Origin of the sequence: Cellulosimicrobium sp. NPDC057127, assembly GCF_042670945.1 — a bacterium.
Lineage (GTDB): Bacteria > Actinomycetota > Actinomycetes > Actinomycetales > Cellulomonadaceae > Cellulosimicrobium.
Genome location: NZ_JBHUUP010000006.1, coordinates 111644 through 166783 on the forward strand (window position 1 = coordinate 111644; position 55140 = coordinate 166783).

The following is a 55140-nucleotide window of genomic DNA, read 5'->3' on the forward strand; positions in this document are numbered from 1 at the left end:
CGGGTGCACGCGCGTCGAACCGGGCCGGTGCCCGGGTTTCTCCCGCTTCGTCCAGCGGCTCGCGGGCCGGAGCGGGGTGGATCGGTTCGCGTCGCGCGGATCGCGTCAGTCGCGCACGTGGAGGACGAGCGCGTCGCCCTGGCCGCCGCCCCCGCACAGCGCGGCCGCGCCGACGCCGCCCCCGCGACGCCGCAGCGCGAGCGCGAGGTGCAGCGCGAGCCGCGCCCCGGACGCGCCGACGGGGTGGCCGAGCGCGATCGCGCCGCCGTCCGTGTTGACGACGTCCGCGTCGACGCCGAGGTCGGCGACCGACTGCAGCGCGACGGCGGCGAACGCCTCGTTGATCTCCACGAGGTCGAGGTCCGACGCCGCGAGCCCCTCGCGCTTCAGCGCCGCCTCGATCGCGCGCGCGGGCTGGGAGTGCAGGGAGTTGTCCGGCCCAGCCACCTGGCCGGCAGCGCCGATCTCGGCGAGCCACGGCAGGCCGTTGCGCTTCGCGAAGGCGCGGCTCGCGACGACGACCGCCGCCGCGCCGTCCGACAGCGGCGAGCTCGACCCCGCGGTGATGGTGCCGTCCGCGACGAACGCGGGGCGCAGGCGCTCGAGCGCCTCGAGCGTCGTGTCGGCACGCACGCCCTCGTCGTGCTCGACGACGACCGGCTCGCCCCTGCGCTGCGGCACGCTCACGGGCGCGATCTCCTCGGCGAGCCGACCGGCGTCGCGCGCGGCCGCCGCGCGCTGGTGCGAGCGCAGCGCGTAGGCGTCCTGCTCGGGGCGGCCGATGCCGCGCGTCGCGCACCCGCGGTCCGTGAGCTCGCCCATGACCTCGCCGCTGAACGGGTCGTCGAGGCCGTCGTGCGTGAGCGAGTCCGCCATCGTCACGTCGCCGAACGCGTGGCCCGCGCGCGAACCCAGCACGAGGTGCGGTGCGTTGGTCATGGACTCCTGGCCGCCCGCGACGACGACCGCGGCCTCGCCCGTGCGGACCAGACGCGCGGCGTCGATGACCGCCGTGAGGCCGGACAGGCACAGCTTGTTGATCGTCACGGTCGGCACGTCCCAGCCGATCCCGGCGCGGATCGCGGCCTGCCGCGCCGGGCCCTGCTTCGCCCCGGCCTGGACGACCTGCCCGACGATCACCGTGTCGACCTGGTCGGGGCGCACGCCCGCGGCCGTCAGCGCGCCGCGGATCGCGTGCGCGCCGAGCTCTGCGGCCGACAGGGACGCGAGCGCTCCGCGGAATCGCGTGAACGGCGTGCGGGCGCCGTGCAGCAGGACGGGCGTGACCTCGTCCTCGGCCGTGACGGCGTCGTCGGGCAGGGTGGCGTCGGTGCTCATGGGGGCTCTTCGTCCGGGCGGTGCGGGGCGAGGGGTTGCGGGTGCGTCAGACGAACGCCGAGACGCCCGTGATGTCGCGGCCGACGATGAGCGCCTGCACCGACTCGGTGCCCTCGTACGTGTGGAGCGCCTCGATGTCGGCGAAGTGCCGGGCCACCCGGTTGCCGAGCAGGATGCCGTTGCCGCCGAGCAGGTCGCGCGCGGTCGCCGCGATCTCGCGCGCGCCGCGGGTGCACGTGTACTTCGCGAGGGACGCCTGCGGGCCGGTGAGCGTGCCGGCGTCGTCGAGCCGCGTCATGCGGGCGACGAGGAGCTGGAGCTGCGTGAGCGTCGACAGCATCCGGGTGAGGCGCTCCTGGATCATCTGGTTCGCCGCGAGCGGTCGGCCGAACTGCACGCGCTGCGTCGCGTACGCGACCGCGGTCTCGTAGCAGGCGGTCGCGTGCCCGACGGCGGCCCACGCCACCCCGAGCCGCGTCGCGAACAGCACGCGCGACGTGTCCTTGAACGACCGCGCGCCGGGCAGGGCGTTCTCGGCGGGGACGAAGACGTCGTCGAGCACGACGTGCGCCTGCCAGATCGCGCGCAGCGACACCTTCCCGGTGATCGTGGTGCCGGTGTAGCCGGGGGAGTCCTGCGGGACGACGAAGCCGTGCACCTGCCCGTCCCCGTCCTCGCCGACGAGACGTGCCCACACCACCGTGATGTCGCCCGACGAGCCGTTGCCGATCCACTTCTTCTCGCCGTTCAGCACGTAGCCCTCGACCCCGTCGCGGGTCTCGCGCCGCGCCGTCGTCTCGAGCGAGACCGAGTCGGAGCCGTGCGTCGGCTCGGTGAGCGCGAACGCCCCGATGATGTCGCCGCGCGCCATCGGCTCGGCGTAGCGGGCGCGCTGCTCGTCCGAGCCGAGCATCTGGATGGAGCGGAGCGCGAGGCCGCCCTGCACGCCGCAGATCGTCGCGACCGAGCCGTCGCCGCGCGACATCTCCATCGCCGCGAGGCCCGCACCCAGCGGGCTGATGCGCTCGTGGCCGTCGACGTCGACGCCGTCGCGCAGGAGGTCGAGGTCGCCGAGCCGCTTGACGAGCCCGAGCGGGACTTCGGCGCGCTCCCAGTACTCGTCGATCACCGGCAGCACCTCGTCCTGCACGAACCGGCGCACGCGCTGCTGGTGCGCGCGGTCGGCGTCGGTCGCGTCGGCGAACGCGCCCGCGAAGTCCACGTCGAGCGGCGTGGTGAGGTCGTACGCGGGCTCGGTGACCCCGGGCTTGATCGGCGTGGCGGGCATCGGTGCTCCTGTGCTCGACGGTGGGGCGGCTCGCCGGAGGATCACTCCGCGCGCCCGTTCCCCACCATCGTGCGCCGATACGCCGTATCAGGTCAAGCGAGACGGGGTATCAGCGCTAGGGTCGGCGCATGGTGGCCTGGGACGACGACGCTTCTGCCGGGGAGTGGATCGCCGACCGGCTCGGTGACTTCGGCCCGCGCGTCGACGGCACGGTCCCGCGCGGGTACGCGGTGTACGCGTGCGTACCGCTCCCGGGCGACCACGCCATGGGCGCGTCTCCGGCGGTGACGCAGGCCGAGACGTTGGCGCGGGTCCTCGCGCCGTTCACGGCCGGGATGCCGATCCACCTCGCGCTGTGGACGGGGCACGGCTTCCTCTACGACCACGGCACCGATCCCCGAGCGACGTCAGGCGTGGGCGTGTTCGTCGGCTGGGGACAGGACGAGCCGCGCCCGACGGAGGAGGAGCTCGCCGCCGCCCGTGAGGAGGGCTGGCGACGGGTCGCGCCGACGCTCGTCGAGCGCCCGGCCGCACCGATGCTGCTCCTCCCGCACCGCGAGTACCACCTGTGGACGGGCACGACCGCCGACGTCGCGGCGTTCCGCGACCACGACCAGCCGCCCAACCTGTGGTGGCCGGACGACCGGTCGTGGTTCGTCGGGTCGGAGATCGACGCGTCCGCGACCTACGTCGGCGGGAGCGTCGACGTGGTGGACGCCGTGTGCGCGGAGAAGTCGCTCGGGGCGTACCGCGTCGCGGCGTCGGACCGCATGGTCTTCGACGAGTGAGCCGTCAGACGGCGGCGGGCGCCCCGGCGGCGGCCGCCTCGGCCGTCGCGCGCCGGTTGACGCGCCACCACACGAAGAACCCGACGAGCGTGAAGGCGCCGTAGAACACGTACATGAACGCCGACGCGTAGTAACCGGCGGACACGAGCAGCGGGACGCCCACGACGTCGACGGCGACCCAGACCAGCCAGAACTCGACCCAGCCCTTCGCCATGCCGTACGTGGCGAGCAGCGAGCCCATGAAGATCCACGCGTCCGCCCACACGGGCTCGAACGAGCCCAGCGCGCGGAAGACGGGCGTGAGCACGGCGGTGCCGACCACCAGCGCGAGCACGAGGCCGATCCGCTGACGCGCCGTCGCCCACTGCGGGACCACGGAGACGCCGTGGCTGTCGGCGTCCGCGTCACCCAGCCGCTGCTGCGTGCGACGCCACTGCACCCACCCGTACACGGACACGACGACGAACATGACCTGCCGCCCGGCCTGGCCGAGCAGGTTCACGGGGTTGGGTGTCGCGAACACCGCGCCGAGGAACACCGTGAGCAGCAGCAGGTTGCCGACGATGCCGACGGGCCACGCCCACACCTTGCGTCGCATGCCGCCCAGCGCCGACGCCAGGCCGAACCCGTTGCCGACGATCTCGCGCCACAGCAGGTGCTGGTCGCCGATCGTGAGCTGCGCGTCGAACAGCGCCATCAGGTCCATCGGATGTCCCTCGTCCTTCCCGGGCACGTCGGGTCCGGGGCGAGGGCGGGCGGCGGGCCGTCGCGGCCCGCGGGGACCACCGACGCCGTCGCTCACCACGGCGAGGCCGGTCACCTCGGGTGCGGGCTCGTCGAGTGCTCGACGGACCCGTCCCCTCGGGGACGACCGCGCCGCACGTGCTTCCTCCCATCCGGACTGTCACCGTCGGTCCTGGAGTTCCACCAGGTCAACCGCGCGTAGGGCGCGGGTCGCGGACTGTCACCGCCGGCTCGGAATTGCACCGACCCCGGAGCACGTTCGTGCGTACTGCGTTCTGCAACGGGAGATGGTACCCCCGCATTCCCCGGTCGGCCGGGGTCAGCCGAGGGCGTCGCGCACGGCCCGGGCAACGGCGTCCGCGACGCCGTCGGGGTCAGGGCCCGGCTCGACGACGGTCACGACCACGCGTGCTGCGCCGTCGCGCGCGGCGACGGCGCTCGCGACCTGGGCCGTCGCCGCCTCGCCCTCGGCCGGGCCACGGCCGACCGCGGCCCGGCGCAGCTCGGCGAACGCCTCCTCGAGCTGCGGGCGCAGGTCCTGGACGGGGTCGCGCAGCCAGCGGCGCAGGAGCGCGTTGTGCACGGCGACGACCGACGCGGCGAACGCGATGGACGCGGTCGAGCGACGCTTGTCCGGCGGCAGTGCGTCACGCAGGTACGCGGTGAACGCGCGCTCGTAGCGGTGCGTCGTGACGAGCTCGCGGTCGCGGAGCGCGGGGACCTGCTGCAGGAGGTGCCACCGCGCGATCGACGTCTCGCGCTGGCCGACGTGGTGGTCGAACACGAGCCGCGCCGCGCGGCACACCTCGAGGTACGGGTCGACCGACGGGTCGGGCACGAGGTTCCCCGCGGCGTCGGGCACGGGGCGGGTGGCGGCGAGCATGACGACGACCTCGTCGAGGAGCAGCTCGTGGTCGGCGAAGACCACGTCGTCCTTGGAGCGGAAGCGGCGGAAGAACGTGGCCCGGCTGACCTGCGCGGCGTCGGCGATCTCCTCGACGGTGGTCTGCTCGTACCCCTGGCGCGTGAAGAGCTCGATCGCTGCGTCGACGGCCTGGGCGTGGGTGCGGCTGCGGACGTCGGTCATGCTTGCCGACGGTACACCGGCACGGGTCGTGCGCCCGTCGCGCTCGCCGTGCCAGGGTGGGACGGTGACCGACATCCCGACCGTGCGCTCGCTCCACGTCGCCAAGGCGCGGCGTCTGCCGACGCGGACCGTCCCCGAGGTCGAGGCGGAGGAGGGGCGCGGGCTCGTCGGCGACCGGTACCACGGGTCCAAGCACCGGCACGTGACCGTGCAGACGTCCGCCGCCCTCGCCGCGGCGTCCGAGGTGCTCGGCCTGGAGATCGACCCAGGCCTGACGCGGCGCAACGTCACGCTGACCCACGGGGACCTGCCGACGAAGCCCGGGTCGCTGCTGTGGCTCGGCGACGTCGAGCTGCAGGTGCTGCGCATCGCCGCGCCGTGCCGGCTGCTCGACGACTGGATCGCGCCCGGCGCGATGCGCTCGATGCACAACCGCGGCGGTGTGGTGTGCCGGCTGCTGTCGTCGGGGACGATCCGGGTGGGCGACGCCGCGCGGTGGGCGCCACCGCCGCAGGACTGACGGCTCAGCGCGTCAGCCGGTAGAACCGCAGGAGCGAGAAGTCCTCGACGGGCAGCACCTCGATCCCCGCGAAGCCCGCCTCGAGCGCGTACCGGCGCAGGGTCGCCGGCCGCATCACCGTCCCCGTGCCGGCCGACGGCCGGCTCGACATCCCGTCCGGCAGGCACACGAACAGGCTGTAGCCGTACATGATCTGGTCGACGGCACGGGCCGGGGCCGAGAACTCGTCGGCCACGGCCTCGTCCACGACGACCACCACGCCGTCGTCGCGCACCGCCCGGCGCACCGCGTCGAGCACCGCGACCGGTCGGGGCATGTCGTGGACGCACTCGAACGCGAACGCCGCGTCGAACGGGTCGGACGGCGCGGCGACGGCGAGCTCCGCCGCGTCACCCTGGTGGAACGTCACCCGGTCCGCCAGGCCGGCGTCCGCCGCGGCGGCGCGTGCCGCCGCGACCGACGGCCCGTCCACGTCGATGCCGTGCACGACGGCGCCCGGGTACGCGCGCGCCAGGGCGAGCGTCGACCAGCCGAACCCGCACCCGACGTCGACCACCCGCGCTCCCGGCCGGGACAGGACGTCGTGCACGTCCGGCACCCCGGCGAGGACGGGGCCGAGCTCGCGCTCGAACCACGGCCGGTTGACGTCCGCCTGCGCCTCGCGCGCGTCCTCGCCCATCTGCTCCCACGACACCCCGCCACCCGTGCGGTACGCCTCGAGCAGGTGCGGCAGCTGCGGGCCGACCGCCCCGACGAACCGCGCGAGCGGGGCGGAGTACGCGAGGGACGACCCGTCGGTCAGCACCTCCGCGTGCGCCGCCGGGAGCGCGTAGCGGCGCTCGCGGGCGGCGTCCGCGGGGTCGGCGGCCAGCGCTGGTCCGGCGGCCGGGTCCTCGGCGGCGAGGATGCCGGACGCGGCCTGCTGTTCGAGCCACTCGCGCACGTAGCGCTCGTGCGTGCCGGTGCGCTCCGCGAGGGCCGTGGAGGTCAGCGGTCCGGTCTCCGCGAGCGCCCGGTACCAGCCCAACCGGTCGCCGACGTGGACGGCGAGCACCTCGATCGCGCCGAGCGTCGCGGTGAACAGGCGCTCGGCGAACGCGTCGACCGCCGGTCGCGCGGCCGCGTCGCCAAGTGCCGGCGCGCGGTCCGTCTCCTCGTCCGTGGTGCCCATCGGTGCTCCGTCCGGGACGTTGGCCGGGCGCCTGCCGCAGGACGGCGGCGCCCGTCCCTCGACGGTAGACCTCGGCCGGTCCGGCGTCGAGGGGTGGGCGGGTCGGGCGCGGGCGAATCCCGGCGCTGCGCGCGAGCGGGGTGGTGGCCGATCCGTCGAGCCGTCGACCCGCGGCGGAGGGACGGGCTCAGCCGCCGAGGAACGCGTTCATCGCGAGCCACGAGAAGAGCGCGGCACCGGCGACGACGGCGACCGCCACCACCCAGCCGTTCGCCCGCTCCACCGGTGGCACCGCCGGACGCGTCGCCGCACCCCGGGCGCGCCGGCGGGCGCGGTCCGCGGCACGGGCCGATGACGTCGTCGCGCGGGCGAGGGGCTGGCTGGTCACGGGAACCTCCGGGGGTCTCGGCGCCGCTGCCCGACGCCGAGACCCAGTCTTCGCGACGGACCGCCCCGGGCGCGTCGTCCGTCCGGTGGATCCTGCGGGCGCGCGGCGTGCGACCTGCGGATGACCCGGGGGCGCCCGTGCGTCAGCGCGGCGCGTTCTCCTGGTACCGCGGTCCGCGCCGCCCGCCGCGGGCGACGCGCTGCAGGTAGCGCACCTCGCGCAGGGCGACGGCCGCGGCGATCGCGAGCGGCACCCACGCCCAGACGCGCCCGCGCAGCACGAGCGAGAGGCACACGACGGCGACGACGACCCCGCCCAGCACCGTGGCGATGCTGGACCAGCGCGTCCCGGTCCGGACGTCGTCGGCACGCCGCCATCCCGCGCGCATCCTCGACACGACGCGCTGCCACGCGCCGCCCGCTGCCGCGCGGTGCGGGTTCCCGGACCCGGCGCCGTCGCCGGGACCGCTCGCGCTCGGTCGTGAGGTCACGGCGCCCACCCTAGCGAGCGACCCCCGGCGGGACCGCGCGAGGTCAGAGGTCCGCGACGCGCGGCGCGCCCTCGGCGACGACCCGCTCGAACACGGCCTGGTCGGCCTCGAACTGCGTGCCCGGGATCGGCCAGTGCAGCACGATCTCCGTGATGCCCGCCTCGGCGTACCCCGTGGCGGTCTCGACGAACGCGTCGACCGAGTCCAGCGGGCGGTCCGGCGTGAAGCCGGTGAGCAGCACCCGCTCCACCGTGCCCGGGTCCCGGCCCGCCTCGACGCACGCGGCCTCGAGGCGCTCGACCTGCGCGCGCACCCCGGCGCGCGCGTCCGACGGCGTGGCGCCGTCGCGCAGCTCGCCGTCGCCCGTCGTGACCCACGCCTGCCCGTAGCGGGCGGTGAGACGCAGGCCCCGCGTGCCGTTCGCGGCGATCGCGAACGGCACGCGCGGCGACTGCACGGGGCCGGGGATGGTCCGGGCCTCGTGGGCGCGGTAGTGGCCCTCGTCGTGCGTCACGGCCGGCTCGGTGAGCAGGCGGTCGAGCAGCGCCGTGAAGTCGCGCAGCCGGTCGGCGCGCTCGCCCGGCCCCCACGGCTGGCCGCCGAGCACCGTCGCGTCGAACCCGGCGGTCCCCGCGCCGAGCCCCACGGTGAGGCGGCCGCCCGACAGGTCGTCCAGTGTCATGACGTCCTTCGCGAACGTCACCGGCTCGCGGAAGTTGGGCGACGTCACGAGCGTGCCGAGCCGCAGCCGCTCCGTCACGCCCGCGGCGGCCGCGAGCGTGGGCACCGCGCCGAACCACGGCCCGTCGCGAAAGCTGCGCCAGGAGAGGTGGTCGTACGTGTAGCCGGCGTGCAGGCCGAGGTCGTCGGCGGACCGCCACACCTCGCGGCCCTCGCGCCACGGGTAGATGGGCAGGATCACGGTGCTCACGCGCATGGCACGACTCTACGGTCGCGGCCGTCTAGGGTGACGGTGTGATCCAGCACACCGTCGCCTTCCGCCTCGTGCACGCCGCCGACAGCCCGGAGGAGGCGGAGTTCCTCGCCGACGCGCGGCGGACCCTCACCGCCGTCCCCGGCGTCCAGGACTTCACCGTCTCGCGCCAGGTCAGCGCGAAGAGCCCGCTGTCGTTCCAGTTCTCCATGGTGTTCGACGACGAGGCCGCCTACGCCGCGTACGACGCCCACCCGGCGCACCGGTCGTTCGTCGCCGACCGCTGGACGTCCGAGGTCGCGGAGTTCCAGGAGCTCGACCTCGTGCCGCTCGCGGCGGACTGACGCGGGGACCGGCCGGCCGGGGCACGCACCGCCGTCGGGCAGACTGGCGCCATGACCCAGATCGACCTGCGCATCTTCACCGAGCCCCAGCAGGGTGCCTCCTACGACGACATCCTCGCCGTCGCGAAGGCCACCGAGGACCTCGGGTTCGGCGCCTTCTTCCGCTCCGACCACTACCTCGTCATGGGCGACGGCGACGGCATGCCCGGCCCGACCGACGCCTGGACCACGCTCGCGGGCCTCGCGCGCGAGACGAGCCGCATCCGGCTGGGCACGCTCGTGTCGTCGGCGACGTTCCGCCACCCGGGCGTGCTCGCGATCCAGGCCGCGCAGGTCGACCAGATGTCCGGCGGGCGCGTCGAGCTCGGCCTCGGCGCCGGCTGGTACGCGCGCGAGCACGAGGCGTACGGCATCCCGTTCCCCGCGAAGCGCTTCGGCATCCTCGAGGAGCAGCTCGCCGTCATCACGGGGCTGTGGGAGACGCCCGTCGGCGAGACGTTCAGCTTCTCCGGCGAGCACTACACGCTCACCGACTCCCCGGGGCTGCCCAAGCCGGCGCAGGACCGCATCCCCGTGATCGTCGGCGGCCACGGCCCCCGGCGCACGCCCGCGCTCGCCGCGCGCTACGCCAGCGAGTTCAACGTCGCGTTCCCCGACCCGGGCGTGCTGCCCGACCGCATCGAGAACGTGCGCGCCGCGTGCCTCGACGCCGACCGCGACCCCGACTCGCTCGTCTACTCCGCCGCGTTCGTCATCGCGATCGGCAAGGACGAGGCCGAGTTCCGCCGCCGCGCCGAGGCCATCGGCCGCGAGCCCGACGAGGTGCGCCGCAACGGCATCGCCGGCACCGTCGCCGAGGCCGCCGACAAGCTCGCCGCCGCGGCCGAGCAGGGCGTCACGCGCTTCTACCTCCAGGTACTCGACCTGCACGACCTCGACCACCTGCAGCTCGTCGCCGACGAGGTGGGGCCGCAGCTCGGCTGACCCCTCGCGCCCGCGCGCGACGTCCCCGCGCGCGGGCGCGACACAGCGCCGTGACGTCCGGGCACTACCCTGCTCCGGGGATCTCCCCAGGAACGTCACGGACAGGAGAGTCATGAGCGCCATCGGCTGGCGGGTGCACGGGGACGGCAAGCGGGTCGCGCCGGGGGACGTCGTCGACCCCGGGGAGCGGCTCAGCTGGCCCCGCACCATCGGCATCGGCATGCAGCACGTCGTCGCGATGTTCGGCGCGACGTTCCTCGTACCCCTCATCACGGGCTTCTCCCCGGCGACGACGCTGTTCTTCTCCGCCGTCGGCACCGCGGTGTTCCTGCTCGTCACGCGCAACCGCCTGCCCAGCTACCTCGGCTCGAGCTTCGCGTTCATCGCGCCCATCGGTGCCGCGACGGCCTCGCAGGGCCAGTCGGTCGCCGTCGGCGGCATCCTCGTCACGGGCCTCGTGCTGGCCGCGGTGGGCCTCGTGGTGCACCTCGCCGGCGCCCGGTGGATCGACGTCGTCATGCCGCCCATCGTCACCGGCACGATCGTCGCGCTCATCGGGCTGAACCTCGCGCCCACCGCGTGGAGCAACTTCGAGCAGGCGCCGGTCACGGCTCTCGTCACGCTGGCCACGACGATCCTCGTCACGGTGCTGTTCAAGGGCATCCTCGGCCGGTTGTCGATCCTCGTCGGCGTGATCGTCGGGTACGTCGTCGCGGTGCTCCGGGGCGAGGTCGACTTCTCCGCCGTGCGCGACGCCGCGTGGCTCGGCCTGCCGGAGTTCGTCGCCCCGTCGTTCGACGTCGCCGTGCTGGGGCTCTTCGTCCCGGTCGTGCTCGTGCTCATCGCGGAGAACGTCGGGCACGTGAAGTCGGTCGCCGCGATGACCGGTCAGAACCTCGACGGCCTCACCGGTCGCGCGCTCCTGGCCGACGGCGTGGCGACGACCCTCGCGGGCGTCGGCGGCGGGTCCGGCACCACGACCTACGCCGAGAACATCGGTGTCATGGCCGCGACCCGTGTCTACTCGACCGCGGCGTACTGGGTCGCGGCCGCGACCGCTCTCGTCCTGTCGCTGTCGCCCAAGTTCGGTGCGCTCGTCGCGACCATCCCCGCGGGGGTGCTCGGCGGGGCGACGACCCTGCTCTACGGCATGATCGGGATCCTCGGCGCGCGCATCTGGGTGCAGAACCGCGTGGACTTCTCCGACCCGGTGAACCTCACCACGGCAGCGGTGCCGCTCGTCGTCGGCATCGCGAACTTCACGTGGGTCGCGGGCGACCTGACGTTCGAGGGCATCGCGCTCGGTACGGCCGCGGCGCTCGCGATCTACCACGCGATGCGGACGATCTCCCGGTGGCGCGGGACCAGCGAGGAGCCTGCCAGCCCGGCGTCCGCCCCCGGCGGGGACGAGCACGCGGTCCACGACGCGCACTGACCCGCCGAACCCTGGGTTGTGCGGCACCGCCGTGTGCCGAACCCCGGGTTGTGCGGCAGGCCGCGCCGCTCGTGGCGCACAACCCGGGGTTCGGCGGCGCGGCATGACCAGCAAGCCGGGGTTCGACGCACGGTTCACGCGGCACGACGTCGCCCCGCCGCCTGCAGCGCTCGACGTACCGCGCGTGCCGTCACGCCCGGCGTCCGCACGTCGTGCCAGGTGAAGCGCAGGACGGCGGCCACCTCTGCCGTCACGAGGTCGTTGTGGCGCGCACGGTCCGCGAACGCGGCGGCGGGCGTGTCGTGGATCTCGGCGCCGTCGACCTCGGCGACGAGCCAGCGTCCGTCGTCGAGCCGCCACCCGAGGTCCGCCCGGCGCCGTGCACCGCTCGCCCCGGTGAGCTCGACCTGCAGCTCGTCGGGCGGCACCCCGCCGTCCATGCAGTCGAGCCGGGCCCACGTCTCGAGAGGCGACTCCGACCGCCCGTCGGCGAGCTCCCACCACCCGTGCGTCCGTGCCACCCCCCGCCGGCCACGCGCGTGGTCGTGCGCGCGGTCCAGGCCGCTCGCGTCGACGAGGCCGAGATGGAGCGCGGAGTCCATGACGGAGATGGCCGGCTCGCGGTCGAGCTCGGGCACCGCCTGCGCGAGCGCCCACTCCGGGCTCGCGACGTGGCGGTCGCCGACGCGCACCACGGTCATCCCGTCGTCGAACATGCGCAGCCGGATCCCGTCCCGCGACTCCAGCGCGCGCCCACCGGGGAGCGCTGCCTCCGGGGCCACGCGGCTCGGCAGGCCTGCGACGTCGAGCAGCGCCAGCGCGCACGGGCCGACAGCGATCGACCTGGGACCGAACGCCAGCAGCGCGGCCCACGCCGCGCGGCGGCGACGTCGGTCGGCCGGACGCCGCGCGACGGGCGTCGGGTCCGTGTCGTAGACGCCGCGCGTGACGCGGGACCAGGCCGAGGTCGTCAGCAGGCGACGCACCACGTCGGGTCCTAGGCCGGCTCGGCGGCACTGCTCCGTGTCGACGAGACCTTCCTGGCGGGAAGCGGTCGTGACGATCTCGTCGGGCAGAGGACGTCGGGGCGGCATGTCGCGATCCCAGCGGCTCCGGCCGCTCGACGTGATGTGCCACCAGTCTCCGTGTGGAAGAGCCGGCTCAGGAAGGATCTGTGGACGGCCAGGTCCGTTGTCCTCGGGTCGGGCTCTGGACAGCGACGGCGAGTCGACAGCACGCCGGGCGCACCGCGGTCGTCGCGAACCCCGGGTTACGTGCCACCGAGGGCCCCGCGTGACGTGCAGGCCCGGGTTCGGCGTCCGGGGTGGCCGGCAAGCCGGGGTTCGGCGTCGGGGGTGGCCGGCAAGCCGGGGTTCGGCGCCGCCCTCCGCCCGTAGGGGCACCGCTCAGAGGCGCAGGCCCAGCGTCAGACCGCCGTCGTCACCGTCGAGCTCGGTGAAGCCGAGGTGCCTGTAGAACCCGACGGCGCGGACGTTGTCGCGCGCGACGCCGAGGTGCACCCCCGGTGAGCCGGAGGCGCGCAGGGCGTCGAAAAGCGTCTCGAGCAGGCGCCGGCCGTTGCCGCCGCCCTGGGCCTCGGGGAGCACGTCGACGTGCAGGTGCGAGGGGTGCTCGCGGAGCACCGCGGGGTCGGCCGACGGCGGTGCGTGCACCAGGCGCACGAGCGCGTCGTCGCGCGACCCGGCGGGGAACGTGCCGAGCGGGTAGCGGTCGCGCAGCGCCGGCCACCAGCGTCGCGCGCACGCGGACTCGAAGGCGGCGGTGTCGCGCGCGCCGAGCACGTACCCGACGGCGGTACCTGCGTCGTCGAGCACGAACGCGAGGCCGGGCTCGAGCGCGAGGTAGGCGCCGAGGTAGACCTCCCCGAGCAGGCGCGGATCCGTGTAGAGGCCGGTCGCGTCGTCGCCGGCCGCGCCGGTGCGCAGGCACACGTCGTAGAGCCGGTCGACCTCGGCGGGGTCGTCGGCCCGGGCGGGACGGATCGGCAGGCCGGTCATCGGCATCACCACCGTTCGCGACGTGGGGGATCCAGGCGGGCGACGGCGTCAGCCCTGCGCCGCAGCCTCCTCGCCGGCCTCGGCGGGCGCGACGGGCAGCGGGCGGGGTGTGATCTCCGCGGCGGGCACGCAGCCTTCGCGGCTCTCGAGCGGCACGTCGGCCGCGATCCCGACGAGCTCGGGGTCCACGAAGTCCTCGAAGTCCTCGCCGATGTAGAGGGTGACCGTCGCGTCCTCACGGGCGTCGAGGACGAGGCCGGGCTCGGCGTAGTGGGCCGCGAGGGTGTACGCCGCGGGGATCCCGGCCGCACCGAAGTGGATCTGGGTGCGTTCCATGACGTCGGCCCGGCCGTCGCCGTCCAGGTCCGGGGCGTTGCCGATCGCGTCCACGGCGAAGCCGCGCTCGACGAGCACGTCCTCGTTGAGACCGGCGAGCGGCTCGCTCGTGCCGGACGCGTTGAGGACCGTGACGTGGACGTCGCCCGACGGGACGGGCAGCGCGCCGTCGGGCACGCACGCCACCGGCACGTCCGCCAGCGGGTTCGTCTCCTGCGGCGCGGTGAACGGGCGGTCGAACGGCGACTCGATCGCGCCGGTGTACACCGCGAGCGCGCCGAGCCCGGTGACGGCGAGCGCCGCGATGAGGAGCCCGAAGACGACGGCCTGGCGCTCGTGCATGCGCCGGCGGCGCACGGAGCGGGCCTGATCGGGCTGGGTGGTCACGGCTGCAACCTACCCGACGGGGGCGTCATCGGAGGGTCAGCACGCGGGCGTGCAGGATCGCGCGCTGCTGGAGCGCGGCACGGACCGCCCGGTGCAGCCCGTCCTCGAGATAGAGCACGCCGTCGTACTCCACCACGTGGGCGAACAGGTCGCCGAAGAAGGTCGAGTCCTCGGCGAGCAGGGCGTCCAGGTGCAGCGTGCGCTTGGTGGTCACCAGCTCGTCCAGGCGCACCTGACGCGGGGGCACCTCGGCCCAGTCCTGGGCGGTCACCCTCCCGTGGTCCGGGTACGGGCGCCCGTCCCCGACGGCCTTGAAGATCATGCGGGACATCCTAGATGCCCGACGGCGAGGCGCGCCGCATCCCCGGCACGGGGGTCACGAGTCGGTCACGATCGACCCACGGCTCGCCCGGTTTCTGCTCGCCGGGGCGCCGTGTCGTCGACCCGGGTCAGGATGCCGTCAGGGATGCGGTGCGGGGCGTCAGGGATCCGTCAGGAGGCCACCGCGAGGTGTCCGGACGGCCGTAGAACGGGACCGTGCACCGACCGGTGCACCGGTCGGCACCGCACCCGCGGGTCGCCCGCCCGCCGTCGAGAAGGCGTCCTCCCATGGCCGACGTGGCCTACCTCCTCCTCACGGTGGCGTTCTTCGCCACCGTCGCGCTCGTCGCGCGTCGTCACGGCTCGTCGGGGGGTGCTCGGTGATGCTGCTGGACTGGATCGCCCTCGGCGCCGTCGTCGGCGTGCTGGGGTATCTCTTCGTCGCGCTGCTGCGCAGCGACCGCGCCCGGTGAGCGCCGGCATGCCGTCGGCCGTCGACCCGGTGACCGTGTGGGCCGCCGTCGGCCAGGTCGCCCTGCTCGTCGCCGCGCTCGCCGCGGTGCACGTGCCCCTGGGCGCGTACATGGCGCTGGTCTACACCTCGCCGAGGCACCTGCGGGTCGAGCGCGTGGGGTACCGGGTAGCGCGCGTAGACCCCGACGCCGAGCAGACGTGGAGCACGTATCTGCTCTCCCTGCTGGGCTTCTCCCTCGCGTCGGTCCTCGTGCTGTACGGGCTCGGCCGCCTGCAGGAGCACCTGCCGCTCGACCTGGGACTCACGGGCCTCGACCCCGCCGGTGCCTGGAACTCCGCCGTCTCCTTCGTGACGAACACGAACTGGCAGTGGTACTCGGGCGAGGCCGCCGCGGGGCACCTCCTGCAGATGGCCGGCTTCGCCGTGCAGAACTTCGTGTCGGCCGCCGTCGGCATGTCCGTCGCGATCGCGCTCGTCCGCGGGTTCTCCCGCTCGGGGACCGACGCGCGGGTCGGCAACTTCTGGTCCGACCTCACCCGGTCGGTCGTCCGGATCCTGCTGCCGCTGGCCTTCGTCGCGGCGCTCGTCCTCCTGGCGAACGGCGTCATCCAGAACCTGGGCTCCCACTCGGCGGTCGAGACGCTCGCCGGGGGCACCCAGCACGTGCTCGGCGGGCCGGTCGCCTCCCAGGAGGCCATCAAGGAGCTCGGGACGAACGGCGGCGGGTTCTTCAACGCGAACTCCGCCCACCCGCTGGAGAACCCGAACCCGTTCACGAACCTGTTCGAGGTCTTCCTGCTGCTCCTCGTCCCGTTCACGCTGCCGCGCACGTTCGGCCTCATGGTCGGCGACCGTCGGCAGGGCTGGGCCGTCCTCGGGGCGATGGCGGGGTTGTTCGTCGTCGCGCTGGCCCTCGTGACGTGGGCCGAGCTCGCCGGCCCTGGCGCCGCGCCCCAGGCCGCCGGTGTCGCGACGGAGGGCAAGGAGACCCGGTTCGGTCTCGCCGCGAGCGCCCTGTTCGCGACCGCGACCACGGGTACGTCGACCGGCGCGGTCAACGCCATGCACGACTCGTTCACCGCGCCGGGCGGGGGAGTGGTCCTGTTCATGATGCTGCTCGGCGAGATCGCGCCGGGAGGGGTGGGAGCGGGTCTCTACGGGATGCTCGTGCTCGCCGTCGTCGCGGTGTTCCTCGCCGGCCTCATGGTCGGCCGCACGCCCGAGTACCTCGGCAAGAAGATCGGTCGCCAGGAGATCACGCTGGTCGCCCTGTACGTCCTCACGACGCCCGCGGTCGTCCTCGTCGGCACGGCGCTGTCCGTCGTGCTGCCCGCCGGGCTGGCGGGCCAGCAGGAGAGCGGCCCGCACGGGTTGTCCGAGGTCCTGTACGCCTTCGCGTCCGCCGGGAACAACAACGGCTCCGCGTTCGCGGGGCTGGCCACCGGCACGCCGTACTACAACACGCTCCTCGGCCTCGCGATGCTCGTCGGCCGCTTCGTGCCCATCGCGCTCGTCCTGGCGCTCGCGGGCCGGCTCGCGTCGCAACGGGCGGTCCCGCCGTCCGCCGGGACGCTCCCGACCCACCAGCCGCTCTTCGTCGGGCTGCTCGGCACCGTGGCGCTCGTCGTCGTCGGCCTCACCTTCCTTCCCGTCCTGTCCCTCGGCCCTGTCGTGGAGTCCCTGTCATGAGCACGTCGCTCGTCTCCGTCCCCCCTCGTCCCGGCGCCACGCCCGCCCCTCCCGACGACGGCGACCGTCGTCCCGGCGGTGCCCGTGGCCTCGACGGCGCGGTCCGCGCGCTGACCTGGGCCCAGACGCGGGCCGCCCTGCCCGCCGCGCTGCGCAAGCTCGACCCGCGCGAGCTGTACCGCTCGCCGGTGCTGTTCGTCGTCGAGCTCGGCGCCGTCGCGACGACGGTCCTCGCGGCGTTCGACCCGGGCCTGTTCTCGATCTCGATCTCCGGGTGGCTGTGGGCGACGGTCCTGTTCGCGACCCTCGCCGAGTCGGTCGCCGAGTCGCGGGGGACCGCGCAGGCGGCGAGCCTGCGCGCCACGCAGGAGGCCACGACGGCGCGCCGGCTCGAGGCGCCGGCGGACGCCCTCGCGCGCGGCACGGCGCTGCACGCGCTGCCCGCGGTCGAGGTCGCGTCCTCGTGCCTGGAGGTCGGGGACCTGGTCGTGGTCGAGGCGGGGGAGACCGTCCCGGGCGACGGCGACGTCGTCGAGGGCGTCGCGTCGGTCGACGAGTCGGCGATCACCGGCGAGTCCGCCCCGGTGGTCCGCGAGTCGGGCGGAGACCGGTCCGCGGTGACGGGCGGAACCGTCGTCCTGTCCGACCGGATCGTCGTGCGCATCACCGCTCCCGCCGGCCGGACGTTCGTCGACCGCATGATCGCGCTCGTCGAGGGCAGCGAACGCCAGCGCACGCCGAACGAGATCGCGCTCAACGTGCTCCTCACGTCCCTGACGATCGTCTTCGTGCTCGCCGTGGCGACGCTCCAGCCGTTCGCGGCCTACTCCGGTGCGGAGCAGCCGTTGGTCGTGCTCGTCGCGCTCCTCGTGTGCCTCGTCCCGACGACGATCGGCGCGTTGCTGTCCGCGATCGGCATCGCCGGCATGGACCGGCTCGTGCGGCGCAACGTGCTCGCCATGTCCGGCCGGGCGGTCGAGGCCGCGGGCGACGTCGACGTCCTCCTGCTGGACAAGACGGGCACCATCACGCACGGCAACCGGTTCGCGACGGAGGTCCTGCCCGTCGACGGGGTGACGCCGGACGCGCTCGCCGCCGCCGCGCGGCTCGCGTCGCTCGCGGACGAGACGCCCGAGGGGCGCAGCATCGTCGCCCTCGTCGACCGCGAGCACCCGGGGCTCGGCGGCGCCGCGTCGGGCGCCGCGTCGGGCGCCGCGTCGGTCGAAGCGTCGGCCGAAGCGTCTCGCCGAACCCTGGATCACGTGGCAGAAGACGGTCCGCGTGACGCGCAACCCGGGGTTCGGCAGCCGGAGAGGGGCGCCACGCCCGTCCCGTTCACCGCGCACACCCGCATGTCCGGCGTCGACCTCGCCGGCTCGACCGGTCCGGACGGTGCGCACGCCCCGCGGCGCCTGCGCAAGGGCGCCGGGAGCGCCGTGCAGCGCTGGGTCGCGTCGACCGGCGGGGCGGTCGAGGGCTCCGTCGCCGACGAGCTCGCCGCGCACGTCGAGGCGGTGAGCTCCCAGGGCGGGACGCCGCTCGTCGTCGCCGAGCAGGTCGGCGACGGCCCCGCCCGCGTGCTGGGCGTCGTCCGCCTCCAGGACGTCGTCAAGGACGGTCTGCGCGAGCGCTTCGACCAGCTGCGTGCCATGGGCATCCGCACCGTCATGGTCACGGGCGACAACGCGGTGACCGCGCGGGCGATCGCGGCCGAGGCCGGGGTCGACGACGTCCTGGCGGAGGCCACGCCCGAGGACAAGCTCGCTCTGATCCGGCGCGAGCAGGAGGGCGGGCGCCTCGTCGCGATGGCCGGCGACGGCACGAACGACGCGCCGGCGCTCGCGCAGTCGGACGTCGGTGTCGCGATGAACAGCGGGACCACCGCCGCGAAGGAGGCGGGGAACATGGTCGACCTCGACTCCGACCCCACCAAGCTCCTGGAGATCGTCGAGGTCGGCAAGCAGCTGCTCATCACGCGGGGCGCGCTGACCACGTTCTCCGTCGCGAACGACGTGGCGAAGTACGTCGCGATCCTGCCCGCGATGTTCGCGGGGGTGTTCCCGGCCCTCGGCGCGCTCGACGTCATGCACCTGTCGAGCCCGCAGTCGGCGATCCTCTCGGCGGTGGTCTTCAACGCGCTGATCATCGTCGTGCTCGTCCCGCTCGCGCTGCGCGGGGTGCGGTACCGCCCGGCGTCCGCGTCCGTGCTCCTGCGGCGCAACCTCCTCGTCTACGGGGTCGGCGGGCTGGTCGCCCCGTTCGTCGGCATCAAGCTCGTCGACCTGCTCGTCTCCCTCCTGCCCGGCTTCTGAGCCGCCGCGCCCCGCTGTCACCGACCTCGTCGAGAAGGAACCCCATGCCCAGCACGTCCGGCCGCCCCGGCGGCCCCCTCGCCGCGACGACACCCTCGTCCGGGAGCGGCGTCGTCCCCCTCACCCGGCACGCGCTCGCCGGCCTGCGCGTCCTGCTCCTCATGACCCTGCTCCTCGGTGGCCTGTACCCGCTCGCGGTGCTCGCGGTCGGGCAGGTCGCCGTCCCGTGGCAGGCGAACGGCTCGCTCGTGCGCTCCGACGGCACGCGCGCGACGTCGGTCGACGACGCGGGTGCGGACGGCGCCCCGGTCGTCGGCTCGGCCCTCGTCGGCCAGTCCTTCGGCGAGCCCGGCACGGACCCGCAGTGGTTCCACGGGCGCCCGTCCCCGGCAGGCGAGGGCTATGACACCCTGGCCTCCGGCGGGTCGAACCTCGGCCCGAGCAGCCCGGAGCTCGTGGGCACCATCGAGGAGCGCCGGGCCGCGGTGGCGGCTGCGGACGGCGTCGACCCCGCGAGCGTCCCGCCGGACGCGCTCACCGCGTCCGCGTCGGGGCTGGACCCGCACGTCTCGCCCGCGTACGCCGACCAGCAGGTCGCCCGGGTCGCCGAGGCGCGGGGCCTCGACGTGACGCAGGTGCGCGCGCTCGTCGAGCAGGAGTCGGCAGGCCGCGTGCTCGGGGTGCTCGGGGACCCGCGGGTGAACGTGCTCGCCCTCAACCTCGCGATCGAGCGGCTCGACATGTCCGACGACGCCTCCTGACCCCCGGTGCCGTCGTGGACGTGGTGGACTGCACGCATGAACGCTGAGACGTCGCGACGCCGGGGGCGCCTCACGGTGTACCTCGGCGCCGCGCCCGGCGTCGGCAAGACGTACGCGATGCTCGACGAGGCCCTGCGGCGCCGGTCGCGCGGCACCGACGTCGTCGTGGGACTCGTCGAGACGCACGGCCGCGCCGCGACCGCGGCGAAGGTCGGGGACCTCGAGGTCGTGCCGCGGCGCGCGGTCCGCCACCGCGGTGTCGAGCTCACCGAGCTCGACGTCGACGCCGTCCTCGCCCGCCGCCCCGACGTCGCCCTCGTCGACGAGCTGGCGCACACCAACGCCCCCGGGTCCCGCCAGGCCAAGCGCTGGCAGGACGTGCACGACCTGCTCGCCGCCGGCGTAGACGTCGTCACGACCGTCAACGTGCAGCACCTGGAGTCGCTCACGGAGGACGTCGAGGCCATCACGGGCGTGCGCCAGCGGGAGACCGTGCCCGACCGCGTGGTGCGCGACGCCGACCAGATCCAGCTCGTCGACCTGCCCCCGCAGGCCCTGCGGCGCCGGCTGGCCCACGGCAACGTGTACCGCGCCGAGCAGGTCGACGCGTCACTCTCGTCGTACTTCCGCGAGGGCAACCTCACGGCGCTGCGCGAGCTCGCGCTGCTCTGGCTGGCCGACCGCGTCGACGACGCCCTCACCCGCTACCGGGCCGACCACGCGATCGCGGGCACGTGGCCCGCGCGCGAACGCGTCGTCGTCGCGCTCACCGGCGGGCCGGAGAGCGCGACGCTGCTGCGCCGCGGCGCGCGCATCGCCGAGCGCGCCGCGGGCTCGGAGCTGCTCGCCGTGCACGTCCTCGCGACCGACGGCCTGCCCACGACGCCGCCCGCCGCGCTCGCGGCGGACCGCGAGCTCGTCGAGTCCCTCGGCGGCACCTTCCACACCGTCGTCGGCGAGGACGTGCCGACGGCCGTCGTCGACTTCGCGCGCGGCGTCAACGCGACGATGGTCGTCGTCGGCGTGTCCCGGCACTCGCGGTGGCGCGAGGCCCTCCTCGGGTCCACGAGCACGGAGATCGCCCGTCTCGCGGGCTCGCTCGACGTCCACCTCGTCACGCACGAGCGCGCCCGGACGGGACGTGTGTCACGGCGGGCGCTGAGCCCGCTGTCGCTCAGGCGCCGCGTCGCCGGCTGGGTGCTCGCGCCCACCGCACCCGCGCTGCTGACGCTGCTGTTCGACGGCACCGACGAGCTCGTGGGGCTGCCCACGCAGGTGCTCGTGTTCCTCGCGCTCACCGTGGGCGTCGCGCTCGTGGGCGGCATGTGGCCGGCGCTCGCGTGCGCCGTCGTGTCGTTCCTGTGCATCAACTGGTTCTTCACGGAACCGACCGGGCTGCTCACCGTGGCCGACCCGGAGAACCTCCTCGCGCTGCTGCTGTTCGTGCTCGTCGCGGTCGCCGTGGCCTCCGTCGTCGACCTCGGGGCGCGCCGGTCGGTCCAGGCTGCCCGCGCCGGGGCGGAGGCGTCGACGCTCGCCGCCCTGTCGCGCTCCGTGCTCGCGGGCGAGGACACGGCGGACGCGGTGGTCTCACGGCTCGCCGAGACCTTCGCCGTGCGCCGTGCCGTCCTCGAGGAGCGGTCCGACGACGGGCCCGACGGATCGTGGACCGTGATCGCCGAGGCCGACCGGGGTCGGGCGGCCGACCCCGCCCGCGCGGCGCGCACGGCCGCCGGTCCGTCCGCGCGCGAACGGACGGACGACGGGACGCGCACGCTCGTGCGCGTCGACGACGACCGGCGCCTCGTCCTCGAGGGGCGCCCCCTGCCCGCGGGGGACCGGCGGGTGCTCGACGCGTTCGCGGCACAGGCCGGCATCGTCCTGGAGTACCGGCGCCTGCGCGAGCAGGCGGCGCGGGCGGCGGTGCTCGCCGAGGCGGACGCGACCCGGACCGCGCTCCTGGCCGCCGTGTCGCACGACCTGCGGACCCCGCTCGCCGTCATCCGCACCGCCGTGGACGGTCTGCGGGCCCCCGACGTGGTGCTCGCGCCCGCCGACGAGGAGGCTCTCGTGGAGACCGTCGCGACGGCGACGGGGCGGCTCGAGCAGCTCATCGACAACCTGCTCGACCTGTCGCGCCTCCAGACGGGCGCCGTCGTGCCCACGCTGCGCACCGTCTCGCTCGACGAGGTCGTGCCGCCCGCGGTCGACTCCGCCCTCGAGCCGACGCTCGACCCGAGCGGGCGGGTCGCGCTCGACCTCCCGGAGGACCTGCCGCTCGTGCGGACCGACCCGGGGCTGCTGGAGCGCGTGCTGGCGAACGTCGTCGCCAACGCCGTGCGCTTCTCGCCGGGCGACGTGCGCGTCAGCGCGTCGGCGACGCGCGACGGCGTCGAGCTGCGGGTCGTCGACCGCGGGCCGGGTCTGCCCGAGAGCGCCCGCGCGCGGATGTTCGAGCCGTTCCAGCGGCTCGGGGACGCGAGCGGCAGCGGCGTGGGCCTCGGTCTGGCGGTGGCGCAGGGCTTCGCGCGCGCCGTCGGGGCGACGATCGTGCCCGAGGACACGCCGGGCGGAGGGCTGACGATGGTCCTCACCGTGCCGGTCGCGGAGCGAACGGTCCCGGAGGTCGGGCCGGAGAGTGCGGTGCCGGCCACGGCGCCGGGCAGGACGACGGCGGAGGGGGAGCGGTGACCGGTACGGGGCGCGGTGGGGACACGGGCGGGAACAGGGTGCTGGTCGTCGACGACGACCCGGGCCTGCTGCGCGCCATGGCGATCACGCTGCGCGTCCACGGGTGGGACGTGACGACGGCCGCGACGGGGCGGGAGGGCATCGACGCCGCCGCGACGGCGCACCCCGACGTCGTGCTGCTCGACCTCGGGCTCCCGGACACGAGCGGACTCGACGTCATCACCGCGGTGCGCGGGTGGAGCCGCGTGCCGATCATCGTGCTGTCCGCGCGCCAGCTCGGCGACGACAAGGTGGACGCCCTCGACGCCGGGGCCGACGACTACGTGACGAAGCCCTTCGCCATGCCCGAGCTCATGGCGCGGCTGCGCGCCGCGGTGCGCCGGGCCGCGCACGAGCCCGGTGTCGACGAGCCGGTGGTCGACGCGGGCGACCTGCGCGTCGACCTGGCACGGCGCGAGGTCACGCGCGACGGCGCGGCGGTGCGGCTCACGCCGACGGAGTGGGCGCTGCTCGAGCTGCTCGTGCGCCACCAGGGGCGGGTCGTCGGGCGCGAGCAGATGCTGCGCGAGGTGTGGGGCCCGACGGCCACGCGCGACACCCACTACCTGCGCGTGTACGTGGCCCAGCTCCGCCGCAAGCTCGAGCCGGACCCGGCGAGCCCGCGCCACCTCCTCACGACGCCGGGCATGGGCTACCGCTTCGAGCCCTGAGCCGCCGGCCACCAGGGAGCATCGGCGTCCCCGTGCCGCTCGGGCGTCAGCCGATGACGGCCGCGCTCTCCGGGCGCCGGTAGAGCCGCGGCCGTGCGCGCAGCGCGAGCGCGGTGCCGAACGTGATCGGGCCGAGCCGGCCGAGGAACATCAGACCGACGAGCACGAGCTGGTGCGGCACGGCGAGGTCGGCGGTGATACCCGTCGACAGGCCGGTGGTCGAGAACGCCGACGTCACCTCGAACAGGACGCGGTCCAGCCCGTGGGGCGACGTGGCCGTGATGACGAGCGTCGGGGCCAGCACCGCGGCCACGCCGAGCAGCGCGACGCTCACGGCCTGGCGCTGCGTGGCGGGCGAGACGCGCCGGTCGAACGCGGTGACGTCCGGGTCGCCGCGCAGCTCGGACCAGATGACGAACGCCAGCACGGCGAACGTCACCACCTTGATGCCACCGGCGGTCCCGGCGCTGCCCCCGCCCACGAACATGAGCACGTCGGTGCCGAGCCACGTCCCGCTGTTCATGGCGGACGTGTCGAGCGAGTTGAAGCCGGCCGTGCGCGCCATCACCGACTGGGTGAGTCCGGCGAGCAGGCGCTCGCCGACGCCGAGCCCACCCAGCGTGCGCGGGTTGGCCCACTCGGTGGCGAGGAAGAACAGGGTGCCGCCCGCGAGCAGGACGGCGCTCGTGACGACGGTGAGCTTGGAGTGCAGGCTCCAGCGGGACGGGCGCGCACGCCGTCGGTAGAGCTCGAACAGGACGGGGAACCCGATCCCGCCGACCACGACCGCCGCGCACAGCGGCAGGCACATCCACGGGTCGCCGACGAACCCGATCAACGAGTCCGGGTACAGCGCGAAACCGGCGTTGTTGAACGCCGAGACGGCGTGGAACACGCCCTGCCACAGCGCGCTCCAGAAGTCGACGTCGTACCCGACGACGAGCCGGGCGGTGACGAGCAGCGCGACGACCCCCTCCACGACGAGCGTGACCCGCACGACGCCGACCAGGACCGACCGCACGTCGCCGAGCCCGATGCTGCGCGTGGACGCGGCGGCGACGAGGCGCGTGCGCAGGTCGAGGCGCCGGGACAGGAGCAGGCCGAGGAGCGAGGCCGCCGTCATCACGCCGAAGCCGCCGACCTGGATGAGGGCGAGGACGACCGCCTGCCCGAACGGGCTCCAGAACGTGCCCGTGTCGACCACGGCCAGCCCGGTCACGCACACCGCCGACGTCGCGGTGAACAACGCCTCGACGACCGTCGCGGAGCGGCCGGACGCGGAGACCGGCAGCACGAGCAGGAGGGTGCCGATCGCGACGGTGACGGCGAACCCCGCCACGACGAGGCGGCCGGGGCGGCTCGCCGTCGACGAGGCCGGCGGGCGTCGCGGGGCGGGCGGCCGGAGGACGGCGGGCAGGCGCACACCACCGGTCTACCCGACCTGCGGGGCCCGTCCGGCGATCTTGACGGGATCCTGACGCCCGGTCCGGGCCCGCTGCCGGCCCGACCCGCCACGCCGTCAGCGCGCGGTCAGCTCCGCCCGGTGCCACCACCACGCCGTGGCCGCCCAGCCGGCCGCGGCGACCAGGGGCACGGTCGCGAGCTGGGCGCCCGAGACCTGGACGCCGGGTCCGCCCATGCCGAGCCACAGGCCCGGGACCGCCCACGGGAACCACGCGCCCCAGCCGAGCACGGTGACGAGCTGGGTCACCACGACGACGCCGACCACCGCGCCCACCCCGGCGAGGGCGTCGCGGCCCCAGGTGGCGACCAGCCCGAACGGCAGCGCGGTCAGCGCGCCGAGCACCCCGCCGAGCGCCGCCCGTGCGGCACCCGGCCACGGGGAGCCGGCACCGGGCGACGTCGCGAGGCCCAGCAGGACGACGACCACCGCGGCGGCGAGGCACGCGGCGACGGCCCAGGCGGCGACGACGGCGAGCTTCGCCGACGCGAGCCCGGCGCGCGACGTGCGGCTCATGAGCAGCGGTTCGACGGTGCCCTCGGAGAGCTCGCGCCCGAACGCCCGGCTGACGACGAACCCCGTGGTGAGCAGGGCCGCGACGGTCAGCACCTGCCCGGCGGCACCCGTGACGGCGTCCCAGCCCGTGCCGGGCACCATCGGGCGGACCTTGAGGGCCAGGGTGCTGTCGCCGTCGAGGTGCGCCGCGGCGGCGAGCCCGACGGCGACCGCCGGCACCACGAGCACGAGGACGGCCGTCGCGACGCGCACGACGGTCGACCGCGCCAGCGTGAGCAGCTCCACGCCGAGGGCGGCGCTCACGGCGCCACCGCCGCGTGGACCGTGCGGAAGAACTGCCGCTCGAGGTCCACGCCGTCCGGGGGCAGCGTGCCGACGACCCGCCCGTCGTGGACGACGTGGATGGTGGAGGCGACGCGCGCCACCTCGTCGAGGTGGTGGCTGGAGACCAGGACGGCCGCCCCGGCCGCCGCACCCGCCAGCACGGCCTCCCGGACCTCGATGACGCCCGCCGGGTCGAGCGTGCGGGTCGGCTCGTCGAGCACGAGCAGCGCCGGGTCGTGCACGAGCGCGGCGGCGACGGCGAGCCGCTGCCGGTTCCCGTCCGAGAGCGTGCGGGCGCGCCGTGACGCCCAGCGGTCGAGCGCGAGCCGTTCGACGAGCGCGTCCGCGCGCCGGGTCGCCTCGGCGGGGGCGCACCCGTGCAGCCGGGCGGACGCACGCAGGTTCTCGCGCACGGTGAGCTCGCCGTAGGGGAGCGCCCCACCGGCGTGGCCCACGCGGGCGCGCACGTGCCCGGGCGCCCCCCACGCGGGCACGCCCCACAGCTCGGCGGTGCCCGCGTCGGGGCGCAGCAGCCCCACGAGGAGCCGCATGAGCGTGGACTTGCCGGCGCCGTTGAGCCCCACGAGGGCGTGCACCTCCCCGGGGCGCACCTCGAGGTCGACGCCGCGGACGGCGGGGACGTCGCCGAACGCGCGGGCGAGCGCGACGGCGCGCACCACGGGCCGGTCCTGCGTCGCCTCGCCGGTCGCGCCCAGCGGCCCCCTGCGCGCGGTCTCACGCATCCCGCTCACCCGCCTCCTGCGGGTCGGCGCCGCGCGCTCCGGCGTCGTCGCGGGGGACCAGGACGGCGAGGGCCCGGTCGAGCACGTCCGCCAGCTCGTCGTCCTGGGACGACGCCCAGTGGAGCAGCGCGGCGGTGAGCGCCGCGAGCGTCGCCCCCACGGCCGCACGGGCGTCGAGCGGGTCGCACCCGTCCTCGACCAGACGGTCGACCACCGCGTCCTCCGTGCGCGCGTTGTTCTGCCAGACGGCTCCGCGCAGCGCGGGCGTGCGTGCTACGACGCGCGTGCGGCGACGCACGACCTCCACCGCCTCCGCGGGGATGTCGCGCCACGCGGCGCGCAGCCCGCCGACGGTGCGCTCGAGCGGCGTCCGCCCTCGCGGCTGCGCGGCGACCGCCGCGACGAGCACCGGGTCGTAGGGGTCGTCGAGGACGACGCGCTCCTTCGCGCCGAAGTGGCGGAAGAAGGTCATCTCGGTGACGCCGGCGGCGGCCGCCACCTGCGCCACGGACGTCGCCTCGTACCCCTGGCTCTCGAAGAGGTCGAGGGCGCTGGCGACGAGGGCGGCGCGCGTGCGCAGGCGGCGTGCCGGAGGGGAGGGGAGAAGGTCGTCCATCCTCGTATGTTAGTCGCTAACATCTGGGTGGCGTCCAGCCCGGTCGGAAGATGCCCGGCTGCGGTGGCGCCGCGCGATGTCGGAATGGTGTCGCAAGGCCCTTGCAATGACACCATTGATGGTGTCATAGTGGCGTCATGGACCTGAACCGGTACGTCGACGACCTCCAGCACCGTCTGACCACCGCGGCCGACGCCGCGGGGGACGACGCCCGCCAGCTCGCCGGACGGCTCACCGCACCGCTCGACGCCGCCGTCCGGCTCGTCCTGCTCGACGCGCTGTCCGCGGCCGCGGGGGAGATCTCCGCGGAGCTCGCTCCCGGCTCGGTCGACGTACGGCTGCGCGGCGGCGAGCCGGAGTTCGTCGTCGCAGCTCCTCCCGCGCCCGCCGCAGGCGACGCCGCCGCGGAACCCGTCCCGGCGTACGGGCAGGCGCCCGCCGCGCCGTCCGCACCGCCCGTGGCCGACGTCGACGCGGCCGCCACCACCCGCACCACCCTGCGCCTGCCCGACCACCTCAAGGCGCAGGTCGAGGTCGCCGCCGCCCGCGACGGCATCTCGGTCAACACGTGGCTCGTGCGCGCTGTCGCCTCGGCGCTCGAGCAGACGACCGGCCACCCGGCCGCGCAGGCCCGCCCCGACCAGCGCGGGGCCACCCGCCTGACCGGATGGGTGCGCTGAGCGCACCACGCAGCACCGCAAGTGACACCACGCGACACCATCGCTCGCACCACTCGTACCCGCCAGCAGTCACCGCACCACCGGACCGACACTCCTGGAGACCGTCATGCCCTCGTTCCCTGCCCCCGCGCCCGTCCCCGTCGTCGTGGACGTCCCCTTCGGCAACCTGCACGTCGTCGCCGGCGACCGGGACGACGTCGTCGTCACCGTGCTCCCCACCGACCCCTCGTCCTCCGGCAGCGTGCGCGCGGCCAAGGACGTGCGCGTCGAGCGCGACGGGGACACCGTCACGATCACCTACCCCGGCTCCTGGAAGCAGTTCGTGCTCCCGTTCGCCTCCGGCACCGCGAACGTCACCGTCGAGCTGCCCACCGGCTCGGACGTGCGCGGCAAGACGGGCTCGCTGCTGGCGGAGGGTCGGCTCGGCACGGTCGACCTCACCCTGAGCGCCGGCGACGCCCGCGTCGACGAGGCCGACCGCCTCGACCTCAAGGCGTCGGCCGGGTCAGTCGTCGTGGGCCGTGCCGCCGGCACCGCGAACGTCCGGGCGAGCGCCGGCTCCGTGCGCATCACCGAGCTCTCGGGCGACGCCACCGTGAAGGCGTCCAACGGGACCACGACCGTCGGGTCCGTCACCGGGACCCTCACCGTCGCCGGTGCGCACGGCGACATCGCGGTGGGGCGCGTCGGCGGGACCGTCACCGCGCGGTCCGCCCACGCCGGCATCCGCGTCGAGCGGGTCGAGTCCGGCGCGGTCTCGCTCACCACGTCGTACGGCTCGATCGAGGTGGGCGTGCCCGAGGGCACCGCCGCCTGGCTCGACGTCGCCTCGCAGCACGGCACCGTGCGCAACCAGCTCACGCCCACGGAGGGGCCCGTCGAGGACGAGGCCACCGCCGAGATCCACGCCAGCACCGGGTACGGCGACGTCATCCTGCGCCGTCCCTGACCACCTGCACCATCGACCGGGCCGCCGGCGTCGAGACGCCGCGCACCCGAGAACGGAGATCGGACATGACCACCGACCAGTCCCTCGCGCCGGCGATCCGGGTGCGGGGTGTGGAGAAGTCGTTCAAGGACCTGCACGTGCTGCGCGGCGTCGACCTCGACGTGCCGGCGGGGAGCATCTACGCGTTGCTCGGCTCCAACGGGGCGGGCAAGACGACGCTCGTGCGGATCATCTCGACGCTGCTGAAGGCCGACGATGGCACGGCCGTGGTGCACGGGTTCGACGTCGCCACCCAGTCGGGCGACGTACGCCGCTCGATCAGCCTGACCGGCCAGTTCGCCGCCGTGGACGAGGTCCTCACCGGCCGGGAGAACCTCGCGCTCGTCGCGAAGCTGCGGCACCTGGAGGACCCCGCCGCGGTCGCCGACGACCTGCTCGCCCGCTTCTCGCTCACCGACGCCGGCGACCGCCGGGCCGGCACCTACTCCGGCGGCATGCGCCGCCGGCTCGACATCGCGATGAGCCTCATCGGGAACCCGCCGGTCATCGTGCTCGACGAGCCGACCACGGGGCTGGACCCCCAGGCGCGCATCGAGGTGTGGCAGACCGTGCGCGAGCTCGCCGCGAACGGCACGACCGTGCTCCTGACCACCCAGTACCTCGACGAGGCCGAGCAGCTCGCGGACCGCATCGCGATCCTGCACCAGGGCACGATCATCCAGGACGGCACCCTCGCCGAGCTCAAGGCGCTCCTGCCGCCCGCGCAGGTCGAGTACGTCGAGAAGCAGCCGTCCCTGGAGGACGTCTTCCTCGCGCTCGTGGGCCCGTCCGGCGCCACCGGCAGCGCCGCCACGACCGCCACCACCACTACGACCGCCACCACCACCACGATCGCCACCACCGCAGACTCCGCGCACTCCGACCGTGGCGCCAGCTCGGTCCCGGCAGGGGAGGAACCCCGATGACCACCTACGTCCTCGCCGACACCGGCGCCCTCACGGACCGCTCGCTGCGTCACGTCCTGCGCAGCCCCGACACGATCATCACCACCGCGGTCACCCCGATCGCGCTGATGCTGCTGTTCGTCTACGTGTTCGGCGGTGCCATCGACACCGGGTCCGCGGAGTCCTACGTGGACTACATGCTGCCCGGCATCCTGCTCATCACCATCGCGTCGGGTGTCGCCTACACCGCGTACCGGCTGTTCCTCGACCTGCAGGGCGGGATCTTCGAGCGCTTCCAGTCCATGCCGATCTCGCGGTCGAGCGTGCTGTGGGCGCACGTCCTCACGTCGCTCGTCGCGACGATCGCCTCGGTGACGGTCGTCGTCGGCGTCGCGCTGCTGATGGGCTTCCGCACCGGGGCCTCCGTGGGCGCCTGGCTGGGCGTCCTGGGCATCCTCGTCCTGTTCACGCTCGCCCTGACGTGGATCGCCGTCATCGCCGGGCTGTCGGCGAAGACCGTGGACGGCGCGAGCGCGTTCAGCTACCCGCTCATCTTCCTGCCGTTCATCAGCTCCGCGTTCGTGCCCACCGACTCGATGCCCGGCCCGGTCGCCTGGTTCGCCGAGAACCAGCCGGTGACCGCCGTCGTCGACACGGTCCGCGCCCTGTTCGCGCAGCAGCCCGTCGGCAGCGACATCTGGGTCGCGCTCGCCTGGCTCGTCGGCATCCTCCTCGCCGCGTACGCGGGCGCCGTCGCGGTCTACCGTCGCCGGATCAGCTGAGCCCACCAGCAGCACCGGCGGCACGCCGAGGGTCCCGGTCGACGACCGGGACCCTCGGCGTCCGACGCGGGATCGGGCGCCCGAGCCGGACCGGGTTCAGGACGAGGCGACGTCGCGGCGTCGGAAGCCGACGAACCCGAGCACGAGCAGCGCGAGGGCGACGGCCGACAGCACCGCCAGGGCGACGCCGTCGACCTCGTCGGCGGGCAGCTGCGGCACGTGCCAGTACGGCGAGACGCCCTTCACGGCGCCGGGCAGGTCGAGCAGGCCGCCGAAGATCCCGACGACGAACGCCCAGACCAGCACGACCCACGCCAGGCCGCCGAGCCCCGGCCGCCATCCCAGGAACAGCCACACGAGCCCGACGAGCACCAGCACGGCGGGCAGGTAGACCAGCGCGACCAGCACGTACTCGCCGACACCCGGGTCGGTGACTCCCACGGACAGCGCGCCGAGCCCGAGCGCGACGCCGGCGACGAGCAGGAGCACGACGACGCCGAGCACGGTGACGGCGAGCTGGCCGCCGAGCCAGCGGGTGCGGCTCGTCGCCGTGGCGAGGACGGGCTCGACGCGGCCGCTGCTCTCCTCGGCGCGGGCCCGCTGCGCGGACGCGACCGCGAAGCCGCCGACGGCGAGCGCGAGGAAGACCGTCATCACCGCGACGAACCCCGCGACCATGTCGGCCTCGCCGAAGATCTCGAGGATGGTCGGGTTCGTCGCGGCGAGCTCGTCGACCATGCTGCTCACGGAGTCGGCGAAGGTGCCCGACGCGTACGCCATGAGACCGATGCCGGCACCCCAGGCGACGACCGAGCCGCGCTGCTGCCGCCACGCGAGCGCGAACGGACCGCGCAGGCTCTCCGGCGCCCGCGCCCGGCCGGCGCGCGCCGGGAACAGTCCCGCGCCGACGTCGCGCCGCGCGGCCAGGGCCGACCCGGCGAGCAGCAGGACCGCGACCAGGGCGAGCGAGAGCGCGAGCGGCCACCACCGCAGGTCCACGAACGCGCGCAGCTGCTGGCCCCACGCGATCGGCGAGAGCCAGGACACCCAGCTGCCGTGCGTCTGCTCGACGTCGCCGACCGCCCGCAGCAGGTACGCGACGCCGAGGACGGCGAGCGCGAGGCCCGACGCCGTCCGTCCGTGCTCGGTGAGCTGGCTCGTGACGACGGCGACCGCCGCGAACACGAGGCCGGTGACGCCCACGGCGAGGCCGAGCGCGAACGAGTCGACGACGGCGAGCCCTGCGGCGACGAGCACGAGGCCGGTGAGCACCGCGACCAGCGCGTCGGCGACGACCGCGAGCAGGACCGCGGCCGTCGCGGGGGCGTGGCGTCCGACGACGCCGGCGCGGACGAGCTCGGACCGGCCCGACTCCTCCTCGGCGCGGGTGTGCCGCACGACGAGCAGGATGTTCATGATGGCGACCGCGACGACCGCCCACAGCGTGAACTCGTTCGCGACCATCGCGCCGAGCGTGTAGTCGTCGAGCCCGTACCCGGGCCCGGACATCATGATCGCGGCGGGGCTCGACACGAGCTGCGCGCGGACCTGGCGGTCGGCGGCGGTGGGGTAGACCGCGTCGAGCGCGGTCGCGGCGTACAGGAACAGCAGGGCGACGGACGCCACCCACACCAGCAGGCGCACGCGGTCGCGGCGCAGCCCGAACCGCAGCAGCGTCCCGGTGGCGGTGAGCGTGGCGCCTCGCGCCGGCCCGGCCGGGCGCGGCACGACCGGCGCGGTCGTCGCGGTCACCGCGCACCCGCCCGGTCGAGACCGGCGACCTCGTCGCCGTAGTGGCGCAGGAACAGCTCCTCCAGCGAGGGCGGCGCGACGTGCAGGGACCGCACGTCGTGGGCGCCGAGCGCCGCGACGAGCGCCTGCATCCGGTCGTTGTCGACCGTGAAGCGCGCACGCGGTCCGTCCGAGGTGCGTTCGACGACGACGTCGTGCACGCCGTCGACCCGACCGAGACCGGACGGGTCCTGCTCGGTCACGACCGTGACCGACGAGCGCGTGAGGTGGCGCAGCTCCGCGAGCGTGCCGGACTGCACGGTGCGGCCGGCCCGGATGATCGTCACGGTGTCGCACAGCTTCTCGACCTCGGCCAGGATGTGGCTCGACAGCAGCACCGAGCGACCCTCGGCGACCACCTCGCGCACGCACTCGGTGAACACCGCCTCCATGAGGGGGTCGAGGCCCGACGTCGGCTCGTCGAGCACGAGCAGCTCGACGTCGGACGCGAGCGCCGCGACGAGCGCCACCTTCTGCCGGTTGCCCTTGGAGTACGTGCGCGCCTTCTTCGTCGGGTCGAGCTCGAAGCGCTCGAGCAGCTGGTCGCGTCGTCCGGGGTCCACCGTGCCGCGCAGGCGCGTCAGGAGGTCGATCGCCTCGCCGCCGGTGAGGTTGGGCCACAGCGTCACGTCGCCCGGGACGTACGCGAGGCGCCGGTGGAGCGCGACGGCGTCCGCCCAGGGGTCGCCGCCGAGCAGGCGCGCCGACCCGGAGTCGGGGCGCAGCAGGCCGAGCAGGACGCGGATCGTCGTCGACTTCCCGGAGCCGTTCGGCCCGAGGAACCCGGCGACCTCGCCCTGGCGCACCGTCAGGTCGAGCCCGTCGAGGGCGGCCACGGTGCCGAAGCGCTTGTGCAGGTCGTGGACCTCGACGGCGGGGACGCCGTCGTGGGCCCGGACCGCGGAGGTCGTGGTGGTCGTGGTGGTCATGTCTCGTCTCTCGTCTGTCGTCCGCTGGGAGGTCCGTGCCGAGGGGACGCGCGCCGGTCACGCGGAGGCGGCGTCCGTGCCGTCCGGCGGGTCGCCGACGTAGAGCAGGTACTCGTCGAGCATGCGGCGCGAGGCGAGGAGGCCGTCGGTGTAGAGCTCCAGCGCCGGGAGCGTGACCGAGTCGACGTAGCGCCGCGTCGCCCCCGCGAGGTCGTCCGGGTGCTCCGGCGGGTCCAGCGTCAGCGACAGCAGGAGCGCGCCCATCGCGCTGAGCACGAGGTACCGCGCGCGGGCCTCCTCGTCGCGGCTGGGCACCAGGACGCCGGCGGCGACGGCCTCGCGGAGGTACACCACGGCGTCGGACACCATGTGGTCGACGAAGGCGCGCGCGAGCGTGCCGCCGGCCTGGAGGCTGCGCAGCGCGTAGCCGACCGCAGGGGCGTACTCCTCGACCTGGGCGAACCAGGCACCCATCGGCGACGTCCCGGCCGCGTCCGCCATGACGTCGTGCTTGGTGCTGCGCACGGTGGCGAGGACGTGCTCGTCGCACGCGGCGCGCAGGCCGTCCTTGGACCCGAAGTGGTGCAGGACGAGCGCGGGGCTCACGTCGGCGTCGGCCGCGATCGCGCGTACCGACGCCCCGAACCCTTCGCGGGCGAAGCGCAGGATCGCCGCGTCCCGGATGCGGGCGCGGGTGGTGAGGTCCTCCGGCGGGAGGGACGGCCCGGACGCCCCAGAGCGACCTTCGTTCGCTGAACGCACGTTCAGCATGCTAAACGCTCGTTCAGCCCTCGCGCCAGGGGTCGCGGGCGGCAATCCGGGCCCCCGACACACTGGGTGGGGCAGACCACTGCCGCGCAAGCCCTGGGGGCCGTAGGCTGGGAGGTGGTCGTCGGTGGCACCGCCGGCGCACGTGTCCCGGCGCGTCGGACCGTCGGGACGCCCGCGAGGCCCGTCGCACCTGTGTGACGGGCCTCAGCGGCGGGTGCGCGCTGCCCTGCCCGCTCCCCACGGTCGCCGACGACCGGGACGACGAAGGGCCCGTCGCGCGCGACGAGCCCTTCGGTCCTGCGGAGGATGGGGGATTCGAACCCCCGAGGGCTGTTAACCCAACACGCTTTCCAAGCGTGCGCCATAGGCCACTAGGCGAATCCTCCTGGTGCACCTCCGTGCCGGCATGACGTCGAACGCCGACCCGGGGTAGCGCAACGAGGATACTAGACCGCGCTGTCCTGGCCGAATCGCCGGCCGGTTCGCCGCTGCCGAGGCCGGGTTTCGGGCGGGCGCGGGTCCTGGGCTAGGCTGGGTGCAGACCCCTCGTGCGGCATCATCTCGCCGAACTCCCCCAGGGCCGGAAGGCAGCAAGGGTAGGTGAGCTCTGGTGGGTGCGCGAGGGGTCCTTCGTGTCTCCGGCGTTGGCCCTGCGTGTCGCTCGTCCGGGATGCGGGCGAAGAATCGTCCGGATGCTGGGATTCTCGGTCCACGGATTGGCGTCGAGCGGCCGGCCGTGCCCATCATGATCGGCATGACCCGGTACTCGCCCGCCTCCGCGGCACCGCGCGCAGCCTCCTGCGTCGCCGTGCGGCGCTGTCGCGGCGACCGCACCGGGCGAATGTGCGGCTGCTGACCGCACACGCCGTCGTACGCCGCAGGCACCGCCTGCACCTCCGAGCCCGGCCCGCCTCCCGCGGGCAGCTCCTCACCTGCTCGCCGCGAGGCTGATGGCCCGCCGGAAGCGCCCCCTCCGAACGTCCCCCCCGACGCGGCCTGCCTGCGTCCGGCCGCGCCGACCCCGCGCCGCCGCCTTCCGGAAGGAACGCCCATGCTCTCCTCGACCTCCCGCACCCGTCTCGCCTGGACCGCGGTCGCCGCGACGGCCGCCCTGACCCTCACCGCGTGCGGCTCGGGCTCCGACGCGGGCTCGAGCTCCACCGCCGGCGAGGACGACGGCCCGATCCGCATCGGCGTCGTCGGCGCGTCCGACGACAAGTGGGCCGTGTTCACCGAGCAGGCCGAGGCCGAGGGCCTCGACGTCGAGCTCGTCGACCTCCAGGACTACACGCAGGCGAACCCCGCCGTCTCGCAGGGCGAGCTCGACGTCAACCAGTTCCAGCACCTGCAGTTCCTCGCAGGCTACAACGTGGACTCCGGCGACGACCTCCAGCCCATCGGCGCGACGGCCGTCTACCCGCTCGCGCTCTACTCGACGAAGCACGACTCGCTCGACGCCATCCCCGAGGGGGGCCAGGTCGCCATCCCGAACGACCCGACGAACCTCGCGCGCTCCCTCCTCGTCCTCCAGGAGGCCGGCCTCGTCGAGCTGAAGGACGGTGGCAGCTCACTGTCCACCGAGGCCGACGTGCTCCCGTCGTCCAAGGTCACCGTGACGCCGGTCGCCGCGGAGCAGACGCCGATCCAGCTCCAGTCGGTCGACGCGTCGATCATCAACAACGACTTCGTCGAGGACGCCGGGCTCACGCCCGAGGACGCGCTGTTCGAGGACGACCCCGACTCCGACGCCGCCAAGCCGTACATCAACGTCTGGGTGACCACCGCCGAGAACGCCGACGACGAGGACCTCGCGAAGCTCGTCGAGATCTCGCACTCGCCCGAGGTCGTCGAGGCCGAGGAGCAGGCGTCCGGCGGGACCGCGGTCATCAAGGACAACTCGGCCGAGGAGCTCCAGGAGATCCTCGCCGGCATCGAGGCCGACCTGCGCGGCCAGTCCTGACCTGCCCGGCCTGACCTGACGACGGACCGGAGAGGACGGACGACGTGACGGACGGCGACGCGCGCCCCGGCGGGAACGGCGCACACCCGGCCATCGAGCTGCGCGGGGTCTCGAAGACCTTCGGGGACGGGGCGCGCGCCGTGCGGGCCGTCGACGACGTGTCGCTCGCCGTGCGCAGCGGCGAGATCTTCGGCGTCATCGGGTACTCCGGTGCGGGCAAGTCGACGCTCGTGCGGCTGGTCAACGCGCTCGAGACGGCGACCGAGGGCGACGTCGTGATCGACGGCGAGACGATCACCGGCCTGCCCGAGCGTCGGCTGCGTGACGTGCGCTCGCGCATCGGGATGATCTTCCAGCAGTTCAACCTGCTGTCGTCGCGGACCGTGGCCGGCAACGTCGGCTACCCCCTGCGCGTCGCGCGGTGGAAGCGCGCCGACCGCGAGCGGCGGGTCGCCGAGCTGCTCGACTTCGTCGGGCTCGCCGACAAGGCGAAGGCGTACCCGGCTCAGCTCTCCGGAGGCCAGAAGCAGCGCGTCGGCATCGCCAGGGCGCTCGCCGCGTCGCCGACCATCCTGCTCGCGGACGAGGCGACGTCCGCGCTCGACCCGGAGACCACGCGCGAGGTGCTCGCGCTCCTGCGGCGCGTGAACGTCGAGCTCGGCATCACCATCGTCGTCATCACGCACGAGATGGACGTCGTGCGCTCGACGTGCCACCGGGTCGCCGTCATGGAGCACGGGAAGGTCGTCGAGGTCGGCGACGTCTACGACGTCTTCTCCGCCCCGCGGGCCGACGCGTCGCAGCGGTTCGTCGGCACGGCGCTGCACGACCGCCCGTCGCCCGACGCGCTCGCGCGCCTGCGCGAACGGCACCCCGGACGGCTCGTCACGGTGGGCGTGCGCGAGGGCGCCAGCACGGGCACCGAGCTCTTCCGGCTGCTGCGCGAGCACGAGGTCGACGGCGCGGTCGTGTTCGGCGGGATCAGCGAGGTGGCGGACCGCCCGTTCGGCTCCCTCACCGTCGAGCTGGCCGCGCCCGAGGACCGCCTCGCCCCGTTCCTCACCGCGCTCGCGCAGCACGCCGACGTCGTCGACCTCGGGACGGCGGCGCACCCCCTCGACGACCCGCGCACGCTGCTGGGAGGCCGCTCATGAACCGCGACTGGTCCACCCTCTGGCCGATCCTGTGGGAGTCGTTCGGGCAGACGCTGCAGATGGTCACGGTGGCGCTGCTCACCGGTGGCCTCGCGGGACTCGCGCTGGGCCTCGCGCTCTACGTGACGCGGCCCGGCAACCTGCTCGCCAACCGGTGGGTGTTCGGCACGCTGAACGTGCTCGTCAACGTCGTGCGACCGATCCCGTTCATCATCTTCGTGACGCTGCTCGGGCCGGTGACGCTGCAGGTGGTCGGGACGACGCTCGGTACGGAGGCGTTCATCTTCCCGCTGTCGGTCATGACCGCGTTCGGCACGTCGCGCATCGTCGAGCAGAACCTCGTGGGCATCGACCCGGGCGTCGTCGAGGCGGCGCGCGCGATGGGGGCGTCGCCGTGGCGCATCATCACGACGGTGCTCGTGCCCGAGGCGCTCGCGCCGCTGATCCTCGGATACACGTTCCTGTTCATCGCCGTGCTCGACATGTCGGCGATCGCCGGAATCATCGGTGGCGGTGGGCTGGGCAACTTCGCGATCGTCTACGGCTACCAGCGTTACAACTGGGCGGTCGTTGCGGTCACCGTGGTCGTCATCATCGTCATCGTGCAGCTCGCCCAGCTCCTCGGCAACCGCCTCGCGCGGCGGGCGCTGCACCGCTGACGTGGGCGGCCGTCGGCGCGCCGCCGACGGCCGCCGGACGGCATCGTCCGGTGTCGGCCGGGGCGTCTAGAGTTGCCGGGGTGAGCACCGCCCTGTACCGCCGCTACCGGCCCGAGACCTTCGCCGAGGTGATCGGTCAGGACCACGTGACCGCGCCGCTCATGCAGGCGCTGCGCAGCGGCAGGGTGAGCCACGCCTACCTCTTCTCCGGGCCGCGCGGCTGCGGCAAGACGACGTCCGCGCGCATCCTCGCGCGCACGCTCAACTGCGCGCAGAACACGCCGGAGCGCCCGATCGACACCCCGTGCGGCGAGTGCCCCTCGTGCGTCGACCTCGCACGCGGGGGCCCGGGCAGCCTCGACGTCGTCGAGATCGACGCCGCCTCGCACGGCGGCGTCGACGACGCGCGCGACCTGCGCGAGCGGGCCACGTTCGCCCCGACGCGCGACCGCTTCAAGATCTTCATCATCGACGAGGCCCACATGGTCTCCCCGGCGGGCTTCAACGCGCTGCTCAAGACGGTCGAGGAGCCGCCCGAGCACGTGAAGTTCGTCTTCGCGACGACGGAGCCGGACAAGGTGATCGGCACCATCCGGTCGCGGACGCACCACTACCCGTTCCGGCTCGTCCCGCCGGACGTCCTCGGCCCGTACCTCGAGGAGCTGTGCGCCGCCGAGGGCGTCGACGTGGGGTCGGGCGTGTACCCGCTCGTCACGCGCGCGGGCGGCGGTTCGGTGCGCGACTCGCTGTCCGTGATGGACCAGCTCATCGCCGGCGCGGAGAACGGGACGGTCGACTACGAGCGCGCCGTCGCGCTGCTCGGCTACACGCACTCCACGCTGCTCGACGACGTCGTCGACGCGCTGGCCGCGCGCGACGGCGCGAGCATCTTCCGGGTGATCGACCACGTCATCGCGACGGGGCACGAGCCGCGTCGCTTCGTCGAGGACGTGCTCGAGCGTCTGCGCGACCTCATCGTCATCGCCGTGTCGGGTGACGCGGCGGACGCGGTGCTGCGCGACCAGCCCGCCGACCAGCTCGCCCGCATGCGCACGCAGGCGCAGTACCTCGGGGTGTCCGAGCTCTCGCGTGCCGCCGACCTCGTCAACGCCGCGCTCACCGAGATGACGGGCGCCACGTCGCCGCGCCTGCACCTCGAGCTCCTCGTCGCCCGGCTCCTCCTGCCGGGAGCGGACGACGGCGCCGCCGGGTTCGCGGCGCGCCTCGACCGTCTCGAACGGGGCGGCCTCGGCGCCGTCCCGGCGGGTGTCGTGCCGGCGGCCCCGGGTCCGGCTGCCACCCCGCGCCCGGTGCCCGACGCCGCGGCCCCCGCGGGCCAGGCACCTGCCGTCCCGCCCGCCGCAGCTCCTGCGGCATCGGGGCTCACCGGCGCGGCAGCCGTCCGCGCGGCGCTCGGGCGACCGGCCCCCGCCGCCCCGGCGGATGCCGGAGCTGCCGTCCCGTCCGCGCCGTCGGACGCGGAGATCGCAGCCCCGGCCACCGGTGACGCGGACAGCGGCCCGTCGTCGCCGGACGACGTGCCGGTGGCCCACGACGAGCCGGTGGCGCACGACGAGCCGGTCGCCCGCGACGAACCGGTGGCGCACGACGAGCCGGCGGCCCACGACGAGCAGGTCGCCCGCGAGGAGCCGAGTGCCCACGACGGGTCGAGCACGGACGAGCGGACGGCTGAGGAGGCGCCGACCGCTGAGGAGGCGCCGACCGCTGAGGTGGAGTCGACCGGTGAGGACGACCCGACCGGCACGGCGTCCGCCGGGCACGCTCCCGACGACATCGCCGACGCCGCGAGCGCGACGCCGGGCGAGGCGGCCCCCGCGATGACGACGGAGGAGCTGCGCCGTCGCTGGCCGGAGGTCCTCGAGACGCTCCGTGCGAACCGGGTCACGTGGTCGCTCGTGAGCACCAACGCCCAGGTCGCCGAGCTGCGGCCGGACGTCCTGTTCCTGACGTTCCCGTCGGCGGGCCTCGCACGCACGTTCTCGTCGTCCCGGCACACCGGCGCCGTGCAGGACGCCGTCTACCAGACGCTGGGGCTGCAGGTGCGGGTCGAACCGCGGCTGGCGGACGAGGGCCCGGGTGGCCACGGGGGCGGGGCCGCGCCGGGACCGGCGGACCCCGGGCGCGGGCAGCCGTCGGCGTCCGCACCCTCGGCGTCCGCACCGTCGGCGCCCGGGACGGTGACCACCGGGGCCGCCGCGACCGCGCCGACGTCCGTCGCTCCCTCCGCCGCCCCCTCGGGCGTCGCGCCCACCGCGGTGCGTGCGGTCGGGACCGCCACCGTCCGCACGGCGCCCGGAGGTGGCGGGGTCGCGCTCCAGGAGCGCCCGCCGGCCGAGGACGCCGCGCTCCCCGCGCCGAGCGCCGTCGTGGACGCCGCCGACGAGGCGTGGCTCGCGGGCGCCCCCGTCGCGTCGGCCTCCGCCCCGGCCCGGGCGACGAGCGCGGGCGCGCCGGCCGGCGGTCGGGCGGCGCAGACGTCCGCGCCGCCCACGGCGGACCCGGCGGACCAGGCGTGGCTCGCCGGCGTCCCGCTGTCCGAGCCCCCCGCGGACCTCGACGACGGTCCGGAGCCCGAGCCGGTCCTCGAGCCGCAGAGCGCGGACGCCGCGCCCGTGCCGGTCCCCACGGCGCACGAGACGCCCCGGCAGGCGGCGGAGCGACGGGAGGCGGAGCGCCGCCAGGCCGCGCTCCGCACGGCGGCACGACCGGTCGCGCCCCCGTCGTCGGACCCGGCGGAGGACGACCTGCCGTCCCGCGACGACCCGGACATCGTCTCGACCGGTCTCGTCGGTGCCGCGCTCGTCGTCAAGCTCCTCGACGGCAAGGTGCTCGAGGAGATCCAGCAGCAGGACGGCTGACGCGCGTGCCGCAGGTCACGTGGTCGGACGGCGAGCCGGGCGGGACCGCGGCCGGCGCCCCGTAGGCTGGGGGAGTGTACGAAGGCGCGGTCCAGGACCTGATCGACGAGCTCGGCCGGCTCCCCGGCGTCGGGCCCAAGAGCGCGCAGCGCATCGCGTTCCACCTGCTCGCGTCGGACGCCGCGGACGTGCGCCGCCTCGTCGACGCGCTCACCGAGGTCAAGGCCCGGGTCCGGTTCTGCGAGACCTGCGGCAACGTCGCCGAGTCCGAGCGCTGCCGCATCTGCGCGGACCCGCGGCGCTCGCCCGAGGTGATCTGCGTCGTCGAGGAGCCGAAGGACGTCGTCGCGATCGAGCGCACCCGTGAGTTCCGCGGCAGGTACCACGTGCTCGGCGGCGCCATCAACCCGATCGAGAACGTCGGGCCCGGTGACCTGCGGATCTCGGAGCTCATGGCGCGCCTCGCCGACGGCCAGGTCACGGAGGTCATCCTCGCGACCGACCCGAACGTCGAGGGCGAGGCGACGGCGACCTACCTGGCGCGCATGCTCGGGCCGATGGGGCTGCGCGTGACGCGTCTCGCGTCCGGCCTGCCGGTCGGGGGAGACTTGGAGTATGCCGACGAGGTGACCCTCGGCAGGGCGTTCGAAGGACGCCGGCTCGTCGGCGGCTGACGGAAGGCAGGGGCATGGGAGAGATCGAGCACGACCCGGACCTCCGCGAGATCGCGGAGACGATGGCCGAGCAGGCACGGGCCTACCTGACGACGACGACGCAGGTCGCCGGCGGAGCCGCGCAGGGAGCGGTGCTCCCGCTGCTGCTCCTCGCGCTGTCGGACGTCCTCGCGGCCGGGGCACGCCTCGGGGCGATGGGCGACGTCGTCCCCGTCGAGCGGTTCGAGCCGGACGCCGGCCCCGACACCGACCTGGACCCGCTGCGCACCGCGCTCTCGCGCCTGTTCGACGGCTTCGACGACTACGTCGAGATCGCGGACCCGCTCGTCGGGCCGGACGTCGCGAGCGCGACGCTGTCGGGCGACCTCGCGTGCGTCGCCGAGTCGCTCGCCAAGGGGCTGCAGCACTACGAGGCCGGCCGCGAGGTCGAGGGCCTGTGGTGGTGGCAGTTCTCCTACGTGTCGCTGTGGGGCGAGCGTGCCGCGAGCGCGCTGCGCGTGCTGCAGAGCGCCCTCGCGCACCTGCGCCTCGACGTGGAGGACGACGTCGCGGCCGAGGCGGAGTACGACGCGCTGCACGCCTGACACGCGGCCGCGCGCCGGTCGGGCGCTCAGGCCTCCGCCGGGCCCGCCGTCCGTGCGGCCCCCGTCGCCCGGGCCACGAGCGCGGCGGGAGCCGGGCCGAGCATCCCTGCCGACGGGTCGTCCAGGACGAGGTGCGCGTTGGCGCGGAACGTGCGGACGGCGTCGAGCCAGGCACGCGCGGGGCGCAGACCGGTCGCGCGGAACGCGCGGGCGTGGTCCCCGACGAGGACGGTCGCCGCCCCGACGGCGACGACGCCCCAGACGGCGCCGACGACGGCGCGCACCGGGCGCGGCGTGCGGAGGAATCCCTGCCGCAACCGGTCGACCTGGAACCGCAGGTGGTGCACCTCGTCGGACGCGATCCGCCGGCCGATGCCCCGCAGCACCTCGTCCGGCGCACGCGAGGCCAGCGCGGTGAAGTACCCCATCGCGACCGACTCGGCCACGAGGAACAGCGCGAGCTCGGTGCGCAGCCCGAGCAGCCGCCGCAGCCGGGTGAACGCCGCGTCCGACCAGTGCGCGTCCAGCGTGGGCGCCTCGAGGTGCTCGAGACCGCGACGGAACAGCGCCGAGTGCCGCTGCTCCTCCGCGACGAGCAGCTGCAGCGCCTCGAGGTAGACCGGATCGCCCGCGCGTCGCGCCTTGGCGAGCAGGCGCGCGCCGTCGCCGTCCTCCCCGAGCTCGAAGCGTCGGAACGAGCGGACGAAGGCGGCGCGCGCGACGGGGTCGAGCGTGCACCGGGCGTCCCAGTCGACGTCCTGCTCCATGGCGGACTGGGCGCGAGGGTTCGCCCGGAAGTGCTCGACCCACGCGGTGAAGTCCGGGGGCCGGGAGCCGGGCGTCGTGGACGGGTGGACCATGGACGCGTCGTTGCTGGTCATGCCGGTGAAGGTAGCGACGCCCACGGCGCCGTGGGCCGTCCTGCCGAAGACCGCGCGAACGTTCCACAGCCCGCCCACCGGGCGGGCACCTGCCGTGCACAGGACCGCGGCGCCACGTGCGGCGTGCACCGGGCAGTCGCGCGCGTGGTACCACTAGGGGGTGCTGCCCGCCTTCGTCCTCCCGTCGTCCGGAGGCCTCGAGATCGACGGGCTCACCGTCGTGCTCCTCGTCCTCGCCGCGCTCACCGCGGGCTGGATCGACGCCGTCGTCGGCGGGGGCGGCCTCGTCCAGCTCCCCGCGCTGCTCCTCGTGCCCGGGATCAGCCCGGTGCAGGCCCTCGCGACGAACAAGCTCGCGAGCATCATGGGCACCTCCGTGAGCGCCGCCACCTACTACCGGCGCGTGGGCCCCGACCTGCGGACGGCCGCCCCGATGGCGCTCGCCGCGCTGCTCGGTGCGGTCGGGGGAGCGGCGCTCGCGTCCCGCATCCCCGCCGAGCTGTTCACCCCGATCATCCTCGTCGTGCTCGTCGGGGTGGCCGTGTACACGATCGCGAGGCCCAAGATCGGCCACACGACGAACCTGCGCTGGGAGGGCAACGGGCACCGGTGGGCCGCGGCCGGCATCGGGCTGGTCATCGGCACCTACGACGGCCTGCTCGGCCCGGGCACCGGGACGTTCTTCGTCATCTCGCTCGTGAGCGTCCTGGGCTACGCGTTCCTGCCCGCGTCGGCGCTCGCCAAGATCGCGAACTTCGCGACGAACGCCGGCGCCCTGATCTTCTTCGTCCCGTACGGTGCCGTCCTGTGGGGGCTCGGCCTCGTCATGGGCGCCGCGAACCTGCTCGGGGCGTACGTCGGGGCGCGCATGGCGGTCGCGAAGGGCAGCGGGTTCGTGCGCGTCGTCTTCGTCGTCGTCGTCGGCGCGCTCATCTGCAAGCTCGGGTACGACGTCGTCGTCGACCTCGTCTGACCCTCCCGCCACGGCGCGACCTCGGTCCCTGCCGGACCGGAACTCCGACCCTTCCGGCGGACGTCGCGCACGCGCGACGATCGTGCCCGTGAAGACCCTCGCCCAGGCGCTGAGCGTCCAGTCCGATGCCGCCCGGGCCAAGGTCGCGGCCGCACGGCGACCGGGGCGCTACCTCGTCGCGTCGGCGCTCGCGGGCGCGTACGTGGGCGTCGGGGTCGTGCTCATGGTCGCGACGGCCGGGCCGTTCCTCGCCGCCGGCTCGCCCGCCGAACGCCTCGTCGCGGGGAGCGTGTTCGCCGCGGCGCTGACGCTCGTCGTCTTCGCGGGAGCCGAGCTCGCGACGTCCGCCATGCTGGTCCTCGCCCAGGGGGTGGCGACGCGCGCCGTCCGCGCGCGCGCCGCCGTCGGCTCCCTCGCGCTGTGCCTGGCGGGCAACCTCGCGGGCTCGATGGTCTTCGCGTGGCTCGTCGTGCAGGCGGGCGTGCTGCGCAGCAACGCCGCAGCGGGGGACATGGTCGCGTCGATGCTCGCCGCGAAGCAGCACGAGTCGGGCGGCCAGCTGCTCGCGCGCGGCATCCTGTGCAACGTCCTCGTGTGCGCGGCGATCTGGGCCTGCGGCCGCCTGACGTCCGAGGCGGGGAAGGCGATCGTCCTCTTCTGGGCGGTGCTCGCGTTCATCGCGTCGGGCTTCGAGCACGTCGTCGCCAACATGACGACGTTCTCCCTCGGCCTCTTCTCCGGCGAGGGCTGGACGACGTGGCCCGACTTCGCCCGCAACGTCCTGTGGGTCGGCCTCGGCAACCTCGTCGGCGGCGCGATCGTCGTCGGCCTCGCCTACGCCCTCGTCGCCCGCCCCACCCCGTCACCGGTCACGCCCCCGGACCGCAGCCACCACCCGGTCTGACACCGGCGTCGTCGGACTCGGCGACGGCCCGCATCGCGGGACGAACTTGGCCGGACGGCACGGCTCGTGCCTATCATCGAGCGACCCACAAGCACCCGGCGGACCGTTGAGAAAGACGGCGGCCGGCGACAGATGGAGCAGCACGTGGCACTTGTCGTGCAGAAGTACGGCGGTTCGTCGGTGGCGGACGCCGAGAGCATCAAGAGGGTGGCGAAGCGCATCGCGGAGGCGAGGCGGGCCGGGAACGACGTGGTCGTCGTGGTCTCGGCGATGGGCGACACGACGGACGAGCTCATCGAACTCGCGCAGCAGGTCACCCCCCTCCCGCCGCAGCGGGAGATGGACATCCTCCTCACCGCGGGCGAGCGCATCTCGATGTCGCTGCTCGCGATGGCGATCACCAACCTGGGCGTCCGGGCGAAGTCGTTCACCGGTCAGCAGGCGGGCGTCATCACGGACGCGGTGCACGGCAAGGCGCGCATCGTCGACGTCGTGCCGCACCGCATCCGCGAGACCCTCGAGAAGGGCCAGGTCGCGATCGTCGCCGGGTTCCAGGGCGTCACGCAGTCGACGAACGACGTGACGACCCTCGGCCGCGGCGGCTCCGACACGACCGCCGTCGCCCTCGCCGCCGGCCTCGGCGCCGACGTGTGCGAGATCTACACGGACGTCGACGGCGTGTTCACCGCCGACCCGCGCATCGTCCCGACCGCCCGCAAGATCGACCGCATCACCTACGAGGAGATGCTGGAGATGGCCGCGAGCGGCGCGAAGGTCCTCGCGCTGCGGTGCGTGGAGTACGGGCGCCGGTACGGCGTGCCGATCCACGTCCGGTCGTCCTTCTCCGGCCACGAGGGCACGTTCGTCAGCGCGGACGCGCACGTCACACGCGCCATCGACGGCAACCTGCGCGTGCCGGTCGCCGTCTGGGACCGCGTGCCCGGCACCCTCACCATCCCCGACCCCACCGCAGCAGCAGCCCCCGAGGAGGCCGCCATGGAAGCCCCGATCATCTCCGGTGTCGCGCACGACCGCAGCGAGGCCAAGATCACGGTCGTCGGCGTCCCCGACGTCCCGGGCACGGCCGCACGCCTCTTCGAGGTCGTCGCGAGCGCGGGCGTGAACATCGACATGATCGTCCAGAACGTCTCGGCCGCCCGCACCGGCCTGACGGACATCTCCTTCACGCTCCCCGAGGGCGACACGAAGGCGGCGTCGTCCGCGCTGTCCTCGGCGCGCACGGAGCTCGGCTTCGAGTCGCTGCAGATCGACGACCAGATCGGCAAGCTGTCGCTCGTCGGTGCGGGCATGAAGTCCCACCCGGGCGTCTCCGCGAAGTTCTTCGCGGCGCTGCGCGACGCGGACATCAACATCGAGATGATCTCGACCTCGGAGATCCGGATCTCGGTCGTCACCCGCGAGGACAAGCTCGACGACGCCGTGCGTGCGGTGCACAGCGCGTTCGAGCTCGACGGCGACGGCGAGGCCGTCGTGTACGCCGGCACCGGCCGCTGACCCGGGGACGAGGGAGGAACCGATCATGAGCACCGAGAACTCCGCCGTGCCCGCCGCGCGGGCGCTGCACCTCGCCGTCGTCGGCGCCACCGGACAGGTGGGCGCGGTCATGCGCCGCCTGCTCGAGGAGCGCGACGTGCAGGTCGCGAGCATCCGCTACTTCGCGTCCGCGCGGTCGGCCGGCTCGACGCTGCCGTTCCGCGGGCGGGACGTCGTCGTGGAGGACGTCGCCGCGACGCCCACCGAGGAGCTGCGCGGCATCGACGTCGCGCTGTTCTCCGCCGGCGGCGCGACGTCGAAGGCGCACGCCGAGCGCTTCGCCGAGGCGGGCGCCGTCGTCATCGACAACTCGTCGGCCTGGCGCATGGACCCCGACGTCCCGCTCGTCGTCTCCGAGGTGAACCCGGGTGCGCTCCGCGAGGCGCGCAAGGGCATCGTCGCGAACCCGAACTGCACGACGATGGCCGCGATGCCGGTCCTCAAGCCGCTCGCGGACGAGGCCGGGCTCGAGCGTCTGATCGTCGCGACGTACCAGGCCGTCTCCGGTTCCGGTCTCGCCGGTGCCGAGGAGCTGCGGGAGCAGGTCGTCGCCGGTGCGCGCGCCGACGACGGTCGCGCGCTCGCGGGCCTCGTGCACGACGGCTCGGCGGTCGCCCTGCCCGACCCGTCGACCTACGTGCGGCCCATCGCGTTCAACGTCGTCCCGCTCGCCGGGTCGATCGTCGACGACGGGCTCGAGGAGACGGACGAGGAGAAGAAGCTGCGCAACGAGTCGCGCAAGATCCTCGGGCTGCCCGAGCTCGCCGTGGCGGGCACGTGCGTGCGCGTGCCCGTGTTCACGGGCCACTCGCTCGCGATCCACGCCGAGTTCGGCGCGGCGATCACCCTGGACCGCGCGCGCGAGATCCTCGCGGCCGCACCGGGCGTCGCGCTCGCCGACGTCCCGAACCCGCTCGAGGCCGCAGGTGCGGACGCGTCGTTCGTCGGACGCATCCGCACCGACCAGTCGGTGCCCGGCGGCCGCGGGCTCGTGCTGTTCGTCGCGAACGACAACCTGCGCAAGGGCGCGGCGCTCAACGCCGTGCAGCTCGCGGAGCTCGTCGCGGCCGACCTCGACGCCGTCCGCAGCGGCTTCGCCGAGGCCCCGGCCTCGGCGGTCGCGCCGGCCTGACGCCGCCGCACCGCGGCGCGATCCGGTACCGGCACCGCGAGACAGAGCCGCAGACTGCGAGATAGAGCCGCAGGCCGCGAGGTAGAGCCCGACGGGGTCTACCTCGCGGCCTGCGGCTCTATCTCGGCGTCGACGCCGACGTGTCCGGCTGCGTGTCCGGCAGTGCCGCCGGGAGCCGCGTCCCGAGCGTCGGGGCGAGCACCCACAGCGCGACCGCGGCGAGGACGTGCCACACCGCATGGCCCTGGAGGGTGACCCCGAGGGACCCGTCGGCGTCGCACAACGGCCATCCGGCACGCGTCAGGGTCCCGATCGCACCGCCGAGGGCGAGGAGCACGAGCGCGGTGACGGTGCGGCGTCGCACGGAGGGCCGGCGCACGGCCCGCACGGTGCTCGCCACGACCGCGACGACCGCGACGGCGACCTGGAAGAGGGTCGAGGCCGGGACGCTCACGGCCGCGACGCCGACCGAGACCAGCGTCGGCAGGAGCCACCACGAGGTCCGCGTCCGTCGGCCGGTGAGGTCGGCGACGGCGTCGGCCGCGACGAGCGCGAGGGTGCCGAGCAGCGGTGGGTCGTGCGCGACCGGGTTCCACGACGGTGACGGCCCGTGCTGGACGACGGAGCCCAGCCCGACCAGGACGACCAGCACCCCGAGGGCGACGCGCAGGCGGGCGGCGGCCGCGTCGTCGGGCACGCCCGCGCGACGGCGGGGCGCGGACACGACGACGGCGCCGCCGGCGACGACGAACGCCAGGCTCGTCCAGGTGCTCAGCGGCTCCGTCCACGGGGCGCCACCGGCCAGCTCGCACGCTCCGTCCACCACGCCTCCCGCCGGGTCGACACGTACCGTCCGCCCAGGCTCGCACCGACGCGACCTTCGCTCCACCGACGGGGCAGCGGCTCCACCCCGCCGCGACCCTGCGACGTCCATCGGACGGGTCCGTGGATCCGCGACGCCCAGGGGGTTGTGCGCGCGCAGTGATCTGTGGTTCATTAGTGGAGTAATGAACCAGCGAGCGCGGGAACCGGGGGAGGATGGGCGCCATGTTCGACGGTCCTGAGCCCATCTACCTCCAGATCGCCCAGATGGTCCGGGCGCAGGTGCTCGCCGGGGAGGCCGCCGAGGAGGAGCAGGTCATGTCGACCACGGAGCTCGCCACGACGTTCCGCATCAACCCGGCGACCGCAGCCAAGGCGTTCGCCCTCCTCGTCGACGAGGGCGTGCTGTACAAGCGGCGAGGACTCGGGATGTTCGTCGCGGCCGGTGCGCGCGAACGCCTGCTCGAGCAGCACCGAGCCCGCTTCTTCGACGAGGTCCTCACGCCCGCGCTCGCGCAGGCGGACGTCCTCGGCATCCCGACCACGGCGATCGTGGACCACGTCCTCGGTCGCTCGCGCACCGCCGCCGGCTCCCCGGCAGCCACCGACCCCAGCGCCGGCCCGACCACCGACCCCGACCCGAGGTGAGAGACCCGTGACCGCCCAGGACACCAGCCCGGCCCACCCGGCCGACGACCGCGCGAGCGGCGCGCCCGCCCGGCCCGCGCCGTTCGGCGCCGAGCTGCGCGACGTCGTCGTGCGCTACTCCCGCAGCGGCGACCCGGCCCTGCGCGGGGCGACGCTGACGATCCGGCCCGGCGTCGTCACGGGCCTCCTCGGCCGCAACGGCGCGGGCAAGACGACGCTCGCCGCGCTCCTCGCCGCGTTCCGCCGTCCGACGGAGGGCACGGTCCTCGTGGGCGAGGAGGGCGAGCTCGAGGACCCGTTCGAGAACGTGTGGACGACGATGCACACGCAGCTCGTGCGCGAGAGCGGGGACGTGGGCGAGGGCGACAAGGCGAAGGACACGCTCGCCTACTACGCCGGCATGCGGCCGCACTGGGACGCCGACCTCGCAGGGCGGCTCCTCGACGAGCTCGAGGTCGACGTGCGCAAGAAGCCGTCCGAGATGTCGCGGGGCAGGCGTTCCGCGCTCGGCGCCGTCCTCGGTCTCGCGTCGCGGGCGCCGCTGACGATCTTCGACGAGGTGTACCTCGGCATGGACGCCCCGAGCCGGTACGCGTTCTACGACGCGCTGGTGGCCGACTACGCCGAGCACCCGCGGACGATCCTGCTGTCGAGCCACCTCATCGCCGAGGTCGAGCGCCTCTTCGAGGACGTCGTGATCATCGACCGGGGACGCGTGCTGCTCGCGGAGAACGCCGACGACGTCCGGTCGCGCGGCGTGAGCCTGACCGGGCCGGCCGACGTGGTCGAGCGGCACGTCGCCGGCCACGACGTGCTCGCCCGGCAGCGGCTCGGCGGCACGGCACAGGTCACGCTCTTCGGCGCCTTCGCCGACGGCGAGCGCGCGGCCGCGACCGAGGCAGGGCTCGAGGTCGGTGCCGTGCCGGTCCAGGACCTGTTCGTCCACCTGACGTCCGGGACCGCGAAGGAGGAGGCGTGATGACGACGACCCGTCCGAGCACGGCACGCCGTGCGCTCGAGTCGGCCGCCCACCGGCGCGCCGTGCGCGCCGTCGCCGAGTACTACATCGGCGGCACGTGGTACGTCGGGGTGTGGTTCTGGGTGATCGCGCTCGCCGTCGGCGCGCTCATCCTGTGGATCATGGAGCGCAACGGCGACGTGAACGTCGGAGCGGTCGGAGGGGTCGCCGGCTCGGCGAAGTTCTTCCTCTTCGTCCTGGGCATCATCCTTCCCCTCATGACCGTCGCCCTGCACGTCGCGGCCGGCGGCACACGGCGCTCGTTCGCCCACGGCCTGTGGCTCGGCGCCGCGGTCTCGGGCCTCACGTTCGGTCTCGCGACGGCGGCCGTGCGGTGGTTCGAGTGGTGGCTGGCCCGGCGCAACGGCTGGGCGCCGGACTCGGACGGGGCGCAGCTGTACGCGGACGGCTCGCAGGTCGGGACGGTGCTGCTCGTCGAGGTGCTGTTCTGCACCGTCTACTACCTGGCCGGCATGGCCGTCGCGGCCTGCTACTACGCGACCGGGTTCGTCCGCGGCACGTTGCTGGCTCTCGCGGCCCTCGTCCCGGTCGTCGTCGCGGAGGTGTTCCTCCGCTCAGGGTTCTTCGGGGACGCGCTCGCGCGCGTCGTCGGTCTCGACGGCACGCCTGTCTGGCTCGCCGCTCTCGGCGGGCTCGCCGGGGTCGTGCTCGCCGCACTGCTCCTGCGCGCCGTCCTGCGGGGCGCAGCGATCCGTCCGGTCGACTTCGCGGCCAGCGCGAGCGTCTGACCCGCACCACCTCCACCGCCCCTCGTCACCAGGCGGACGGCGCACCGCGCCGTCCGTGGGCCGAGCACACCCTCGAGGAGACCACCATGAGCATGGCACCCCCTCCCGCCGACGGGACGAGCACCACCTCGACCCGCGCACCCACCGCCGGGACGAGCGCGACGCCGACCCCGCCGCCCGACCGCGCCAGCGCCGTCGTCGAGGTCCGGAACCTGCGCAAGACCTACCCCGCCCCGCCGGGGCACGCCGGGCCGAAGGTCGCCGTCGAGGACGTGAGCTTCTCCGTCGCACCCGGCGAGATCTTCGGCATCCTCGGCCCGAACGGGGCCGGGAAGACGACGACCGTCGAGTGCCTCGCCGGCCTGCGCGAGGCCGACGGCGGCACCGTGCGCGTGCTCGGCGTCGACCCGCAGGCCCACCCCGAGCGCATCCGCGACCTGGTGGGCGTCCAGCTCCAGGAGTCGGCGCTCAACGAGAAGATCACGGTCGCCGAGGCGATGCGCCTGTTCGCGTCGTTCTACGACGAACCGGCGGACGTCGACGAGCTCCTCGACCTGCTCGACCTCGCGCAGCACCGCGGCGTCGCCTACGCGAAGCTGTCCGGCGGGCAGAAGCAGCGCCTGTCGATCGCGCTCGCGCTCGTGGGGAACCCGCGCGTCGCGATCCTCGACGAGCTCACCACGGGCCTCGACCCGCAGGCCCGGCGCAACACCTGGGACCTGGTGGAGCGCGTGCGCGACCGCGGGGTCACGGTCCTGCTCGTCACGCACTTCATGGACGAGGCGGAGCGGCTGTGCGACCGGCTCGTCGTCATCGACGCCGGCCGGGTCGTCGCCCAGGGCACACCGGCGGAGCTGATCGACGCCCTCGACGACTCGCGCACCATGCGGCTGCGCGTGCCGGCCGCGGACCACGACCTCGCGCTCCACACCATCGCGGGGCTCGACGACGTCGAGGCCGTGGCCGGCGCCGGGCGCGAGATCGAGGTGACCGGTACGCGGCGCGTGCTGCCCGCCGTCGTGCTCGCGCTCGCGGAGCACGACGTCGTGCCGGACGACGTGCGCACCGTCTCCCGGTCCCTGGAGGACGTCTTCGTGGCCGTGACCGGCCGCACCTACGACCCGGAGGCCCCCGGTGTCGTCCCGAACAGCCGGGCTGCCACCCGGCGGACCGCCCGAGAAGGAGCCTCCCGATGACCGCTGCGACCCTCTCCCCGCCGTCGACCACCGCCCGGGGCGCCGGGTGGCGCGGGTTCGGCACGCTGTTCACGACCGAGGCGCGCCTGTGGCTGCGCGACGCGGGCACCGTGTTCTTCTCCCTCGCGTTCCCCACCGTGCTGCTGCTGGGCGTCGGGTTCGCGATCCCCGGCATGCGCGAGCCCATCGAGGGCGCGGGCGGCGTGTGGGACGGGCTCACGCCGATCGCGACGTACGTGCCCGTCGTGCTGGCCGCGGCCGTCGCGACGCCGGCGCTGACGACCATGCCCGTGTACTTCGCGACGTTCCGGGAGAAGGGCGTGCTGCGCCGGCTCTCCACGACACCGATGCGGCCGCAGGGCATCGTCGTGGCGCACCTGCTCATCAACCTCGTCGCCGTGGTCGCCGCGACGGCGGTCGCGCTCGTCGTGGCCACGCTGATGTTCGACGTCCCGGCGCCGCGCCACGTCGCGACCGTGGTCCTGGCCTTCCTGCTCACCGTGCTGTCGCTGCTCTCGCTGGGCACGGTCGTCGCGGCGCGCGTGCCGAAGGCGAGCACCGCCTCGGCGATCGGGACGCTGATCTACTTCCCGATGCTGTTCCTGTCGGGCCTGTGGACCCCGGGCCCGATCATGCCGGAGGCCGTGCGCGAGATCGGCCAGTTCACCCCGCTCGGCGCGGCCGCCCAGGCCATGACCGCGGGCTGGTTCGAGGACGGCTTCCCGACGCTCCAGGTCGTCGTGATGGCGGTGTGGACCGCGGTCCTGCTGCCGCTCGGGGTGCGCCTGTTCCGCTGGACCTGACCCCGGTCCTCGCCGAGCCCCGGGTCGTGCGTCACGCAGCGGTCCTGGTGACGCACGACCCGGGGTTCGGCGCGCGCGGGCGTCTCCCGGGCGAGCGGCACGGTCGACGCCTACGGTGGCGCCATGCGGCCCTTCCTCCTCCTCGCGTCCCGGGCCGAGGACGTCGCGGCGGACGGCGAGCACGACGCGGTGCTCCGGTTCGCGGGCCTGCGCGCCGACCAGCTCCACCGGGTGCGCATGGAGGCCGGCCCGCTGCCGGAGATCGACCTCGACGACTATTCCGGGGTGATCGTCGGCGGCAGCCCGTTCGACTCCGCGAAGCCGGACGACGAGAAGTCCGACGTGCAGCGCCGCGTGGAGCGCGAGCTCGCGCCGCTCCTCGACGAGATCGTCGAGCGGGACGTCCCGTTCCTCGGCGCGTGCTACGGCGTCGGGACGCTCGGCCTGCACGAGGGCGCCGTCGTCGACACCACGTTCGCCGAGCCGATCGCTCCCGTGACGATCCGCCTGACGCCGGAGGGCCGTGCCGACCCGCTGCTCGCCGGCCTGCCGGACACGTTCGAGGCGTACGCCGGGCACAAGGAGGCGGTGCGCGAGCTGCCGTCGCACGCGGTGCTCCTCGCGTCGTCGGACGCGTGCCCGGTGCAGATGTTCCGGGTCAAGGAGAACCTGTACGCGACGCAGTTCCACCCGGAGCTCGACCTCGACGGCATCATCACGCGCATCGGGGTCTACCAGGACTACGGGTACTTCCCGCCGGAGGCCGCCGGTGAGGTCGAGGCGACGGTGCGCCGCGGCGACGTGCGGCACCCGCGCCGCATCCTGGAGGCGTTCGTGCGGCGCTACGCCCGCGACTGACCGCGCGCGTCTCCCGCGGCCACGGGCGCACGGTCGGTGCCCGACGTCGCCGCCTCCGTGCCCGACGTCGCCGCCTCCGTACCCGCTGCCGTCGCCTCCGCCGCCGAGGCGCGGCGGTGCTCGCGGACGGACCAGGCGACCGCCGCCGCCCAGAGCACCGCGACCGCCCCGAGGACGACGCCCTGCGCGGTGCCGCTCGCGTCGACCCAGTCCGAGCGCAGGAGCGTGCGGACGTTCGTCAGGACGATGACGCCTCCGACGGCCGAGCCGAGCACGCGGGGCGGCAGGTGGCGCACCAGCCACGCCGCGACCGGTGCCGCGACGAGGCCCCCGGCCAGGAGCGCGAGGACCCACAGCAGGTCGACGCCCTGCTGCCCGAGCCCGACGAGGAACCCGAGCGACGCGGCGAGCGCGACGAGGAACTCGCTCGTGTCGACGGAGCCGATGACCTTGCGCGGTTCGATGCGCCCCGACGCGAGCAGCGCGGGCGTGCCGACCGGCCCCCAGCCGCCGCCGCCCGTCGCGTCGACGAACCCCGCGACGAGACCGAGCGGTGCGAGGAACCGCCGGCGCAGCGGGAGGCCGACCCGGCCCGTCGGCAGGCCGGCGACGGTGAACCGTGTGAGCACGTACACGCCGAGGCCGAGGAGCAGCAGCGACATGACGGGCGCGGCGACCTCCGTGGACAGGGCCGAGAGGAACGTCGCGCCGGCGAACGCCCCGACTGCGCCGGGGACGCCGATACGCAGCACGACCTTCCAGTCCACGTTGCCGAACCGCCAGTGGGCGACTCCCGACGCGAGCGTCGTGCCGATCTCGGCGAGGTGGACCGTCGCGGACGCGGCCGCCGGGTTGGTGCCGATCGCGAGCAGCAGCGTCGTCGACGTGACGCCGTAGGCCATGCCGAGGCTGCCGTCGACGAGCTGGGCGCCGAGCCCGGCGAGGGCCAGCAGGAGGAGTGTCCGCACCGCGCGCTCCCGTCCGTCGGGCCGGGTTCGCCCCGGCCGTGCCTGACAAGGTTGACCGGAACGGTCGGGTTTTCACAGGGCGGGGTCACATCGTGGTCGAGTGTTACGCGCGGTGGTCACGCAGCGGGCGGCCGCGGGGCGCGGACGTCCTACGGGTTCTCCCAGGCGTCGGCGCGCGCCGCGAGGGCCCGCACGTCGGGCGGCAGGTCGCGCCGCACCACGTCGGCGACCGTCACGACGTCGAGCACGTCGCGCACGCTGGCGCGCAGCGCCACCCACACGTCGAGCAGGCCCGCGGCGGCCCCGTCGTACGCCAGGCTCGGCGGGCGCTCGTCGCGCACCGTGACGAGCGGGCCGTCGACCGCCCGGAACACGTCGGCGAGCGTGACCTCCTCGGCGGGCCGCACGAGCCGGTAGCCGCCGGCCCGGCCGCGCACGCTCGCGACGACGCCGGCGCGGCGCAGGTCGCCGAGGATGCGCTCGAGGAAGCTCACCGGCAGCCCCTGGCTCGCCGCCAGGTCCTCGGCGCGCACGGGCTCGCCGTGCGGGGACGCCGCCAGCTCCGCGCACGCCCGCACGGCGTAGTCCGCCTTCGCCGAGACCCGCACGACCTCATTGTGCCGTGCCGCCGAGTGCGTCGGGGAGGACGACGTGCGGTGCTCGCCCGGCGGGGCCAGACCGTACCCTGGCAGCCGTGGAGGTTCAGCGACGGCACAACGTGCACACGACCGGGCCCGAGGGGGCGCCGACGATGGTGCTGGCCCACGGCTTCGGCTGCGACCAGTCCATGTGGCGGTTCGTCGCCCCGCGCTTCGCCACCGACTACCGGGTCGTCCTGTTCGACCACGCGGGCTGCGGGGCGTCCGACCCGTCGTCGTACGACCCCGTGCGGCACGCGGCCCTCGACGGGTACGCGCAGGACCTCGTCGAGCTCGTCGAGCACGTCGCGGACGGGCCCGCGGTCGTCGTGGGGCACTCGGTGAGCGCGATGATTGCCGTGCTCGCG

General features: G+C 74.7%; 55 protein-coding genes, 1 tRNA gene, 1 other RNA gene and 1 riboswitch (1 of these 58 running past the window's edge). Of the genes, 33 read left to right on the forward strand and 24 right to left on the reverse strand.

Annotated features, from left to right (window positions below; genetic code table 11):
• Positions 1-105: 105 nt before the first annotated feature.
• Positions 106-1338, reverse strand: a complete 1233-nt coding sequence (locus tag ACFTZA_RS07925) for an acetyl-CoA C-acyltransferase (protein ID WP_378192579.1) — start codon at positions 1336-1338, stop codon at positions 106-108.
• A gap of 46 nt (positions 1339-1384) precedes the next feature.
• A complete protein-coding gene (locus ACFTZA_RS07930) occupies positions 1385-2626 on the reverse strand; it encodes an acyl-CoA dehydrogenase family protein (protein ID WP_378192582.1) in 1242 nt (413 codons plus the stop codon).
• A gap of 128 nt (positions 2627-2754) precedes the next feature.
• On the opposite strand from ACFTZA_RS07930, the gene ACFTZA_RS07935 reads away from it, so the two are divergent.
• Positions 2755-3414, forward strand: coding sequence for a hypothetical protein (locus tag ACFTZA_RS07935; RefSeq protein ID WP_378192584.1), 660 nt, complete (start codon positions 2755-2757; stop codon positions 3412-3414).
• A gap of 4 nt (positions 3415-3418) precedes the next feature.
• On the opposite strand, the gene pnuC is transcribed toward ACFTZA_RS07935, so the two are convergent.
• Together pnuC and ACFTZA_RS07945 are read right to left on the reverse strand one after the other, a co-directional pair.
• The gene (gene pnuC, locus ACFTZA_RS07940; RefSeq protein ID WP_378192586.1) at positions 3419-4120 is read right to left on the reverse strand and encodes a nicotinamide riboside transporter PnuC; all 702 of its coding nucleotides are present in this window, start codon (positions 4118-4120) and stop codon (positions 3419-3421) included.
• Positions 4121-4292: 172 nt separating this feature from the next.
• Positions 4293-4419, reverse strand: a riboswitch (FMN riboswitch).
• 58 nt (positions 4420-4477) lie between these two features.
• Positions 4478-5245, reverse strand: a complete 768-nt coding sequence (locus tag ACFTZA_RS07945; protein WP_378192588.1) for a TetR family transcriptional regulator — start codon at positions 5243-5245, stop codon at positions 4478-4480.
• A gap of 64 nt (positions 5246-5309) precedes the next feature.
• Between ACFTZA_RS07945 and ACFTZA_RS07950 the strand changes: the two genes are divergently transcribed.
• Positions 5310-5765, forward strand: a complete 456-nt coding sequence (locus tag ACFTZA_RS07950) for an MOSC domain-containing protein (RefSeq protein ID WP_378192590.1) — start codon at positions 5310-5312, stop codon at positions 5763-5765.
• Between the two features lie 4 nt (positions 5766-5769).
• Here ACFTZA_RS07950 and ACFTZA_RS07955 read toward each other — a convergent pair whose 3' ends face one another.
• From ACFTZA_RS07955 to ACFTZA_RS07970, 4 genes are all read right to left on the reverse strand, one after another.
• Positions 5770-6936 carry a class I SAM-dependent methyltransferase gene (locus tag ACFTZA_RS07955; RefSeq protein WP_378192592.1) on the reverse strand — a complete coding sequence of 389 codons (1167 nt, stop codon included), beginning with the start codon at positions 6934-6936 and terminating at the stop codon, positions 5770-5772.
• 187 nt (positions 6937-7123) lie between these two features.
• Entirely contained in the window at positions 7124-7324 is a 201-nt protein-coding gene (locus ACFTZA_RS07960; RefSeq protein WP_378192594.1) for a hypothetical protein, read from the reverse strand.
• A 142-nt stretch (positions 7325-7466) separates the two neighbouring features.
• Complete coding sequence (locus ACFTZA_RS07965; RefSeq protein WP_378192596.1) at positions 7467-7814, reverse strand: hypothetical protein; 348 nt, start codon at positions 7812-7814, stop codon at positions 7467-7469.
• 43 nt (positions 7815-7857) lie between these two features.
• Positions 7858-8751: an LLM class flavin-dependent oxidoreductase gene (locus ACFTZA_RS07970; RefSeq protein WP_378192598.1), complete on the reverse strand. Its 894-nt coding sequence runs from the start codon at positions 8749-8751 to the stop codon at positions 7858-7860.
• A 38-nt stretch (positions 8752-8789) separates the two neighbouring features.
• On the opposite strand from ACFTZA_RS07970, the gene ACFTZA_RS07975 reads away from it, so the two are divergent.
• From ACFTZA_RS07975 to ACFTZA_RS07985, 3 genes are all read left to right on the forward strand, one after another.
• Entirely contained in the window at positions 8790-9092 is a 303-nt protein-coding gene (locus ACFTZA_RS07975; protein ID WP_378192600.1) for a Dabb family protein, read from the forward strand.
• Between the two features lie 60 nt (positions 9093-9152).
• Positions 9153-10076 carry an LLM class F420-dependent oxidoreductase gene (locus tag ACFTZA_RS07980; protein ID WP_378192848.1) on the forward strand — a complete coding sequence of 308 codons (924 nt, stop codon included), beginning with the start codon at positions 9153-9155 and terminating at the stop codon, positions 10074-10076.
• Between the two features lie 112 nt (positions 10077-10188).
• A complete protein-coding gene (locus ACFTZA_RS07985; RefSeq protein WP_378192602.1) occupies positions 10189-11511 on the forward strand; it encodes a uracil-xanthine permease family protein in 1323 nt (440 codons plus the stop codon).
• Positions 11512-11645: 134 nt separating this feature from the next.
• Here ACFTZA_RS07985 and ACFTZA_RS07990 read toward each other — a convergent pair whose 3' ends face one another.
• The 4 genes from ACFTZA_RS07990 to ACFTZA_RS08005 all read right to left on the reverse strand — a co-directional run bounded on the left by ACFTZA_RS07990 (position 11646) and on the right by ACFTZA_RS08005 (position 14574).
• Positions 11646-12500, reverse strand: coding sequence for a hypothetical protein (locus ACFTZA_RS07990; RefSeq protein WP_378192604.1), 855 nt, complete (start codon positions 12498-12500; stop codon positions 11646-11648).
• 417 nt (positions 12501-12917) lie between these two features.
• A complete protein-coding gene (locus ACFTZA_RS07995; RefSeq protein ID WP_378192607.1) occupies positions 12918-13529 on the reverse strand; it encodes a GNAT family N-acetyltransferase in 612 nt (203 codons plus the stop codon).
• Positions 13530-13577: 48 nt separating this feature from the next.
• Positions 13578-14252, reverse strand: coding sequence for a LytR C-terminal domain-containing protein (locus ACFTZA_RS08000; protein ID WP_378192609.1), 675 nt, complete (start codon positions 14250-14252; stop codon positions 13578-13580).
• Between the two features lie 25 nt (positions 14253-14277).
• Positions 14278-14574 carry a type II toxin-antitoxin system VapB family antitoxin gene (locus ACFTZA_RS08005; protein ID WP_378192611.1) on the reverse strand — a complete coding sequence of 99 codons (297 nt, stop codon included), beginning with the start codon at positions 14572-14574 and terminating at the stop codon, positions 14278-14280.
• A 382-nt stretch (positions 14575-14956) separates the two neighbouring features.
• Here ACFTZA_RS08005 and ACFTZA_RS08010 point away from each other — a divergent pair, with 382 nt between their 5' ends.
• From ACFTZA_RS08010 to ACFTZA_RS08035, 6 genes are read left to right on the forward strand one after another with little or no spacing between them, the layout of a single operon-like run.
• Positions 14957-15046 (forward strand): potassium-transporting ATPase subunit F, encoded by a 90-nt coding sequence (locus ACFTZA_RS08010; protein ID WP_139122888.1) that lies wholly within the window; start codon positions 14957-14959, stop codon positions 15044-15046.
• Between the two features lie 29 nt (positions 15047-15075).
• The gene (kdpA, locus tag ACFTZA_RS08015) at positions 15076-16737 is read left to right on the forward strand and encodes a potassium-transporting ATPase subunit KdpA (protein ID WP_378192850.1); all 1662 of its coding nucleotides are present in this window, start codon (positions 15076-15078) and stop codon (positions 16735-16737) included.
• Entirely contained in the window at positions 16734-19049 is a 2316-nt protein-coding gene (gene kdpB / locus ACFTZA_RS08020; RefSeq protein WP_378192613.1) for a potassium-transporting ATPase subunit KdpB, read from the forward strand. Before kdpA ends, kdpB begins: the two co-directional genes overlap by 4 nt.
• A gap of 44 nt (positions 19050-19093) precedes the next feature.
• Complete coding sequence (kdpC, locus tag ACFTZA_RS08025; RefSeq protein ID WP_378192615.1) at positions 19094-19810, forward strand: potassium-transporting ATPase subunit KdpC; 717 nt, start codon at positions 19094-19096, stop codon at positions 19808-19810.
• 36 nt (positions 19811-19846) lie between these two features.
• Entirely contained in the window at positions 19847-22501 is a 2655-nt protein-coding gene (locus ACFTZA_RS08030) for a DUF4118 domain-containing protein (protein ID WP_378192617.1), read from the forward strand.
• The gene (locus ACFTZA_RS08035) at positions 22498-23211 is read left to right on the forward strand and encodes a response regulator (RefSeq protein ID WP_378192619.1); all 714 of its coding nucleotides are present in this window, start codon (positions 22498-22500) and stop codon (positions 23209-23211) included. The genes ACFTZA_RS08030 and ACFTZA_RS08035 overlap by 4 nt, the downstream gene beginning before the upstream one ends.
• 46 nt (positions 23212-23257) lie before the next feature.
• On the opposite strand, the gene ACFTZA_RS08040 is transcribed toward ACFTZA_RS08035, so the two are convergent.
• From ACFTZA_RS08040 to ACFTZA_RS08055, 4 genes are all read right to left on the reverse strand, one after another.
• The gene (locus tag ACFTZA_RS08040; protein WP_378192621.1) at positions 23258-24634 is read right to left on the reverse strand and encodes a TrkH family potassium uptake protein; all 1377 of its coding nucleotides are present in this window, start codon (positions 24632-24634) and stop codon (positions 23258-23260) included.
• 96 nt (positions 24635-24730) lie between these two features.
• Positions 24731-25492: an ABC transporter permease gene (locus tag ACFTZA_RS08045; protein ID WP_378192623.1), complete on the reverse strand. Its 762-nt coding sequence runs from the start codon at positions 25490-25492 to the stop codon at positions 24731-24733.
• Positions 25489-26256, reverse strand: a complete 768-nt coding sequence (locus ACFTZA_RS08050; protein ID WP_378192625.1) for an ABC transporter ATP-binding protein — start codon at positions 26254-26256, stop codon at positions 25489-25491. Before ACFTZA_RS08050 ends, ACFTZA_RS08045 begins: the two co-directional genes overlap by 4 nt.
• Complete coding sequence (locus ACFTZA_RS08055) at positions 26249-26872, reverse strand: TetR family transcriptional regulator (RefSeq protein ID WP_378192627.1); 624 nt, start codon at positions 26870-26872, stop codon at positions 26249-26251. The genes ACFTZA_RS08050 and ACFTZA_RS08055 overlap by 8 nt, the downstream gene beginning before the upstream one ends.
• Before the next feature lie 137 nt (positions 26873-27009).
• Between ACFTZA_RS08055 and ACFTZA_RS08060 the strand changes: the two genes are divergently transcribed.
• The 4 genes from ACFTZA_RS08060 (at position 27010) to ACFTZA_RS08075 (ending at position 30227) form a co-directional block, all read left to right on the forward strand.
• The gene (locus tag ACFTZA_RS08060) at positions 27010-27552 is read left to right on the forward strand and encodes a toxin-antitoxin system HicB family antitoxin (RefSeq protein WP_378192629.1); all 543 of its coding nucleotides are present in this window, start codon (positions 27010-27012) and stop codon (positions 27550-27552) included.
• Between the two features lie 106 nt (positions 27553-27658).
• Positions 27659-28501 (forward strand): DUF4097 domain-containing protein, encoded by an 843-nt coding sequence (locus tag ACFTZA_RS08065; protein WP_378192631.1) that lies wholly within the window; start codon positions 27659-27661, stop codon positions 28499-28501.
• Between the two features lie 65 nt (positions 28502-28566).
• On the forward strand, positions 28567-29466 hold the full coding sequence (locus ACFTZA_RS08070) for an ABC transporter ATP-binding protein (RefSeq protein ID WP_378192633.1): 900 nt from the start codon (positions 28567-28569) through the stop codon (positions 29464-29466).
• The gene (locus ACFTZA_RS08075; RefSeq protein WP_378192635.1) at positions 29463-30227 is read left to right on the forward strand and encodes an ABC transporter permease; all 765 of its coding nucleotides are present in this window, start codon (positions 29463-29465) and stop codon (positions 30225-30227) included. Before ACFTZA_RS08070 ends, ACFTZA_RS08075 begins: the two co-directional genes overlap by 4 nt.
• Before the next feature lie 96 nt (positions 30228-30323).
• Here the strand turns inward: ACFTZA_RS08075 and ACFTZA_RS08080 are convergent, their stop codons facing one another.
• The 4 genes from ACFTZA_RS08080 to ACFTZA_RS08095 form a co-directional block, all read right to left on the reverse strand.
• Positions 30324-31979: an ABC transporter permease gene (locus tag ACFTZA_RS08080; protein ID WP_378192637.1), complete on the reverse strand. Its 1656-nt coding sequence runs from the start codon at positions 31977-31979 to the stop codon at positions 30324-30326.
• Complete coding sequence (locus tag ACFTZA_RS08085) at positions 31976-32947, reverse strand: ATP-binding cassette domain-containing protein (protein WP_378192639.1); 972 nt, start codon at positions 32945-32947, stop codon at positions 31976-31978. The genes ACFTZA_RS08080 and ACFTZA_RS08085 overlap by 4 nt, the downstream gene beginning before the upstream one ends.
• A gap of 57 nt (positions 32948-33004) precedes the next feature.
• Positions 33005-33718 carry a TetR family transcriptional regulator gene (locus ACFTZA_RS08090; RefSeq protein WP_378192641.1) on the reverse strand — a complete coding sequence of 238 codons (714 nt, stop codon included), beginning with the start codon at positions 33716-33718 and terminating at the stop codon, positions 33005-33007.
• A 300-nt stretch (positions 33719-34018) separates the two neighbouring features.
• Positions 34019-34104 (reverse strand) — tRNA-Ser (locus ACFTZA_RS08095).
• 151 nt (positions 34105-34255) lie between these two features.
• Between ACFTZA_RS08095 and ffs the strand changes: the two genes are divergently transcribed.
• The 7 genes from ffs (at position 34256) to ACFTZA_RS08130 (ending at position 41628) form a co-directional block, all read left to right on the forward strand.
• Positions 34256-34352, forward strand: an RNA gene (ffs, locus tag ACFTZA_RS08100) — signal recognition particle sRNA small type.
• A 417-nt stretch (positions 34353-34769) separates the two neighbouring features.
• Positions 34770-35678, forward strand: a complete 909-nt coding sequence (locus tag ACFTZA_RS08105) for a MetQ/NlpA family ABC transporter substrate-binding protein (RefSeq protein WP_378192644.1) — start codon at positions 34770-34772, stop codon at positions 35676-35678.
• A gap of 44 nt (positions 35679-35722) precedes the next feature.
• On the forward strand, positions 35723-36832 hold the full coding sequence (locus ACFTZA_RS08110; protein WP_378192646.1) for a methionine ABC transporter ATP-binding protein: 1110 nt from the start codon (positions 35723-35725) through the stop codon (positions 36830-36832).
• A complete protein-coding gene (locus ACFTZA_RS08115; protein WP_378192648.1) occupies positions 36829-37491 on the forward strand; it encodes a methionine ABC transporter permease in 663 nt (220 codons plus the stop codon). Before ACFTZA_RS08110 ends, ACFTZA_RS08115 begins: the two co-directional genes overlap by 4 nt.
• Positions 37492-37571: 80 nt before the next feature.
• Positions 37572-40370: a DNA polymerase III subunit gamma and tau gene (locus ACFTZA_RS08120; RefSeq protein WP_378192650.1), complete on the forward strand. Its 2799-nt coding sequence runs from the start codon at positions 37572-37574 to the stop codon at positions 40368-40370.
• A gap of 74 nt (positions 40371-40444) precedes the next feature.
• The gene (gene recR / locus ACFTZA_RS08125; protein ID WP_378192653.1) at positions 40445-41044 is read left to right on the forward strand and encodes a recombination mediator RecR; all 600 of its coding nucleotides are present in this window, start codon (positions 40445-40447) and stop codon (positions 41042-41044) included.
• A gap of 14 nt (positions 41045-41058) precedes the next feature.
• Positions 41059-41628 (forward strand): DUF5063 domain-containing protein, encoded by a 570-nt coding sequence (locus ACFTZA_RS08130; RefSeq protein ID WP_378192655.1) that lies wholly within the window; start codon positions 41059-41061, stop codon positions 41626-41628.
• A gap of 26 nt (positions 41629-41654) precedes the next feature.
• Here ACFTZA_RS08130 and ACFTZA_RS08135 read toward each other — a convergent pair whose 3' ends face one another.
• Entirely contained in the window at positions 41655-42509 is an 855-nt protein-coding gene (locus ACFTZA_RS08135; protein ID WP_378192657.1) for a ferritin-like domain-containing protein, read from the reverse strand.
• 160 nt (positions 42510-42669) lie between these two features.
• On the opposite strand from ACFTZA_RS08135, the gene ACFTZA_RS08140 reads away from it, so the two are divergent.
• The 4 genes from ACFTZA_RS08140 (at position 42670) to ACFTZA_RS08155 (ending at position 47072) form a co-directional block, all read left to right on the forward strand.
• Positions 42670-43482, forward strand: coding sequence for a TSUP family transporter (locus ACFTZA_RS08140; RefSeq protein ID WP_378192660.1), 813 nt, complete (start codon positions 42670-42672; stop codon positions 43480-43482).
• Between the two features lie 88 nt (positions 43483-43570).
• A complete protein-coding gene (locus ACFTZA_RS08145) occupies positions 43571-44386 on the forward strand; it encodes a formate/nitrite transporter family protein (protein WP_378192662.1) in 816 nt (271 codons plus the stop codon).
• A 144-nt stretch (positions 44387-44530) separates the two neighbouring features.
• Positions 44531-45901, forward strand: a complete 1371-nt coding sequence (locus ACFTZA_RS08150; RefSeq protein ID WP_378192664.1) for an aspartate kinase — start codon at positions 44531-44533, stop codon at positions 45899-45901.
• Positions 45902-45926: 25 nt separating this feature from the next.
• Entirely contained in the window at positions 45927-47072 is a 1146-nt protein-coding gene (locus ACFTZA_RS08155) for an aspartate-semialdehyde dehydrogenase (protein WP_378192667.1), read from the forward strand.
• 118 nt (positions 47073-47190) lie between these two features.
• Here ACFTZA_RS08155 and ACFTZA_RS08160 read toward each other — a convergent pair whose 3' ends face one another.
• Positions 47191-47895 (reverse strand): hypothetical protein, encoded by a 705-nt coding sequence (locus ACFTZA_RS08160; RefSeq protein ID WP_378192669.1) that lies wholly within the window; start codon positions 47893-47895, stop codon positions 47191-47193.
• A 224-nt stretch (positions 47896-48119) separates the two neighbouring features.
• Between ACFTZA_RS08160 and ACFTZA_RS08165 the strand changes: the two genes are divergently transcribed.
• The 6 genes from ACFTZA_RS08165 to ACFTZA_RS08190 all read left to right on the forward strand — a co-directional run bounded on the left by ACFTZA_RS08165 (position 48120) and on the right by ACFTZA_RS08190 (position 53166).
• The gene (locus ACFTZA_RS08165; RefSeq protein WP_378192671.1) at positions 48120-48542 is read left to right on the forward strand and encodes a GntR family transcriptional regulator; all 423 of its coding nucleotides are present in this window, start codon (positions 48120-48122) and stop codon (positions 48540-48542) included.
• Positions 48543-48549: 7 nt separating this feature from the next.
• On the forward strand, positions 48550-49521 hold the full coding sequence (locus ACFTZA_RS08170; protein ID WP_378192674.1) for an ATP-binding cassette domain-containing protein: 972 nt from the start codon (positions 48550-48552) through the stop codon (positions 49519-49521).
• Positions 49518-50309: a hypothetical protein gene (locus ACFTZA_RS08175; RefSeq protein WP_378192677.1), complete on the forward strand. Its 792-nt coding sequence runs from the start codon at positions 49518-49520 to the stop codon at positions 50307-50309. The genes ACFTZA_RS08170 and ACFTZA_RS08175 overlap by 4 nt, the downstream gene beginning before the upstream one ends.
• A gap of 86 nt (positions 50310-50395) precedes the next feature.
• Positions 50396-51505: an ABC transporter ATP-binding protein gene (locus ACFTZA_RS08180; protein ID WP_378192679.1), complete on the forward strand. Its 1110-nt coding sequence runs from the start codon at positions 50396-50398 to the stop codon at positions 51503-51505.
• Positions 51502-52308 (forward strand): ABC transporter permease, encoded by an 807-nt coding sequence (locus ACFTZA_RS08185; protein WP_378192681.1) that lies wholly within the window; start codon positions 51502-51504, stop codon positions 52306-52308. The genes ACFTZA_RS08180 and ACFTZA_RS08185 overlap by 4 nt, the downstream gene beginning before the upstream one ends.
• Before the next feature lie 123 nt (positions 52309-52431).
• A complete protein-coding gene (locus ACFTZA_RS08190; protein WP_378192683.1) occupies positions 52432-53166 on the forward strand; it encodes a glutamine amidotransferase in 735 nt (244 codons plus the stop codon).
• Here the strand turns inward: ACFTZA_RS08190 and ACFTZA_RS08195 are convergent.
• Complete coding sequence (locus tag ACFTZA_RS08195) at positions 53151-54134, reverse strand: sulfite exporter TauE/SafE family protein (protein ID WP_378192685.1); 984 nt, start codon at positions 54132-54134, stop codon at positions 53151-53153. The genes ACFTZA_RS08190 and ACFTZA_RS08195 overlap by 16 nt on opposite strands.
• 149 nt (positions 54135-54283) lie before the next feature.
• Positions 54284-54742 carry an RrF2 family transcriptional regulator gene (locus ACFTZA_RS08200; RefSeq protein WP_378192687.1) on the reverse strand — a complete coding sequence of 153 codons (459 nt, stop codon included), beginning with the start codon at positions 54740-54742 and terminating at the stop codon, positions 54284-54286.
• 86 nt (positions 54743-54828) lie between these two features.
• On the opposite strand from ACFTZA_RS08200, the gene ACFTZA_RS08205 reads away from it, so the two are divergent.
• Positions 54829-55140, forward strand: partial view of an alpha/beta fold hydrolase gene (locus ACFTZA_RS08205; protein WP_378192689.1) — the start only. Its footprint extends 489 nt past the window's final position; 312 of the gene's 801 nt are visible here — the first part of the coding sequence; its start codon is at positions 54829-54831; the stop codon falls past the right edge of the window.

Bases quoted from the DNA above. Each gene is read 5' to 3' on its own strand.
- ACFTZA_RS07930 (WP_378192582.1), bottom strand. From the start codon at position 2,626: ATGCCCGCCACGCCGATCAAGCCCGGGGTCACCGAGCCCGCGTACGAC.
- ACFTZA_RS07955 (WP_378192592.1), bottom strand. From the start codon at position 6,936: ATGGGCACCACGGACGAGGAGACGGACCGCGCGCCGGCACTTGGCGAC.
- ACFTZA_RS08070 (WP_378192633.1), top strand. From the start codon at position 28,567: ATGACCACCGACCAGTCCCTCGCGCCGGCGATCCGGGTGCGGGGTGTG.
- pnuC (WP_378192586.1), bottom strand. From the start codon at position 4,120: ATGGACCTGATGGCGCTGTTCGACGCGCAGCTCACGATCGGCGACCAG.
- ACFTZA_RS08060 (WP_378192629.1), top strand. From the start codon at position 27,010: ATGGACCTGAACCGGTACGTCGACGACCTCCAGCACCGTCTGACCACC.
- kdpB (WP_378192613.1), top strand. From the start codon at position 16,734: ATGAGCACGTCGCTCGTCTCCGTCCCCCCTCGTCCCGGCGCCACGCCC.
- ACFTZA_RS08165 (WP_378192671.1), top strand. From the start codon at position 48,120: ATGTTCGACGGTCCTGAGCCCATCTACCTCCAGATCGCCCAGATGGTC.
- ACFTZA_RS08085 (WP_378192639.1), bottom strand. From the start codon at position 32,947: ATGACCACCACGACCACCACGACCTCCGCGGTCCGGGCCCACGACGGC.
- ACFTZA_RS08005 (WP_378192611.1), bottom strand. From the start codon at position 14,574: ATGATCTTCAAGGCCGTCGGGGACGGGCGCCCGTACCCGGACCACGGG.
- kdpC (WP_378192615.1), top strand. From the start codon at position 19,094: ATGCCCAGCACGTCCGGCCGCCCCGGCGGCCCCCTCGCCGCGACGACA.
- ACFTZA_RS08155 (WP_378192667.1), top strand. From the start codon at position 45,927: ATGAGCACCGAGAACTCCGCCGTGCCCGCCGCGCGGGCGCTGCACCTC.
- ACFTZA_RS08075 (WP_378192635.1), top strand. From the start codon at position 29,463: ATGACCACCTACGTCCTCGCCGACACCGGCGCCCTCACGGACCGCTCG.
- ACFTZA_RS07935 (WP_378192584.1), top strand. From the start codon at position 2,755: ATGGTGGCCTGGGACGACGACGCTTCTGCCGGGGAGTGGATCGCCGAC.
- ACFTZA_RS08105 (WP_378192644.1), top strand. From the start codon at position 34,770: ATGCTCTCCTCGACCTCCCGCACCCGTCTCGCCTGGACCGCGGTCGCC.
- ACFTZA_RS08065 (WP_378192631.1), top strand. From the start codon at position 27,659: ATGCCCTCGTTCCCTGCCCCCGCGCCCGTCCCCGTCGTCGTGGACGTC.
- ACFTZA_RS08130 (WP_378192655.1), top strand. From the start codon at position 41,059: ATGGGAGAGATCGAGCACGACCCGGACCTCCGCGAGATCGCGGAGACG.
- ACFTZA_RS08090 (WP_378192641.1), bottom strand. From the start codon at position 33,718: ATGCTGAACGTGCGTTCAGCGAACGAAGGTCGCTCTGGGGCGTCCGGG.
- ACFTZA_RS08135 (WP_378192657.1), bottom strand. From the start codon at position 42,509: ATGACCAGCAACGACGCGTCCATGGTCCACCCGTCCACGACGCCCGGC.
- ACFTZA_RS07985 (WP_378192602.1), top strand. From the start codon at position 10,189: ATGAGCGCCATCGGCTGGCGGGTGCACGGGGACGGCAAGCGGGTCGCG.
- ACFTZA_RS08115 (WP_378192648.1), top strand. From the start codon at position 36,829: ATGAACCGCGACTGGTCCACCCTCTGGCCGATCCTGTGGGAGTCGTTC.
- ACFTZA_RS08180 (WP_378192679.1), top strand. From the start codon at position 50,396: ATGAGCATGGCACCCCCTCCCGCCGACGGGACGAGCACCACCTCGACC.
- ACFTZA_RS07970 (WP_378192598.1), bottom strand. From the start codon at position 8,751: ATGCGCGTGAGCACCGTGATCCTGCCCATCTACCCGTGGCGCGAGGGC.
- ACFTZA_RS08010 (WP_139122888.1), top strand. From the start codon at position 14,957: ATGCTGCTGGACTGGATCGCCCTCGGCGCCGTCGTCGGCGTGCTGGGG.
- ACFTZA_RS08190 (WP_378192683.1), top strand. From the start codon at position 52,432: ATGCGGCCCTTCCTCCTCCTCGCGTCCCGGGCCGAGGACGTCGCGGCG.
- ACFTZA_RS08050 (WP_378192625.1), bottom strand. From the start codon at position 26,256: ATGCGTGAGACCGCGCGCAGGGGGCCGCTGGGCGCGACCGGCGAGGCG.
- ACFTZA_RS07995 (WP_378192607.1), bottom strand. From the start codon at position 13,529: ATGACCGGCCTGCCGATCCGTCCCGCCCGGGCCGACGACCCCGCCGAG.
- ACFTZA_RS08185 (WP_378192681.1), top strand. From the start codon at position 51,502: ATGACCGCTGCGACCCTCTCCCCGCCGTCGACCACCGCCCGGGGCGCC.
- ACFTZA_RS07945 (WP_378192588.1), bottom strand. From the start codon at position 5,245: ATGACCGACGTCCGCAGCCGCACCCACGCCCAGGCCGTCGACGCAGCG.
- ACFTZA_RS08055 (WP_378192627.1), bottom strand. From the start codon at position 26,872: ATGGACGACCTTCTCCCCTCCCCTCCGGCACGCCGCCTGCGCACGCGC.
- ACFTZA_RS08030 (WP_378192617.1), top strand. From the start codon at position 19,847: ATGAACGCTGAGACGTCGCGACGCCGGGGGCGCCTCACGGTGTACCTC.
- ACFTZA_RS07925 (WP_378192579.1), bottom strand. From the start codon at position 1,338: ATGAGCACCGACGCCACCCTGCCCGACGACGCCGTCACGGCCGAGGAC.